This is a genomic window from Streptomyces sp. NPDC020807, assembly GCF_040641575.1.
In the GTDB taxonomy this organism is placed as follows: Bacteria; Actinomycetota; Actinomycetes; order Streptomycetales; family Streptomycetaceae; genus Streptomyces.
The window spans coordinates 1-57,671 of record NZ_JBFADU010000004.1 but is presented as its reverse complement, the minus strand read 5'-3'; the positions used below and the strand labels follow the sequence as shown (position 1 = coordinate 57,671).

48 protein-coding genes (1 of these 48 running past the window's edge) are annotated in these 57,671 nt (G+C 72.1%); 32 read left to right on the top strand and 16 right to left on the bottom strand.

The window, feature by feature from the left end:
- From thiE to AB0G79_RS08085, 3 genes are all read left to right on the top strand, one after another.
- Positions 1–203 carry the 3' portion of a thiamine phosphate synthase gene (gene thiE, locus AB0G79_RS08095; RefSeq protein ID WP_360801998.1) on the top strand. Its footprint begins 451 nt before the window's first position, so 203 of the gene's 654 nt are visible here — the last part of the coding sequence; the start codon falls outside the window, past its left edge; the stop codon is at positions 201–203.
- Positions 204–352: 149 nt separating this feature from the next.
- Entirely contained in the window at positions 353–1,270 is a 918-nt protein-coding gene (gene metF / locus AB0G79_RS08090) for a methylenetetrahydrofolate reductase [NAD(P)H] (protein ID WP_360801995.1), read from the top strand.
- Positions 1,271–1,325: 55 nt separating this feature from the next.
- On the top strand, positions 1,326–2,267 hold the full coding sequence (locus AB0G79_RS08085; protein WP_360801992.1) for a hypothetical protein: 942 nt from the start codon (positions 1,326–1,328) through the stop codon (positions 2,265–2,267).
- Between the two features lie 28 nt (positions 2,268–2,295).
- Here the strand turns inward: AB0G79_RS08085 and AB0G79_RS08080 are convergent, their stop codons facing one another.
- The 5 genes from AB0G79_RS08080 to AB0G79_RS08060 all read right to left on the bottom strand — a co-directional run bounded on the left by AB0G79_RS08080 (position 2,296) and on the right by AB0G79_RS08060 (position 8,257).
- Positions 2,296–3,732 carry an NAD(P)/FAD-dependent oxidoreductase gene (locus AB0G79_RS08080; RefSeq protein WP_360801989.1) on the bottom strand — a complete coding sequence of 479 codons (1,437 nt, stop codon included), beginning with the start codon at positions 3,730–3,732 and terminating at the stop codon, positions 2,296–2,298.
- Positions 3,733–3,765: 33 nt separating this feature from the next.
- Positions 3,766–4,365 (bottom strand): DUF4126 domain-containing protein, encoded by a 600-nt coding sequence (locus tag AB0G79_RS08075; RefSeq protein ID WP_360801986.1) that lies wholly within the window; start codon positions 4,363–4,365, stop codon positions 3,766–3,768.
- A 281-nt stretch (positions 4,366–4,646) separates the two neighbouring features.
- Positions 4,647–5,255 carry a TetR/AcrR family transcriptional regulator gene (locus AB0G79_RS08070; protein WP_360801983.1) on the bottom strand — a complete coding sequence of 203 codons (609 nt, stop codon included), beginning with the start codon at positions 5,253–5,255 and terminating at the stop codon, positions 4,647–4,649.
- Between the two features lie 19 nt (positions 5,256–5,274).
- Positions 5,275–7,377 carry a YhgE/Pip domain-containing protein gene (locus tag AB0G79_RS08065; protein WP_360801981.1) on the bottom strand — a complete coding sequence of 701 codons (2,103 nt, stop codon included), beginning with the start codon at positions 7,375–7,377 and terminating at the stop codon, positions 5,275–5,277.
- Positions 7,349–8,257 carry an ATP-binding cassette domain-containing protein gene (locus AB0G79_RS08060; protein WP_360801978.1) on the bottom strand — a complete coding sequence of 303 codons (909 nt, stop codon included), beginning with the start codon at positions 8,255–8,257 and terminating at the stop codon, positions 7,349–7,351. Before AB0G79_RS08060 ends, AB0G79_RS08065 begins: the two co-directional genes overlap by 29 nt.
- A gap of 167 nt (positions 8,258–8,424) precedes the next feature.
- On the opposite strand from AB0G79_RS08060, the gene AB0G79_RS08055 reads away from it, so the two are divergent.
- From AB0G79_RS08055 to AB0G79_RS08045, 3 genes are all read left to right on the top strand, one after another.
- Complete coding sequence (locus AB0G79_RS08055) at positions 8,425–8,862, top strand: SAV_6107 family HEPN domain-containing protein (protein WP_360801975.1); 438 nt, start codon at positions 8,425–8,427, stop codon at positions 8,860–8,862.
- Positions 8,863–8,929: 67 nt separating this feature from the next.
- Entirely contained in the window at positions 8,930–9,718 is a 789-nt protein-coding gene (locus tag AB0G79_RS08050; protein ID WP_360801972.1) for a methyltransferase, read from the top strand.
- A 250-nt stretch (positions 9,719–9,968) separates the two neighbouring features.
- A complete protein-coding gene (locus tag AB0G79_RS08045; protein WP_360801969.1) occupies positions 9,969–10,373 on the top strand; it encodes a DUF3040 domain-containing protein in 405 nt (134 codons plus the stop codon).
- Between the two features lie 215 nt (positions 10,374–10,588).
- On the opposite strand, the gene AB0G79_RS08040 is transcribed toward AB0G79_RS08045, so the two are convergent.
- The 4 genes from AB0G79_RS08040 to AB0G79_RS08025 form a co-directional block, all read right to left on the bottom strand.
- Positions 10,589–13,006 carry a DUF3488 and transglutaminase-like domain-containing protein gene (locus AB0G79_RS08040; RefSeq protein ID WP_360801966.1) on the bottom strand — a complete coding sequence of 806 codons (2,418 nt, stop codon included), beginning with the start codon at positions 13,004–13,006 and terminating at the stop codon, positions 10,589–10,591.
- On the bottom strand, positions 13,003–14,364 hold the full coding sequence (locus AB0G79_RS08035; protein ID WP_360801963.1) for a DUF58 domain-containing protein: 1,362 nt from the start codon (positions 14,362–14,364) through the stop codon (positions 13,003–13,005). The genes AB0G79_RS08040 and AB0G79_RS08035 overlap by 4 nt, the downstream gene beginning before the upstream one ends.
- The gene (locus tag AB0G79_RS08030; protein WP_360801960.1) at positions 14,364–15,383 is read right to left on the bottom strand and encodes a MoxR family ATPase; all 1,020 of its coding nucleotides are present in this window, start codon (positions 15,381–15,383) and stop codon (positions 14,364–14,366) included. The genes AB0G79_RS08035 and AB0G79_RS08030 overlap by 1 nt, the downstream gene beginning before the upstream one ends.
- 202 nt (positions 15,384–15,585) lie before the next feature.
- Complete coding sequence (locus AB0G79_RS08025; protein WP_360801957.1) at positions 15,586–16,125, bottom strand: carbonic anhydrase; 540 nt, start codon at positions 16,123–16,125, stop codon at positions 15,586–15,588.
- Between the two features lie 351 nt (positions 16,126–16,476).
- Here AB0G79_RS08025 and rsmH point away from each other — a divergent pair, with 351 nt between their 5' ends.
- The 16 genes from rsmH (at position 16,477) to AB0G79_RS07945 (ending at position 34,645) form a co-directional block, all read left to right on the top strand.
- Complete coding sequence (gene rsmH, locus AB0G79_RS08020; protein ID WP_360801954.1) at positions 16,477–17,433, top strand: 16S rRNA (cytosine(1402)-N(4))-methyltransferase RsmH; 957 nt, start codon at positions 16,477–16,479, stop codon at positions 17,431–17,433.
- Between the two features lie 50 nt (positions 17,434–17,483).
- Positions 17,484–18,083, top strand: coding sequence for a hypothetical protein (locus tag AB0G79_RS08015; protein ID WP_360801951.1), 600 nt, complete (start codon positions 17,484–17,486; stop codon positions 18,081–18,083).
- Positions 18,084–18,089: 6 nt separating this feature from the next.
- On the top strand, positions 18,090–20,390 hold the full coding sequence (locus AB0G79_RS08010; RefSeq protein ID WP_360801948.1) for a penicillin-binding transpeptidase domain-containing protein: 2,301 nt from the start codon (positions 18,090–18,092) through the stop codon (positions 20,388–20,390).
- 117 nt (positions 20,391–20,507) lie between these two features.
- A complete protein-coding gene (locus AB0G79_RS08005) occupies positions 20,508–22,130 on the top strand; it encodes a UDP-N-acetylmuramoyl-L-alanyl-D-glutamate--2,6-diaminopimelate ligase (protein WP_360801945.1) in 1,623 nt (540 codons plus the stop codon).
- 4 nt (positions 22,131–22,134) lie between these two features.
- On the top strand, positions 22,135–23,559 hold the full coding sequence (murF, locus tag AB0G79_RS08000; protein WP_360801942.1) for a UDP-N-acetylmuramoyl-tripeptide--D-alanyl-D-alanine ligase: 1,425 nt from the start codon (positions 22,135–22,137) through the stop codon (positions 23,557–23,559).
- A complete protein-coding gene (gene mraY / locus AB0G79_RS07995) occupies positions 23,556–24,626 on the top strand; it encodes a phospho-N-acetylmuramoyl-pentapeptide-transferase (protein WP_360801939.1) in 1,071 nt (356 codons plus the stop codon). Before murF ends, mraY begins: the two co-directional genes overlap by 4 nt.
- Positions 24,608–26,047: a UDP-N-acetylmuramoyl-L-alanine--D-glutamate ligase gene (gene murD, locus AB0G79_RS07990; protein WP_360801936.1), complete on the top strand. Its 1,440-nt coding sequence runs from the start codon at positions 24,608–24,610 to the stop codon at positions 26,045–26,047. Before mraY ends, murD begins: the two co-directional genes overlap by 19 nt.
- A gap of 55 nt (positions 26,048–26,102) precedes the next feature.
- On the top strand, positions 26,103–27,443 hold the full coding sequence (gene ftsW / locus AB0G79_RS07985; protein WP_360801933.1) for a putative lipid II flippase FtsW: 1,341 nt from the start codon (positions 26,103–26,105) through the stop codon (positions 27,441–27,443).
- A 6-nt stretch (positions 27,444–27,449) separates the two neighbouring features.
- Positions 27,450–28,544 carry an undecaprenyldiphospho-muramoylpentapeptide beta-N-acetylglucosaminyltransferase gene (gene murG, locus AB0G79_RS07980; protein ID WP_360801930.1) on the top strand — a complete coding sequence of 365 codons (1,095 nt, stop codon included), beginning with the start codon at positions 27,450–27,452 and terminating at the stop codon, positions 28,542–28,544.
- Between the two features lie 24 nt (positions 28,545–28,568).
- Entirely contained in the window at positions 28,569–29,381 is an 813-nt protein-coding gene (locus AB0G79_RS07975; RefSeq protein WP_360801927.1) for an FtsQ-type POTRA domain-containing protein, read from the top strand.
- Between the two features lie 293 nt (positions 29,382–29,674).
- Positions 29,675–30,889, top strand: a complete 1,215-nt coding sequence (ftsZ, locus tag AB0G79_RS07970; protein ID WP_360801924.1) for a cell division protein FtsZ — start codon at positions 29,675–29,677, stop codon at positions 30,887–30,889.
- Positions 30,886–31,641, top strand: coding sequence for a peptidoglycan editing factor PgeF (pgeF, locus tag AB0G79_RS07965; protein WP_360801921.1), 756 nt, complete (start codon positions 30,886–30,888; stop codon positions 31,639–31,641). The genes ftsZ and pgeF overlap by 4 nt, the downstream gene beginning before the upstream one ends.
- The gene (locus AB0G79_RS07960) at positions 31,638–32,357 is read left to right on the top strand and encodes a YggS family pyridoxal phosphate-dependent enzyme (RefSeq protein ID WP_360801918.1); all 720 of its coding nucleotides are present in this window, start codon (positions 31,638–31,640) and stop codon (positions 32,355–32,357) included. Before pgeF ends, AB0G79_RS07960 begins: the two co-directional genes overlap by 4 nt.
- 139 nt (positions 32,358–32,496) lie before the next feature.
- On the top strand, positions 32,497–33,117 hold the full coding sequence (sepF, locus tag AB0G79_RS07955; RefSeq protein WP_360801915.1) for a cell division protein SepF: 621 nt from the start codon (positions 32,497–32,499) through the stop codon (positions 33,115–33,117).
- A gap of 81 nt (positions 33,118–33,198) precedes the next feature.
- Positions 33,199–33,489 carry a YggT family protein gene (locus AB0G79_RS07950; RefSeq protein WP_360801912.1) on the top strand — a complete coding sequence of 97 codons (291 nt, stop codon included), beginning with the start codon at positions 33,199–33,201 and terminating at the stop codon, positions 33,487–33,489.
- Between the two features lie 61 nt (positions 33,490–33,550).
- Positions 33,551–34,645, top strand: a complete 1,095-nt coding sequence (locus AB0G79_RS07945) for a DivIVA domain-containing protein (RefSeq protein WP_360801909.1) — start codon at positions 33,551–33,553, stop codon at positions 34,643–34,645.
- Between the two features lie 386 nt (positions 34,646–35,031).
- On the opposite strand, the gene ileS is transcribed toward AB0G79_RS07945, so the two are convergent.
- The gene (ileS, locus tag AB0G79_RS07940; RefSeq protein ID WP_360801906.1) at positions 35,032–38,163 is read right to left on the bottom strand and encodes an isoleucine--tRNA ligase; all 3,132 of its coding nucleotides are present in this window, start codon (positions 38,161–38,163) and stop codon (positions 35,032–35,034) included.
- Between the two features lie 567 nt (positions 38,164–38,730).
- On the opposite strand from ileS, the gene AB0G79_RS07935 reads away from it, so the two are divergent.
- The 6 genes from AB0G79_RS07935 (at position 38,731) to AB0G79_RS07910 (ending at position 43,875) form a co-directional block, all read left to right on the top strand.
- Positions 38,731–39,468, top strand: a complete 738-nt coding sequence (locus AB0G79_RS07935; RefSeq protein ID WP_360801903.1) for a TraR/DksA C4-type zinc finger protein — start codon at positions 38,731–38,733, stop codon at positions 39,466–39,468.
- Between the two features lie 67 nt (positions 39,469–39,535).
- Positions 39,536–40,144 (top strand): signal peptidase II, encoded by a 609-nt coding sequence (lspA, locus tag AB0G79_RS07930; protein ID WP_360801900.1) that lies wholly within the window; start codon positions 39,536–39,538, stop codon positions 40,142–40,144.
- A gap of 52 nt (positions 40,145–40,196) precedes the next feature.
- Positions 40,197–41,138, top strand: coding sequence for an RluA family pseudouridine synthase (locus AB0G79_RS07925; protein ID WP_360801897.1), 942 nt, complete (start codon positions 40,197–40,199; stop codon positions 41,136–41,138).
- Positions 41,135–41,605, top strand: coding sequence for a GNAT family N-acetyltransferase (locus AB0G79_RS07920; RefSeq protein WP_360801895.1), 471 nt, complete (start codon positions 41,135–41,137; stop codon positions 41,603–41,605). Before AB0G79_RS07925 ends, AB0G79_RS07920 begins: the two co-directional genes overlap by 4 nt.
- Before the next feature lie 78 nt (positions 41,606–41,683).
- Positions 41,684–43,267, top strand: coding sequence for a Na+/H+ antiporter (locus AB0G79_RS07915; RefSeq protein WP_360801892.1), 1,584 nt, complete (start codon positions 41,684–41,686; stop codon positions 43,265–43,267).
- Positions 43,268–43,305: 38 nt separating this feature from the next.
- Positions 43,306–43,875, top strand: a complete 570-nt coding sequence (locus AB0G79_RS07910; protein WP_360801889.1) for a dienelactone hydrolase family protein — start codon at positions 43,306–43,308, stop codon at positions 43,873–43,875.
- Between the two features lie 98 nt (positions 43,876–43,973).
- Here the strand turns inward: AB0G79_RS07910 and AB0G79_RS07905 are convergent, their stop codons facing one another.
- From AB0G79_RS07905 to AB0G79_RS07885, 5 genes are all read right to left on the bottom strand, one after another.
- A complete protein-coding gene (locus AB0G79_RS07905) occupies positions 43,974–44,942 on the bottom strand; it encodes a zinc metalloprotease (RefSeq protein ID WP_360801886.1) in 969 nt (322 codons plus the stop codon).
- A 346-nt stretch (positions 44,943–45,288) separates the two neighbouring features.
- Complete coding sequence (locus AB0G79_RS07900; RefSeq protein WP_360801883.1) at positions 45,289–46,947, bottom strand: alkaline phosphatase D family protein; 1,659 nt, start codon at positions 46,945–46,947, stop codon at positions 45,289–45,291.
- Positions 46,948–47,082: 135 nt separating this feature from the next.
- Entirely contained in the window at positions 47,083–47,898 is an 816-nt protein-coding gene (locus tag AB0G79_RS07895; protein WP_360801880.1) for a DsbA family protein, read from the bottom strand.
- 52 nt (positions 47,899–47,950) lie between these two features.
- The gene (locus AB0G79_RS07890) at positions 47,951–48,661 is read right to left on the bottom strand and encodes a hypothetical protein (protein WP_360801877.1); all 711 of its coding nucleotides are present in this window, start codon (positions 48,659–48,661) and stop codon (positions 47,951–47,953) included.
- Between the two features lie 65 nt (positions 48,662–48,726).
- A complete protein-coding gene (locus tag AB0G79_RS07885; protein WP_360801874.1) occupies positions 48,727–50,052 on the bottom strand; it encodes a DUF2252 domain-containing protein in 1,326 nt (441 codons plus the stop codon).
- A 167-nt stretch (positions 50,053–50,219) separates the two neighbouring features.
- Between AB0G79_RS07885 and dnaE the strand changes: the two genes are divergently transcribed.
- The gene (gene dnaE / locus AB0G79_RS07880) at positions 50,220–53,759 is read left to right on the top strand and encodes a DNA polymerase III subunit alpha (protein WP_360801871.1); all 3,540 of its coding nucleotides are present in this window, start codon (positions 50,220–50,222) and stop codon (positions 53,757–53,759) included.
- A gap of 118 nt (positions 53,760–53,877) precedes the next feature.
- Here dnaE and AB0G79_RS07875 read toward each other — a convergent pair whose 3' ends face one another.
- Complete coding sequence (locus tag AB0G79_RS07875; protein ID WP_360801868.1) at positions 53,878–54,048, bottom strand: hypothetical protein; 171 nt, start codon at positions 54,046–54,048, stop codon at positions 53,878–53,880.
- 240 nt (positions 54,049–54,288) lie between these two features.
- Here AB0G79_RS07875 and AB0G79_RS07870 point away from each other — a divergent pair, with 240 nt between their 5' ends.
- The 3 genes from AB0G79_RS07870 to AB0G79_RS07860 all read left to right on the top strand — a co-directional run bounded on the left by AB0G79_RS07870 (position 54,289) and on the right by AB0G79_RS07860 (position 57,609).
- On the top strand, positions 54,289–55,707 hold the full coding sequence (locus AB0G79_RS07870; protein ID WP_360801865.1) for an NYN domain-containing protein: 1,419 nt from the start codon (positions 54,289–54,291) through the stop codon (positions 55,705–55,707).
- A gap of 20 nt (positions 55,708–55,727) precedes the next feature.
- On the top strand, positions 55,728–56,699 hold the full coding sequence (locus AB0G79_RS07865) for an ABC transporter ATP-binding protein (RefSeq protein ID WP_360803048.1): 972 nt from the start codon (positions 55,728–55,730) through the stop codon (positions 56,697–56,699).
- A gap of 100 nt (positions 56,700–56,799) precedes the next feature.
- Positions 56,800–57,609, top strand: a complete 810-nt coding sequence (locus AB0G79_RS07860) for an ABC transporter permease (RefSeq protein WP_360803045.1) — start codon at positions 56,800–56,802, stop codon at positions 57,607–57,609.
- Positions 57,610–57,671: the final 62 nt, after the last annotated feature.

Below are 57,671 nucleotides of genomic sequence, written 5' to 3'. Positions count from 1 at the left end.
TCGGCCTCGTGCGGTACGCGGCGGGGCTCGCCCAGGACCGCCCCTGGTTCGCCATCGGCGGCATCGACGAGACCAACCTCGACGAGGTCCTCGACGCGGGCGCCCGCCGGATCGTCGTCGTCCGCGCCATCACCGAGGCCGACGACCCGGCCGCCGCGACGGCCGCCCTCGCGAAGCGCGTACGGGAGCGCGCCGGGGGCTGACCCGCGAGCGGGGAACGACGGGCGTCGGGCGACGGGGACGCGAAGCGCGCGCCACGGGGGCCCGACATCCGGTCGAACAATGTCCGAAAACGTGTCCACGACTCGGACGCGGCCTACGCAGCCCCGCGCCCCCCGTCTAACCTGCCCGTATGGCCCTAGGTACCGCTTCCGTCCGATCCGACCGTGCGCGCACGGTCCGCGACATCCTCGCCGCCGGTGAAACGTCGTACTCCTTCGAGTTCTACGCGCCCCGGACCGAGAAGGGCGAGCAGGTCCTCTGGAACGCCATGCGCCGCGTCGAGGCGGTCGGCCCCAGCTTCGTCTCCGTGACCTACGGTGCCGGCGGCACCACCCGCGGTGGCACGGTCAAGGCGACCCAGAAGATCGCCTCCGACACCACGCTCACCCCCGTCGCCCACCTCACGGCCGTCGACCACTCGATCGCCGAGCTGCGCAACGTCCTCGGCCAGTACGCCGACGCCGGCATCCGCAACATGCTCGCGCTGCGCGGTGACCCGGCCGGCGACCCGCTGGGCGAGTGGGTCGAGCACCCCGAGGGCGTCCGGTACGCCGCCGACCTCGTGCGGCTCATCAAGGAGTCCGGCGACTTCTGCGTCGGCGTCGCCGCCTTCCCCGAGATGCACCCGCGCTCCGCCGACTGGGACACGGACATCCGGCACTTCGTGGACAAGTGCCGCGCCGGTGCCGACTACGCGATCACCCAGATGTTCTTCGATCCGGAGAAGTACCTGCGGCTGCGCGACAGCGTCACCAAGGCCGGCTGCGAGACCCCGATCATCCCCGAGGTCATGCCCGTCGTGAACGTGAAGACCCTCGACCGGCTGCCCCAGCTGAGCAACGCGGCCTTCCCCGCGGATGTGAAAGACCGCATCCTCGCGGTCAAGGACGATCCGGCCGCTGTACGCTCCATCGGTATCGAGTTCGCGACGGAGTTCTGCGCGCGTCTGCTCTCCGAGGGTGTCCCCGGACTGCACTTCATCACGCTGAACAGCTCCACCGCGACGCTCGAGATCTACGAGAATCTCGGACTGCACCAGCAGTCGTGACCGGTCGTACCCGCCCCTGACCCGCGGCGGTGACCGTGGAGAGGGGCGGCGGGGCATGGGGTGGACGGTCCTCTACATCGCGTTCGGCGTGGTCGCGTTGTGGCTGCTGGGAGAGGTGCTCCTCCAGTACAAGGCGCGGCTCCGCTGGCGGCTGCTGGCCTTCACCGGCTTCCTCGGCGTGGTCCTGGGCGTGCTGCTGCCCTCGGTCGCGGTCATCATCGCGGGCGCGGTCGGCTTCGCCGTCGGCCAGACCTACGTGACGCTCTCCTTCCGCCGCGGCTTCTCCACCGGCTGGGCGATCGGCGGGAACCCGGGCGAGAGCCGCCGCCGCAAGGACGCCCCGGCAGAGGCCGGACCGACCCTGGAGGTCACCGGGCTCTCGTACGGCTCGGAGGAGACGCCCGGCGAGACGACGGCGGTCTACGAACCCCAGCCGATGCCCGACGAGACCGGCCAGTACGGGATCTACGACATCGCGCAGAACCAGGGCCAGGGCCAGGGGCAGGACGACCAGGCCCGCGCCCAGGGGCAGGCCCAGTACCAGGACCAGGACCAGGGCCAGTACCAGGGACAGGGCCACCAGTACCAGGAGCAGGCCCAGTACCAGGACCAGAGCCAGTACCAGGGCCAGGGGTACGACACCTACGCGCCCGCGTACGAGCAGCAGGGCCACGAGTACCAGCAGTACGCGTACCAGCCCGAGTTCCAGCAGTCCGACTACCCGCAGGCCGGCTACCAGCAGCCCGACCACCAGCAGGCCGGGTACGCGCAGACCGGGTACGAGCAGCAGCAGTACGCGGCCTACTCCGACCCGTACATCGGCGGCCCGAACACGGACGGCCAGCAGCAGTACGCCGCCCCGTACTACGGCGACACCTACGCGCCCTCGTACACCTACGACACCCCGCCGGGCGGCGTCTGGGTCCCGCAGCAGCGCGACACCGAGCCCGCCCCGCAGCAGCCGCACCCGGACGAGCAGCAGCAGTACCGGTACTGAGAGCACGAGGGCGGCGGGCCCGCGGCCCCTACTGGGAGCCGCGGAAGTCCGTGCCCTCGACGATCAGACCCGCGACCAGCGCGCCCGACATGCCCGCGTGGGCGAGCCCGCCGCCCGGGTGCGACCAGCCGCCCGCGAAGTACAGGCCGGGCAGCGGGGAGACGTTCGCGGCGGGCAGCAGCCGGCCGCCGGCCCCGCCGAGGCCGGGCCCCGGCACCTCGGCGCTCCCCGTGTCGCGCCGTACGTCCTCCGGGGTGCGGACGTGCCGCCACAGGAGCCGGTCCGCGAGCCCGGGAACGGCGAGACCGGCGGCCTCGACCATCCGGTCGGCGAAGGCATCCCAGCCCTCCGCTCCGGAGGATCCGTCGACCGTCGCCGTGACCGTCACCGCCTCGTGCTCCCCGTCGGGCCGCAGCGCCGGGTCGTCCGGCCGGAGGACCGTCACGGTCGGCCGCCCGTCCGCCGCGTGGACGACCGTGCGGTGCGCGGCCGCCGCCTCCCGGGCCCCGCGCAGGGCCAGACAGACCGTCACCCGGCTCGTCCCCGCCTCCTGGTGCGGCGGCCAGTCGTCCTGCCGCTCCCAGCCGACGACCTGGTCGCGGTAGAGCGCGGGGACCGGCGCGCCGGAGACCACGTGGTCCGCCTCGACCGTCTCGCCCCCGGCGAGCACGACGCCGGCCGCCCGGCCGTCCTTCTCCAGGACCTCCTCCACGGGCGCCTCGAAGACGAACTCGACCCGCCGCTTGCGGCACCGCTCGTACACCGCGTCGGCCAGCGCCCGCAGGCCACCGCCCACGTACCAGCTGCCGAAGGTCTGCTCCATGTACGGCAGGACGGCGGCGGCCGCCGGGGCGGTCGCCGGGTCGAAGCCGTAGGACTCCGCGTACGCGTCGAGGAGGGCGGCGAGCCGGGGATCGCGCAGCTCGCGCGCGCCGACCTGGGCGAGCGTCGTCGTCGGGCGGCGCAGCAGACCGGCCTTGAGCGCGGGGTACGGCTCGCGGGCCAGCGGCGCCGGGTCGGCGGGCTGCGGCTCTTCGAGCAGCGGGCGCCGGGTACGGTCCCAGGCCTCGCGGGCCCGGGTCAGGAAGTCGCCCCACCGCTCGCCCGCACCCGCCCCGAGAGCCGCGTCCAGGGCGGCGACCGTGCCGGCCCGGGAGGCGTTCGGCAGGTCGACGCGGGTCCCGTCGGAGAAGACGTGACGGCTCGCCGGATCGACCTGGGTGAGCGTCACGCTCTGCTCCAGGGACTCCTTGCCGGTCTTCACGAACAGGTCGCGGTAGACGGCCGGGAGGTGCAGCAGCCCGGGTCCGGTGTCGAAGGCGAAGCCCTCGCGCTCGTACCGCCCGACGGCGCCGCCGTACGTCGCCGTCCGCTCGTACACCGCCACCCGGTGGCCCGCCACGGCCAGTCGGGCCGCCGCCGCCATGGCGCCGAGTCCCGCGCCGATCACCACAATCCGTGCCATGCGACGACCCTATCCGGGGCCGTCCGGCGGCCGTCACTCCAGGGCGGCCAGGCGCTTCTCCTCCCGGCGCTGGGCTCTGCGGCGCAGGAAGCGCCGGATCCGGCCGGCGAGGAAGACCAGTATGGCCAGGCCGAGGGCGAGCAGGACGGCCGCGATGATCGCCGCGGGCACCGGATGGAAGACCGCGAAGGTGACGATCCCGGCGACGCCGAGGTCCTCGGCCAGGCTGAGCGCCACGTTGCTGAACGGCTCGGGCGAGGTGTTCACCGCCATCCTCGTCCCTGCCTTCACGAAGTGGCTGAGCAGCGCCGTCGAACCGCCCACCGCGCCCGCCGCCAGCTCGGGGATCGAGCCGTTCTGCCCGGCGAGCAGGGCGCCGACCACGGCGCCCGCGATCGGCCGGATCACGGTGTGCACGGAGTCCCAGACGGTGTCGACGTACGGGATCTTGTCCGCCACCGCCTCGCACAGGAAGAGGATGCCCGCGACGACGAGGACGTCCGTGCGCTGCAGGGACTCGGGCACCTCGTCGGTGAGTCCGGTCAGGCCGAAGACGCCGAACAGCAGGACCACCGCGTACGCGTTGATCCCGCTCGCCCAGCCGCTGGTGAACACCAGGGGGAGTACCGACATCCCGAAAGCGTAACCAGTCTGAGTATCCGTACCTAGATGCCGACTGAGTACGCGTACGGATTCGTCCCGGCCCCGTGGAGGGAAGAGTGGAGCCCTCGGAAGGGGCGCGGCTCCGGCACCGCCGGCACGGGGCTGCGGAACGGAGCCGCGCACCTGCCGCCACGGGGGAGAGAAGAAGCCGGTGGGGCGGGCTCGGGGGGATCGAGCCACGCCGCACCGGCTTCGTCGTGCGGTCGGGTGTGCGTTCAGGTGCGCGGTCGGGTGTGCGGTCGGGTGTGCGGTCAGCGGCCGCCGACGCGGCCGTGCAGCAGCCGCGAGAGCGCCGCGTGCACGTCGTCGAGCGAACGGCCGCTCTGGAACGCCTGCCAGTCGAGCGCCGCCACGAGCACCATCCCGACCAGCGCCGCCGCCGTCAGCTGCACGTCGATGTCCTCGCTCAGCTCGCCCTCGGCGACACCGGCCCGCAGGACGCCCTCGACCACCGCGACCGCCTCCTGGCGGACCACCAGGAGGGTCGAGTTCCAAGCCCGGTTGGTGCGCCAGAGCTCGGCCACGTACAGCTGGGTGAAGGCCGGGTAGCGGTCGATGAAGACGAGACCGGCCCGGATCATCGCGTCGATCGCGTCGATCCGGCTGCCGCCCCGCCCGGCGGTCTCCTCGGCCGCCGTGCGGAGCGAGGAGGTGAGCAGGGAGACCCCGTGGCGCAGCAGCTCCTCGAAGAGCTCGGTCTTGCTCTTGAAGTTGTAGTAGACCGTGCCCTTGGCCACCCCCGCCCGCTCGGCGATCTCGTCGACCGTCGTCGCGGAGAAGCCCTGCTCCGCGATGAGGGTGACGGCCGCCTCGTAGAGCTTCGCGCGGGTGGCCTGGCGTCGGGTGCTGCTGCTGTCCATGGGGGTGATTCTCACAGGTTCAGAGCGACAGTTCGGGGTGCAGCCGGTCGAGCGTCCACACCTGCTTCCGGCGGGCGGACAGTGCGGTCAGGGCCAGGGCGCCCAGGGTGAAGGCGGTCAGGACGGCGCAGGCCTGCCAGACGGGTCCGGGGTCCCCGCCCGAGATGAGCCGGCGCAGGGCCTCGACCACGTACGTCATCGGGAGGAAGGGGTGGACGGCGTTGAAGAAGCCCGGGCTGGTCTGGACGGGGTAGGTGCCGCCCGCCGAGGTCAGCTGGACCATGAGGACCGCGAGGACGAGGATCCGGCCGGCCGCGCCGAAGCGGGCGTTGAGCCACTGGATGATCGCCGCGAAGCAGCAGGTGACGAGGGCGAGGAAGCCGACCGTGCCGGCGGCCCTGGCCATCTGGAGGCCCAGGCCCCAGTGCAGGACCGACATGAGCGCGCCGACCTGGAGGACGCCGATCGCCACCACGGGCAGCCAGCCGGCGAGCGCGATCCGCCAGGCGGAACCGCCGGCCGCGAGGGCCCGCCGGTTCATGGGCTGGATGATCATGTACGCGACCATGGCGCCGACCCAGAGGGAGAGCGGGATGAAGTACGGGGCGAAACCGGTGCCGTAGTTCGGGGCCTTGTGCAGCGACTGGGCGGCGAGCTTGACGGGGTCGGCCATGACCTCCGTGCGCAGGTCGCGCTCCTTGTCGTCGTAGTCCGGGATCTGCTTGACGCCGTCGTGCAGGCCCACGGCCAGCTCGCCGGAGCCGTCGGCCAGCTTGAACAGGCCGCCGTCGAGCTCGCCCGCGCCCTTCTTCAGCTTGCCGATGCCCGTGTCCAGGTTCGTGGAGCCGGTCTTGGCGGAGCTGATGCCGGAGTGCAGCTTGTCGGCGCCCTTGGCGACCTTCTGGGCGCCCGCGTTGAGGTCGTTGATCTTCTTGATGGCGCCCTCCACGTCCTCGTCGAGGTGCGGGGCGCGCACGGCCAGCTCGTCGGCCTGCTTCTTCAGCTTGACGAGCTTCGCGTCCAGGGCCTTGAGGTCGCCGGTGTTGTCCTTGGCCAGCGTGTGGACGTCGTCCGCGAGGGTGGCGACGTCGCTCGCGCTCTGCGCGGCCTTCGCGAGCGTGCCGCAGATCCGGACGAGTGGCTCGTCGGTCTTCGCCTCGGGCCTGAGCTCGCACTCCTCGCGGTGGAGCGTCGCCAGCTCCTTGTCGGCCGCGTGGGCTCCCGTACGGACGAGGGGGGCGCGCTCGACGAGGTCGTCGAGGTTGTTGCGGACGGCCACGACGGCGTCCGAGGTGAGCTTGGCGGTGTCGCGGATCGAGGTGCCGTTGTTCGCGAGGTACGGGCGGACCTTGTCGGCCGTCCCGTTGACCTTGTCGGCGAGGGACTGCGTGCCCTGCGCGACCTTGAGCGAACCGGCCTCCAGGTCCTTGGCGCCCTTGTCGAGCTTCTTGAGCCCGGCGGCCAGGTCGCCGCTGCCGGTCTTGGCGTCGGCGAGTCCGTCGGAGAGGCTCTTCGAGCCCTTCTTCGCCTTGTCCACGCCGTTCTTGAGGTCGGTCGCGCCCTTGGCCGCCTTCGCGGTGGCGTCGTGGATGCCGGAGAAGGAGATGAAGATCTTGTCGAGGAAGGTGCGGGAGGACTTGGTGGAGGCGGCGGTGCGCACCTCGGAGAAGACCGTCCGCGAGATCTGGCCGACGATGTAGTTGTTGGCGTCGTTGGTCCGCACCCGCAGCGCGCCGGTCTCCGGGGAGTCGCCCGAGCTGGAGGCGATCCGGGAGCTGAAGTCGGCGGGCATGGTCAGGGACAGGTAGTACGTCCCGTCCTCGACGCCCTTGCGCGCCTCCTCGTCGCTCACCTGGTGCCACGCGAAGGTGTTGCTCTCCAGGAGCCCCTTGGCGATGTCGTCGCCGGCGTTGACGGTCCTGCCGTCGGTGGTGGCGCCCCGGTCCTCGTTGACGAGGGCGACGGGGATCTTGTCGAGGCGGCTGTAAGGGTCCCAGAACGAGTACAGGTAGAGGGCGCCGTAGAGGAGGGGGAGGAGCAGGACGGCGACGAGCGCGGCGCGCGGCAGCTTTCCGCGGCCGAAGCGCTTCAGCTCAAGCGCGGCGAGTTTCGGCGAGCGCATCGGCTGCCCCCTCCTCGGTGTCGGTGTCGGTGTCGGTGTCGGAATGGGGGTGGGTGTCGGCGTCGGGGGCGGCCCCGGTCATCCCGTCGTCCGCCTCGGGCTCGTCGTCCGTCTCGGGCTCGTCGTCCGCGGCGGTCCCGTCCGCGGCGGCGGGTACGCCGTCCAGCTCCTCCTCGTCGACCGTCGTGATGCGCAGGGCGCCCGCGGGTGCCTCGGCGCAGACGGCGAGGACGGTCGTCCCGGCCTCGGCCACCGAGCGCAGCAGCGCCCAGGCCTCGGCCCGGTCGGCGTCCGAGAGCTTCAGGTCCGTGTCGTCGAGGGCGATGAGCCGGGGGCGGCCGATCAGGGCCAGGGCGACGGTGAGCCGCAGGGCTTCGAGCCGCTCCAGGTCGCGTACGGAGGTCCGCTCGCCCTTCGGCAGGGCGTCGAGGTCGAGCCCGGCGGCGGCCACGGCCTCGTCGATGCGGGCCCGGGCCTCGGCGGCGCGCTCGGAGGGGCGGCGCAGCAGCGCCCGTACGGAGCCGTCGAAGCGGCGCTGGAGCATGACCCGCTCGCGCAGGTGCTCGGCGACGGTGAAGGCGGGGTCGAGTTCGCTGACGCCGGGGACCTGGCCGAGCGCGCTGATCCGGCGCGCCGCGGCGAGCTTGCGGGGCAGGGGGACGCCGCCGGTCTCGGCGTGGCCCTCGGTGGCCTTCATCCGGCCGGTGAGGGCGAGCAGCAGGCAGGTGCGGCCGGAGCCGGAGGGGCCCTCGATCGCCACGAGCGTGCCCGGTTCGGCCCGGAAGGAGACCTCCCGGAAGGCCCAGCCGCGCGGTCCCTTCAGGCCGAAGCCCTCCGCGACCACGGCGGCGCCGTGCGGCTCGTCGGGCTGCGCTTCCACGGGCCCACCCCCCACTTCCCCGTTTTTGAACTGACTGGTCAGTTCAAAAGTTACCCGGAGGTAGTGAATCAAGCAAAACCCCAGGTCAGAGCCGATTGTCAGTGGGGCCCGGCACGATAAAGGGCATACGGCCACAGAGCCGTCACACGCAGACAGGAGGCTCCGTCATGGCCGGTCCGTCCGTAGCAGCCCCGCCCGTCCTCGACCTGCTCGACAAGGCCAGGGCGGGGCTCGCCGAGGCCGCTCTGCTCGACCGGCCCCACGAGCGGTACGCCACCGCCCACCTCGCCGCCCTGCGCGCCGCCGCGGCCGTCCTCGCCGCGCGCGCCGTGCCCGACACCGCCCCCCGACACCGGCAGCGGATACGGAGCGCCTGGGAGCTGCTGCCCCGGCTCGCGCCCGAGCTGGCCGAGTGGAGCGCCCTCTTCGCCTCGGGGGCCGCGCGCCGGGCCCGCGCCGAGGCAGGCATCGCGAGCGCGGCGACCCGGCGCGAGGCCGACGACCTGCTCAGGGAGGCGGGGCGCTTCCTCGACCTCGTGGAGGGGCTGCTCGCCGTCCAGCCGCCCCTGCCCCGCCGGCCGACGGGGGGAGAGGCCGGTGGATGATCCGAAACGCGGGCTTGAGGCCATAGGGTGGGGAGCGTTCGTACCCGTCACCGAGGAGTCAACAGCCGTGCCGGACCCTTCCCCCGTCTTCGGTCGAGAGACGTCGTCGCGCCCGTCGCGCGCCTCCCTGCGTACCGCCGTCGTCTGGGACGTCCTCAAGGACGCCCTCGACCGCCGGGTCAAGGCCACCGGGAAAGACGGCCTCGACGTCCTCGACACGGGTGGCGGCTCGGGCAACTTCGCGGTGCCGGTGGCCCGCCTCGGCCACCGGGTCACCGTCGTCGACCCCAGCCCCAACGCGCTCTTCGCGCTGGAGCGCCGCGCCGCCGAGGCCGGTGTCGCCGACCGGGTCACCGGCGTCCAGGGGGACATCAGCGGCCTCTTCGACGTGGTCGCCCGCGAGTCGTACGACTCCGTGCTCTGCCACGGCGTCCTGGAGTACGTCGACGACCCCGCCGAGGGCGTGCGGCACGCGGTGGCGGCGCTCCGTCCCGGCGGCAGCCTGAGCCTGCTCGCCGCCGGACTCGGCGGCGCCGTGCTCGCCCGGGCGCTCGCCGGCCACTTCACCGAGGCCAGGACCGCGCTGACCGACCCGGCCGGCCGCTGGGGCGACGGCGACCCCGTGCCCCGCAGGTTCACCGCCGAGCAGCTCGTCGAGCTCAGCGGGCAGGCCGGCCTCGAGGTGGGCGCCGTGCACGGCGTCCGCGTCTTCGCCGACCTGGTCCCCGGCGTCCTCGTGGACACCGAGCCGGGCGCCGCGGAGGCCCTCATGAAGCTGGAGGCCGCCGCCGCCGAGCTGCCCTCCTTCCACGCCATCGCCACCCAGCTGCACGTACTCGGCGAGAAGCGCGCCTGACGGGCGGCGACACCCGATCGGCGGAGTGCGCCACAGCCCGCCCGATCCGGGGCTTTGCCCCGTATGATCGGGGGACACCATCCGGCATGACGGAGACGGGCCCGGGGAATCAACGCCTCAGGAACCGATCCGCATGGCGGCCCGGATTGGCTTTTCGGCATTGAGGGCGGGTTTCACGGGGGCGATTCCCTGCCTATCCTGAAAGGGCCGCAAACCGGTCGCCCCCGCGACCGACGACTAGGAGGACTCCGTGCCGCTCTCGGAGCACGAGCAGCGAATGCTCGAGCAGATGGAGCGAGCGCTGTACGCCGAAGATCCCAAGTTCGCGACAGCGCTCGAAGGAAGCGGACTGCGCACGTACACCCGTCGCCGGGTGTACCAGGCAGTCGCAGGCTTCCTGGTGGGTATCGCGCTCCTCATGGCCGGAATGGTCGCTCAGCAGATCTGGATCAGCGTGGTGGGGTTCCTCGTCATGCTGGGCTGCGCGGTCCTGGCGGTCACCGGCTGGCGCAAGGCGCCCAAGCCGGGCGAGCAGCAGGCCAGGGGCGGACAGGCCGCAGGCGGCCGACAGTCCCGGCAGCGACGCTCCACCATGAACCGCATCGAAGAGCGGTGGCAGCGCCGCCGCGACGAACAGCAGGGCGGCGGCCACTGACGGGCCGCTGAGCGGCAGCCCCGCACCCCCGCGCAACCGAGCCCCGCAGGGCCCGAGCCTCGGCTCGCCGCCCGGCGGGGCTCCGCCGCGTCCGTAACCGATCACCCGAGCTCCCGGCCGGGGCTCGGGGGATGCCGTGGCCCGGCCCACCACCCCGCACGGTCCGACCTGCCCCCCGGGAGCCACACAGCGGTGGCTCCCGGGGGGGCAGTGCCTCACGGTGCCGAGCGGGGCGTCCGGCGCAGGGCGTTCGGCAGCAGGGTCGTGCGCCGTCGGGACCAGGACGCCGTCGCCGACGCCCACCACGCCGAGGCCGCCCAGCGCAGCCGGACCGCCGAGCGGGGCGCGAGGAGCGCGTGCAGGCGGGCCTTGCGGCCGGCGCTCGCGTGGAAACCGGCCCTGACCCGCTCCGCCTCCGCGGCGAGACCCGCCACCGGCTCGGGCCGGGGCGCGTACAGGACCTGCTCCACCGCACCGGCGACCCGGTGCACCGCCTCGGCCGGTTCACCCCGCAGGTCACCCAGTCGGACCAATCGCTCCGCGATCTTCCTCGGGGTGAGGGAATCGTCCGGCTCGACCCCGTGGTCCCAGGCCGTGTCGGTGATCTCGCGCCAGACCGCGAGGGTCCGCGCCGCCAGCTCCTCCGGGCCGCGACCGGCGCCGGACCCGAGCCGCCGGGCCCGTACCCGCTTGCGCCAGAGCATCGGCAGGAACGGTACGGCGAGCAGCAGGAGCACCCCCGTCGAGATCAGCGCGATCTGGAGGACGTCCGGTCCGCCGCCGTCCGAGAGGTCGCCCGCGAGCGCCTCGTCCGGCCCGCAGTCGCCCATGCGCCGCATCTGCGCCGTGCAGCTCTCCGAGGCCGTCGGGGCGACGGTCGGCCGTGCCGAGGCGCTCTGCTCCGGCCGCGCCGGACCCGTCGCCGTGCCCGTCGGCGTCGTCGCCCGGGTGTACGCCGGGGTCGAGCCCCGCGAGGGCGTCGGCTCGAACCGGGTCCAGCCGGCCCCCTCGAAGTACAGCTCGGGCCAGGCGTGCGCGTCCCGGATGCCCACCGAGACCGAGCCGTCGGTCTGCGTGGTGCCCGGCATGAAGCCGACGGCCACGCGCGCGGGGATGCCGAGCGAACGGGCCATCGCCGCCATCGAGAAGGAGAAGTGGACGCAGAAGCCGCGCTTGTCCTTGAGGAAGCGGGAGATCGCCTGCGCTCCGGTGCCGGATTCGACGTCCACGTCGTACTGGAAGCCGCCCTCCTCGGAGAACCAGTTCTGGAGCTTCACCGCCCGCTCGTAGTCGTTGCCCGCGCCCTTCGTGACCTCCACGGCCGCCGTCCGCACGTCGGCGGGGAGGGCGACGGGGACCTTCGTGTACTCGTGCCGCAGCTTCTCCGGCGCGGGCTGCGCCGCCGCCAGCTGCTCGGCCGTGGGCCGTACGTCCAGGCTCGTGACCTGGTAGCGGGCGCCCCGGGTCGTCTGCTTGTCGTCGCCGACGAGCATCCGGCCGGCCGGCTCGAACCGCCAGTTGCCCGAGACCTCGACCCGGCCCGCCGGGAACGGCATCGGCAGCCACTTCTGCTCGTACGCGTCCGAGGCGACGATGTTGGTGGTCACCTCCGTGATGTCCATCGACTGCGCGAGGCCCTGGGGCCAGGGCAGCTGCGGGGGCACGTCCTCGATCGGGCGGACCGAGGACTTCCACGAGGTGCCGTCGAACTGGTCCAGGGCGACGAGCCGCAGGTAGAGACCGCTGTTGTCCTGGGCGTTGGTCCGGTAGCGCAGGACCTCCCGGTCCTCCTGCTGGCGCAGGTTGTCCTGGAGCGAGACCAGCGGGTTCACGGCCGAGATCGTGCCGCCCCGGCCGTTCCCCGAGCCGCCCTCGCCGTTTCCGCCGCCGAACAGGCCGCCCGAGAACCCGGGCAGCGCGAGCGGCACGACCAGCGCGACGCCCATGGCGACCGCGCCGATCCGGCGGCCCGTACGGACCGGGGCGAAGGCGGAACCGCCGGTCGCCACCGACGAGCCCCGCGGCCCGGAGCGCTGGGCGGCCCCGAAGACCCGCCCCCACTGCGAGAGCCGGTCGCGGCCCTCGGCGAGGAGCAGCAGCAGGTAACCGGTGGCGGCGAGGAGGAACCAGAGCCAGCCCGCGCCGCCCCCGGAGAGCCCCGCGGCCACCGAGTACAGCGCGAGGAGCGGGAGCCCGGCCGGGGCCGCCTTGCGGAAGGTGACCGCCAGGGCGTCCACCAGGAGCCCTATCGCCACCACGCCGGCGACGAGCAGGAGCCGGATGCCCTCGGTGTCCGGCGCGGGGACCGCGTACGTCCCGACGTCCTCGACGCCCGCCCGGAACAGCTCGACGATCCAGGCGAAGGCCGCCGGCCCCGGCACCAGCCAGAGGACCGCCTGCCCGCGGGCGAAGAACAGGGTCAGCGCGAGCACGACCGCGACCAGCTGCGCGAGCAGCGTCAGCGGCCGGGCCAGCGGCACCCGCCGGGTCAGCATGCCCACGGCGCTCACCAGGGCGAGGACGAAGGCCGCCGTGAAGATCCAGGTCGCCGGCTTCACCAGCGGGAGCAGGGCCCCGGCCGCCATCAGGGTGGCGCCCCAGGCGGCGAGGGTCAGCCGCGCGCGGCCGCTCATGACCAACCTCCGTACGTGTCGGCGGCGGACTCCGCGCGGACGCCGGCCGCCTGCTGCCACAGGTCCGCGAGCCGCGCCCCGGCGGGCACGGCGAGCGCCGTCCAGCCGGCCTCGCGCAGCTGCCGTACGCGGTCCTCGACCGCCCCGGAGACCGCGCCGCCCGTCAGCCAGGTGCCCGAGTCCAGGACGAAGGCGACGGCGGCGCCGGTCCGGCCGCGCATCCGGGCCGCGAGCGCGGCCTGTCCCTCGTCGAGGTCGCCGAGGAAGGCCACGAGCAGGCCCTCGTCGCCCCCGCGCAGCACGTCGGAGGCGCGGGAGAGCCCGGCGCCCTCGGAGTGGTCGACGATCGCGAGGGTGTCCATCAGCAGGCCGGCGGTGTCGGCCGAGTCCTGCGTCGAACCGGCGAAGCCGTCGGACCCCTCACCGGGGACCGTGCTGCCGGAGTCGGTGAGCAGCCGGACCGCGTACCCCCGCCCCAGCATGTGCACCAGGGCCGAGGCCGCGCCGGAGACCGCCCACTCGAAGGCGGAGTCGGGGCCGCTGCCCTGGTAGGCGATCCGGCGGGTGTCGAGGAGGACCGTGCAGCGGGCCCGCTGCGGCTGCTCCTCGCGCCGCACCATCAGCTCGCCGTACCGGGCGGTGGACCGCCAGTGCACCCGGCGCAGGTCGTCGCCGTGCCGGTAGGCGCGGGGGATGACGTCGTCGTCGCCGGCCAGCGCCAGGGAGCGCTGGTGCCCCTCGCCGTACCCCGAGGACTCGCCGGTGAGCTTCACCGGGGGCAGCGCCTCGGTCCTCGGCACGACGGTGAGGGTGTCGTACGCGCTGAAGGAGCGGGTCAGCTCGCACAGGCCGAACGGGTCGTTCAGCCGGAGCTGGAGCGGGCCGAGCGGGAACCGTCCGCGCAGGTCGGAGCGGACCCGGTAGGACACCTCGCGCCGGCCGCCCGACTCGACCCGGTCGAGGACGAACCGGGGGCGGGGGCCCAGCATGTACGGCACGTGGTCCTGGAGCATCAGCAGCCCGGTCGGCAGCTTGGAGACGTTCTCCATGCGCAGCTGGACCCGGGCCTCGGAGCCCGCCTCCACCCGCTGCGGGGTGAGCCGGCGGGCGGCCGCGACCCGGTAGCGGGTGCGGTGCAGGACGAGGACGCAGATCAGCGGCAGGGCGGCGAGGAGCAGCCCGACGCGCAGCAGGTCCGCCTGGCCGAGGACGTACGCGCAGACGGCGGCGGCCACCCCGGCGGCGAGGAACGACCGGCCGCGGGTGGTGAGACCGCCGAAGGCGGCCCGCAGACCGCCCCGGTCGTCGTCGCCCCGCCGCCCGTCCGGCACGGAGGCGGCTGCGGAGGCGGCCCCCATCACAGCCGCCGGGCGCCGGGCTGCTGCTGGCCGAGGTGCGGTCCGGCGGGCGGGGCCGCGGCCGGCACCGGGGTGCGCTGGAGGATGTCCTGGACGACCTGCTCGGCCGTGCGCCGGTTCAGCTGGGCCTGCGCCGTCGGCAGCAGCCGGTGGGCGAGGACGGGTGCGGCGAGGGCCTGGAGGTCGTCCGGCAGGACGTAGTCGCGGCCGCTGAGCGCGGCGGAGGCCTTCGCGGCCCGCAGCAGGTGGAGCGTGGCGCGGGGCGAGGCGCCGAGCCGCAGGTCGGTGTGGGTGCGGGTGGCGGCGACGATGTCGACCGCGTACCGGCGCACGGCGTCGGCCACGTGGACCGCCCGCACCGCCTCGATCAGCTTCAGGATGTCGTGGGCGTGCGCGACCGGCTGGAGGTCGTCGAGCGGGGAGACCGAGCCGTGCACGTCGAGCATCCGCAGCTCGGCGTCGGCGCTCGGGTAGCCCATCGAGACCCGCGCCATGAAGCGGTCGCGCTGGGCCTCGGGCAGCGGGTAGGTGCCCTCCATCTCGACCGGGTTCTGCGTGGCGACGACCATGAACGGGCTGGGCAGCTCGTAGGTCTGGCCGTCGACCGTGACCTGCCGCTCCTCCATGGACTCCAGGAGGGCCGACTGGGTCTTCGGCGAGGCGCGGTTGATCTCGTCGCCGATGACGATCTGGGCGAAGATCGCGCCCGGCTTGAACTCGAACTCCCGCTGCTGCTGGTCGAAGATCGACACGCCCGTGACGTCCGACGGCAGCAGGTCGGGAGTGAACTGGATGCGGCGCACCGAGCAGTCGATGGACCGCGCCAGCGTCTTGGCGAGCATGGTCTTGCCCACGCCGGGGACGTCCTCGATGAGGAGGTGCCCCTCGGCGAGCAGAACGGTCAGCGAAAGCCGTACGACCTCGGGCTTCCCCTCGATCACACCCTCCATCGACCTGCGGACACGCTCCGCGGTCGTGGTCAGATCAGCGAGGTTCGCTCGATCGTCATAGGTCGTCACCCGGCCCTCCTCGGCCTTTCCGGAACACCGACACCTGCCCCCGTCCGGACGGACGGGGGGTGTCACCCGAGCATTCTTGATGCCGTGGCCGGGTCGTGTCACTCGCCTGAGGACAAGTGCGAGGGAAATGCCGGGGTTTGAACCGTTACGCCGGGTCGCCCCCGACCGTCACGACGGGTCGCCGTCGGTACTCGCTCCGGACTTACTCCGGGTCGATCTCGCGCAGCAGGCCCGTCGTCACGTCGAAGACGAAGCCCCGGACGTCGTCGGAGTGCAGCAGGAACGGGGAGGTCCGGACCCGCGCCATCGACTGGCGGACGTCCTGGTCGACGTCGCGGAAGGCCTCCACGGCCCAGGTCGGACGCTGGCCGACCTCGTGCTCCAGGTCGTGCCGGAAGTCCTCGGTGAGCGATTCGAGACCGCAGCCGGTGTGGTGGACCAGCATCACGCTGCGCGTGCCGAGGGCACGCTGGCTGATCGTGAGGGAGCGGATCACGTCGTCGGTGACGACGCCGCCCGCGTTGCGGATGGTGTGGCAGTCGCCGAGCTGGAGCCCGAGGGCCGCGTGCAGGTCGAGACGGGCGTCCATGCAGGCGACGACGGCGACGCGGAGCACGGGACGCGCGTCCATGCCCGGGTCGGTGAAGTGCGAGGCGTACTGCTCGTTCGCCGTGACGAGGCGGTCCGTGACCGAACCGGTGGCGGGTATGGCGTCGGCGGTGGGGTGCGCGGAGGTCGACATGGTTTTGACGTTAACGGTCACGCGCCCCCCGAGCCTGCTGTGAGAGGGGACAAAGAACCGCGATTGACCTTGTTGTGAGGTAACCCACAGCCCCCGGCCGTCGGCCTCCGAACGGGTGAGCCGTCCGGAATGTCCCGCCGGTACGCCGGGTCCGCGCGACGCGCCAGCCGGTTGATTGACCGGCGCGCCCCGTGGACTAAAGTGACGCGAAGTTCACGGAGACATTGAGGATATCGAGCGATTTCCGCGGTTTCTCCCCCGTGTGTGCGGTGGCATTTACGGCTCGGCCTTCTCCCGCTCGCCGGTCGGACCCGGCGGTACGTGCCTCCGCGCCGGATCTGAGAGGGCGCATTGAGCAACGACCGCCACGTCCCGGTGATGCTCCAGCGGTGCCTGGACATGCTGGCCCCCGCACTGGAGCGGCCCGGCGCGGTCGTCGTCGACTGCACCCTGGGCCTCGGAGGCCACAGCGAGGCCCTGCTCACGAGGTTCCCCGAGGCGCGGCTCGTCGCCCTCGACCGGGACAAGGAGGCGCTGCGCCTCTCCGGCGAGCGCCTCGCCCCCTACGGGGAGCGCGCCACCCTCGTCCACGCCGTGTACGACGAGCTGCCCGAGGTCCTCGACCGGCTCGGCATCCCGAAGGTGGACGGCGTCCTCTTCGACCTCGGCGTCTCCTCCATGCAGCTGGACGAGGCCGACCGCGGCTTCGCCTACGCCCAGGACGCCCCGCTCGACATGCGCATGGACCAGTCGACCGGCATCAGCGCGGCCGAGGTCCTCAACACCTACCCGGCCGGCGAACTCGTCCGCATCCTGCGCGCGTACGGCGAGGAGAAGCAGGCCAAGCGGATCGTCTCCGCCATCGTGCGCGAGCGCGAGAAGGAGCCCTTCACCAACAGCGCCCGGCTCGTCGAACTCATCCGGGACTCCCTGCCCCAGGCGGCCAAGCGCGTCGGCGGCAACCCGGCCAAGCGGACCTTCCAGGCCCTGCGCATCGAGGTCAACCGCGAGCTCGAAGCCGTCGAGAACGCGATCCCGGCGGCCGTGAAGGCCCTCGCCGTCGGCGGCCGGATCGCCGTCCTCTCGTACCAGTCCCTCGAGGACCGCATCGTCAAGCAGGTCTTCGCGGCCGGCGCCGCCACCACCGCCCCGCCCGGCCTCCCGGTCGTCCCCGAGAAGTACCAGCCCCGCCTGAAGCTGCTCACGCGCGGCGCCGAGCTCCCGACGGAGGAGGAGGTCGCCGAGAACCGGCGCGCCGCCCCCGCGCGTCTCAGAGGCGTCGAGCGCATCCGGGAGGACGTGCTGTGAGTACGGCGAAGGGGCCCCTCAAAGGGAGGGCGGCGCGGCTCGGACGGCTCATGCCTTCGGGGCCGAGCACGGCCGCCCGTACCCCCTTCGTCCTGCTCGTCTTCGTCCTGCTCGGCGGCGGGCTCATCACCCTCCTCCTGCTGAACTCGGCCCTCAACCAGGGCTCGTTCAAGCTGCGCGAGCTCAAGGACAGGACCACCGAGCTCACCGACGAGGAGCAGGCGCTCCAGCGCGACGTCGACGTCTACGTCGCCCCCGACGCCCTGGAACGCCGGGCCCGCGAGCTCGGCATGGTCCCCGGCGGCAGCCCCGCGTTCCTCGGGCCCGACGGCAAGGTGCTCGGCGAGCCCTCGGTCGCGCGGTCCCCGAAGCCGACCCCGACCCCGACCCCGAAGCCCACGGCGATCGGTGCGCCCGGCGCGAGCGCCACGCCGTCCGCGCCGGGCGGCGCCGACGGGCCGTCGGCCACTCGGCCCGGCCCCGGGCGGACACCGGCCACGACGGCCGGCACGCTCCCCACCACCGGAGGGACCACGAAGCCGGGCCCCACCGGCACCGGCCGCCCACCGACGACGCCGGTACGGGAACCACGGGAAACCGCGCCGGCACGGCAGACCGACGAAACCGCTCCGACGACCTCCGGTAGGTGACCCGCAGTGCCCTCAGAGGAGCCCCCGCGCCGCCGCGTCCCCGGACCGGCCCGTCCCTCGCGCCCACGCCCCGCCTCCGGCGACCGCGCGTCCCGCGACCGCGCACCGGGATCGGGTGCCGACCGCACCCCCCGCGACCGCACCCCCCGCGACCGCACGTCCGGCGACCGCGCCCCCCGCGACCGTACGGCGGGAGACCGCACCCCCCGCGACCGTAGGGCGGGAGACCGCCCCTCCCGGGACCGTACGACCGGCGAACGCGCCGGCGCGGACCGTGCCGCGCGTGACCGCGCGTCCGGGGACGGCGCCGCCCGTCCGCGTACCCCGGGCGCCCGCGGCTCCGGGGCCCGCGGCTCCGCGGCCCGTACCCCCGGAGCCCGCACGGCCGGCGCCCGCACCCCCGGCGCGCGCGGTTCACGGCCCGCGGCCCGGCCCGCCGCCAAGCGGCCCGCGCCGCGCCCGGCGCGCAAGCCGCGCACCATCCGGCTCGGCAGCCCCCGGCCCCGGCTGCGGCTGATCTCCTTCGGGCTCACGCTCGTCATGCTGGCCTTCGTCGTCCGGCTGCTCCAGGTGCAGGCCGTCGACGCCAGCGCGTACGCGGCCAAGGCCGACCGGTACCGCTTCCAGGAGTACACGCTCTCCGCCGACCGCGGCGAGATCACCGACCGCAACGGCATCGCGCTCGCCGCCAGCGTCGACGCGTACGACATCACCGCCGACCCCAAGCTGTTCACGCCCGAGGAGTCCAAGCTCCCCGACGCCCCCGAGCAGGCCGCCGCCCTCCTCGCCCCCATCCTGGGCAAGGAGCCCGCGGAGCTCGCCAAGAAGCTCCGCACCCCCAAGTCCCGCTACACGCTGCTCGCCCGCAAGCAGACCCCGCAGGTCTGGAACCAGATCAAGGACCTCAGGAAGGTCTACGGGCAGAAGGCCCAGGCCAAGGGCGGCACCGGCGTCAACCTGCTCGGCGGCATCCTCAGCGAGCCCAGCAGCAAGCGCGTGTACCCCAACAACGAACTCGCCGCCGGGATACTGGGATACGTCAACGCCGAGGGCCGCGGCGCCGGCGGCATCGAGTCCCAGCTCGACCCGCAGCTCGCCGGCAAGGACGGCAAGGTCCGCTTCACCGAGTCCAACGGCCGCCAGGTGCCCACCGCGGGCTCCCAGGGAACCCCCGCCGTCCCCGGCTCCGACATCGAGCTGACCATCGACCGGGACATCCAGTGGGCCGCCCAGAAGGCCATCACCGAACAGGTGCGGAAGTCCAAGGCCGACCGCGGCTACGTCGTCGTGCAGAACACGCGGACCGGCGAGGTCCTGGCCATGGCCAACGCCCCCGGCTTCGACCCCAACGACCTCTCCGCCGCCAACTCCGCCGCCATGGGCAACGCCGCCCTCCAGGACGCCTACGAGCCCGGCTCCACCGCCAAGGTGATCTCCATGGCCGCCGTCCTCGAGGAGAACAAGGCCGACCCCGGCACCCACGTCACCGTGCCCAACCGGCTCCACCGCGGCGACCGGCTCTTCAAGGACGACATCGACCACCCGACCTGGTACCTGACGCTCAACGGCGTCCTCGCCAAGTCCAGCAACATCGGCACCATCCTGGCCACCGGCCGGCTCGGCGAGACCCAGGCCGAGTCCAACAAGGTCCTCCACTCCTACCTGCGCAAGTTCGGCCTCGGCAGCCCCACGGGACTGGACTTCCCGGGCGAGACCCCCGGCATCCTCGCCGAGCCCGGGGACTGGTCGACCTCCCAGCAGTACACGATCCCCTTCGGCCAGGGGCTCTCCGTCAGCGCCATGCAGGCCGCCTCCGTCTACTCGACCGTCGCCAACGGAGGCGTACGGGTCGAGCCGACCCTCGTCCGCGGCACCAAGGGCGCCGACGGCCGCTTCACGCCCGCCCCGGCCCCCGAGGAGAGCCGCGTCGTCAGCGAGAAGACCGCCGACACCCTCGCCAAGATGCTGGAGTCCGTCGTCGAGGACGAGGAGGGCACCGGCAACAAGGCCGCCATCCCCGGCTACCGCGTCGCCGGCAAGACCGGTACCGCCAACCGCGTCGACCCCGAACTCGGCCGGTACAAGGGCTACACCGCCTCGTTCGCCGGCTTCGCGCCCGCCGACGACCCGCAGGTCACCGTCTACTGCGCCATCCAGAACCCCACGAAGGGCAGCTACTTCGGCGGCCAGATCTGCGGACCCATCTACAAGAAGGTCATGGAGTTCGCCCTCAAGACCCTCCACGTCGCCCCCACGGGCAACGAACCGGCCCGACTGCCGGTCACCTTCGAACCCCCCACCCCGTGACACTCCGGAGTACCAGTGACAACGATCACCCCCCATTCCGGGAACCGGAAATCGAACTCCGGCGACGCCCCGGGCTCTTTTGGCCCCGCACAGGGTGCGCCCGGTACGCTCACCGCCGTGCCACACGCTGATCAGTCCCGAACCACCCCGCCCCGGCCGGAGCAGGAGCGCCCCACACCCCTGGGCGACCTGGCCGCACAGCTGGGCGTCGACACCCTCGACGCCGGCCCCGCCGGATCCGACGCGGCGTCCGTCGCCGTCACCGGCATCACGCACGACTCCCGGGCGGTACGCCCCGGGGACGTGTACGCGGCCCTGCCCGGCGCCCGCCTCCACGGCGCCGACTTCGTCGCGCAGGCCGCCGGACTCGGCGCCGCCGCCGTCCTCACCGACCCGACCGGCGCCGAGCGCGCCGCCGCGACCGGCCTGCCGGTCCTGGTCGTCGAGGACCCGCGCGGCCGGATGGGCGAGCTCGCCGCCGCGATCTACGGGCGGCCCGGCGACGACCTCCTCCAGATCGGCATCACCGGCACCTCCGGCAAGACCACCACGGCCTACCTGGTCGAGGGCGGACTGCGCGGCGCCGGACACCGCACCGGGCTCGTCGGCACCGTCGAGATGCGCATCGGCGACGAGCGCATCAAGTCCGAGCGCACCACCCCCGAGGCCACCGACCTCCAGGCCCTCTTCGCCGTCATGCGCGAGCGGGGCGTCGAGGCCGTCGCCATGGAGGTCTCCAGCCACGCCCTCGTGCTCGGCCGGGTCGACGGCTGCGTCTTCGACGTCGCCGTCTTCAACAACCTCAGCCCGGAGCACATGGAGTTCCACTCCGACATGGAGGACTACTTCCGGGCCAAGGCCATGCTCTTCACCCCCGAGCGCAGCAAGCTCGGCATCGTGAACGCCGACGACGCGTACGGCCGCCGGCTCGCCGAGGAGGCGACCGTCCCGGTCGTCACCTTCTCCGCCGAGGGCCGCGAGGACGCCGACTGGCGCGCCGAGGACCTCGTCCTCGGCTCCCACGACTCGACGTTCACCGCCGTCGGCCCGCGCGGCGAGCGGATCTCCGCCACCGCCCCGCTGCCCGGCCCGTTCAACGTCGCCAACACCCTCGCCGCCATCGCGACCCTCGCCGCCGCCGGCCTCGAACCGAAGGCCGCCGCCGACGGCGTCGCCGCCGTCCCCGGCGTCCCCGGCCGCCTGGAGCGGGTCGACGCCGGACAGCCGTACCTCGCCGTCGTCGACTACGCCCACAAGACGGACGCCGTCGAATCGGTCCTGCGCTCCCTGCGCGAGGTCACCGAGGGCCGCCTCCACGTGGTCATCGGCTGCGGCGGGGACCGCGACACCACCAAACGCGGCCCGATGGGCGCCGCGGCGGCCCGGCTCGCCGACACCGCCGTCCTGACCTCCGACAACCCCCGCTCCGAGGACCCGCTCGCGATCCTCACCGCGATGCTCGCGGGCGCCGCCGAGGTCCCGGCCGGGGAGCGCGGAGACGTCCTGGTCGAACCCGACCGGGCCGCCGCCGTCGCCGCCGCCGTGCACCGCGCCAGGCCGGGGGACACCGTCCTGGTCGCCGGCAAGGGCCACGAGCAGGGCCAGGAGATCGCCGGGGCCGTACGCCCCTTCGACGACCGCGAGGTGCTGCGCGCGGCCATCCTCGAACAGGCGGGCCTCGACCACCAGCAGAAGGCCCGGGACATCCGGGAAGACAGCCCCCAGAACAGTCAGGGATGAAGCAGTGATCGCCCTCTCCCTCGCCGAGATCGCCGAAATCGTCGGCGGGCAGACGCACGACATACCGGATCCGGCCGCCCGGGTCACCGGGCCCGTCGTCATCGACTCCCGCGAGGTGCGGACCGGCGGCCTCTTCGTCGCCTTCGCCGGTGAGCACGTCGACGGCCACGACTACGCGGAGCGCGCCGTCACGGCGGGCGCGGCGGCCGTCCTGGCCGCCCGGCCCGTCGGCGTACCCGCGATCGTCGTGGACGACGTGCAGACGGCGCTCGGGGCCCTCTCCCGCGCGGTCGTCGAGCGGCTCGGCACCGATGTCGTCGCCCTCACCGGCTCCGCCGGCAAGACGTCCACGAAGGACCTGATCGCCCAGGTCCTCGACAAGCACGCCCCCACCGTGTGGACGCCGGGCTCCCTGAACAACGAGATCGGCCTGCCGCTCACCGCGCTCCGCGCGAGCGAGGAGACCCGGCACCTGGTCCTGGAGATGGGCGCCCGCGGCATCGGCCACATCCGCTACCTCACCGGCCTGACCCCGCCCCGCATCGGCCTCGTCCTCAACGTGGGCACCGCCCACATCGGAGAGTTCGGCGGCCGGGAGCAGATCGCCCAGGCGAAGGGCGAACTCGTCGAGAGCCTGCCGTCCGCCGAGGACGGCGGCATCGCGGTCCTCAACGCCGACGACCCGCTCGTCCGCGCGATGGCGAGCCGCACGAAGGCCCGCGTGACCCTCTTCGGCGAAGCGGACGAAGCGGCCGTACGGGCCGAGAACGTCCGCCTCACAGAAACGGGACAGCCTTCTTTCAGGCTTCACACACCCACCGGGTGCAGCGACGTGACCTTGCGCCTGTACGGTGAGCACCACGTGTCGAACGCGCTCGCCGCGGCCGCCGTCGCGCACGAGCTGGGCATGCCAGTCGAGGAGATCGCCACCGCGCTCTCCGAGGCGGGCACCCTGTCGCGCTGGCGCATGGAGGTCACCGAGCGTCCGGACGGCGTGACGATCGTCAACGACGCCTACAACGCCAACCCCGAGTCCATGCGGGCCGCCCTGCGCGCGCTCGCGGCCATGGGCAGGGCCGCTCAGGCCCGAGGGGCGCGCACGTGGGCGGTGCTCGGCAAGATGGCCGAGCTCGGTGACGCATCGCTCGTCGAGCACGACGCGGTCGGACGGCTTGCCGTCCGGCTCAACGTCAGCAAGCTCGTCGCGGTCGGGGACAGGGAAGCGTCCTGGCTGCAACTGGGCGCATATAACGAGGGTTCGTGGGGTGAGGAGTCGGTGCACGTGTCCGACGCGCAGGCGGCTGTCGACCTGTTGCGCAGGGAACTGCGTCCGGGGGACGTCGTCCTTGTGAAGGCTTCCAGGTCGGTCGGTCTCGAAGGGGTCGCGCAGGCACTCCTCGACACCGAGGGTGAGGTCGCCGGACGATGAGGCAGATCCTCTTCGCTGGGGCCATCGGCCTCTTCCTCACCCTGATCGGTACGCCGCTGCTGATCAAGCTCCTGGCCCGCAAGGGGTACGGGCAGTTCATCCGCGACGACGGCCCCCGCGGCCACGCCGGGAAGAAGGGCACGCCCACCATGGGCGGCATCTCCTTCATCCTGGCGACGCTCATCGCGTACGCCCTGGCCAAGGTCATCACCGGCGAGGACCCGACGTACTCGGGCGTCCTGGTGCTGTTCCTCATGGCCGGCATGGGCCTGGTCGGCTTCCTCGACGACTACATCAAGATCGTCAAGCAGCGTTCGCTGGGCCTGCGGGCCAAGGCGAAGATGGCCGGCCAGCTGATCGTCGGCATCGCCTTCGCCGTGCTCTCGCTCCAGTTCGCGGACGCCCGGGGGAACACCCCGGCCTCCGAGAAGCTCTCCTTCATCACGGACTTCGGCTGGTCCATCGGCCCGGTGCTCTTCGTGGTCTGGGCGCTCTTCATGATCCTGGCCATGTCCAACGGCGTGAACCTGACGGACGGCCTGGACGGTCTGGCCACCGGTGCCTCGGTGATGGTCTTCGGCGCGTACACCTTCATCGGGCTCTGGCAGTTCCAGGAGTCCTGCGCCAACGCGGTGACGCTGACCAACCCCAACGCGTGCTTCGAGGTGCGCGACCCGCTGGACCTCGCGGTCGTCGCCTCCGCCCTCATGGGCGCCTGCTTCGGCTTCCTGTGGTGGAACACCTCGCCCGCCAAGATCTTCATGGGTGACACCGGCTCGCTGGCCCTCGGCGGCGCGCTCGCCGGTCTCGCCATCTGCTCCCGCACGGAGCTTCTCCTCGCGCTGCTCGGCGGCCTGTTCGTGCTGATCACGATGTCCGTGGTCATCCAGGTCGGCTCGTTCAAGATGACCGGCAAGCGCGTCTTCCGGATGGCCCCCCTCCAGCACCACTTCGAACTCAAGGGGTGGTCCGAGGTCCTGGTCGTCGTCCGGTTCTGGATCATCCAGGGCATGTGCGTGATCGTGGGCCTGGGTCTCTTCTACGCGGGATGGGCAGCCGAAAAGTGACGGAACAGCTCGACTGGAACGGCAAGAAGGTCACCGTCGCGGGGCTCGGGATCTCCGGCATCCCGGCCGCGCGGGTGCTGCACGGCCTGGGCGCCGTCGTGACCGTCGTCAACGACGGCGACGACGAGCGCTCCCGGGCCCAGGCGGCCGACCTGGAGGCGGAGGGAATCACCGTCCGCCTCGGCGACGGGGCCACCCTGCCGACCGGTACCGAGCTGATCGTCACCACCCCCGGCTGGCAGCCCGACAAGCCGCTCTTCACGGCCGCCGCCGAGGCGGGCGTGGAGGTCTGGGGCGACGTCGAGCTGGCCTGGCGCCTCCGGGGCCCCGACGCGGCCCCGTGGCTCGCGGTCACCGGCACCAACGGCAAGACCACGACCGTCCGGATGCTCGCCTCGATCCTGGAGGCGGCGGGCCTGAGGACGGCCGCCGTCGGCAACATCGGGGTCTCGCTCCTCGACGCGGTCCTCGGCGAGGAGCCGTACGACGTCCTCGCCGTCGAGCTCTCCAGCTACCAGCTCCACTGGTCGCCCTCGCTCCGCGTCCACTCGGCCGCCGTCCTCAACCTGGCGCCCGACCACCTCGACTGGCACGGCTCCATGGAGGCGTACGCCGCCGACAAGGGCCGGATCTACGAGGGCAACACGATCGCCTGCGTCTACAACGTCGCCGACCGGGTCACCGAGGACCTCGTCCGCGAGGCCGACGTCGAGGAGGGCTGCCGCGCCATCGGCTTCACCCTCGGCACCCCCGGCCCCTCCCAGCTCGGCGTCGTCGAGGGCATCCTCGTCGACCGCGCCTTCGTCGAGAACCGGCAGAAGAACGCCCAGGAGCTCGCCGAGGTCGCCGACGTCCAGCCGCCGGCCCCGCACAACATCGCCAACGCGCTCGCCGCCGCCGCCCTCGCCCGCGCCTTCGGCGTCGACGCGAAGGCCGTACGGGACGGACTGCGGGCCTTCCGGTCCGACCCGCACCGCATCGAGCTGGTCGAGGAGGTCGAGGGGGTCACGTACGTCGACGACTCCAAGGCCACCAACACCCACGCGGCCGAGGCCTCCCTCGCGGCCTACGAGTCGATCGTCTGGATCGCCGGCGGCCTCGCCAAGGGCGCCGCGTTCGACGAGCTCGTCGCCGCCTCGGCGAAGCGCCTGCGCGGCGCCGTCCTGATCGGCGCCGACCGCGCGCTGATCCGCGAAGCCCTGGCGCGACACGCCCCGGAGGTCCCGGTGGTGGACCTCGACCGGACCGACACTGGGGCGATGTCCGAGGCGGTCCGTGAAGCGGCGGGGATGGCCCGTCCGGGGGACACGGTGCTCCTGGCCCCGGCCTGCGCGTCGATGGACATGTTCACCAACTACAACAAGCGGGGCGAGGCCTTCGCGGACGCCGTCCGCGCGCTCGCCACCACCGGGGACGCCTGACCTGACCAGCGGGAGGGTCCGGCCGGACCGGGCACGACTGGAGGGGGCAGCGACCATGCCGAGCAAGATCGCCGGGACACGCCGGCCCTCCGCCGTACGCGGCGGAGGGCGTGAGCCGGCGACCCCGCGGCCGGCGCGCGGCGGGGGCGCCCGGCGCCTCTACGAGCAGGCCGTACGGGCCTGGGACCGGCCCCTCACCGCGTACTACGTGATCATCGGGGCCGCCCTGCTCATCACCGCGCTCGGCCTGGTGATGGTCTACTCCGCCTCGATGATCACGGCGCTCCGCTACGACCTCGTGCCGTCCTACTTCTTCCGGAAGCAGTTCTTCGCCGCGCTCCTCGGCACCGGGCTGCTCCTCGCCGCCTCGCGGATGCCGGTGAAGCTGCACCGGGCGCTCGCCTACCCGATCCTCGTCGGCGCCGTCTTCCTCATGGTGCTCGTCCAGGTGCCCGGCATAGGGCACGCGGTCAACGGCAACCAGAACTGGATCTCCCTCGGCGGCCCCTTCCAGCTCCAGCCCAGCGAGTTCGGCAAACTGGCCCTGATCCTCTGGGGTGCCGACCTCCTCGCCCGCAAGCAGGACATGGGCCTGCTCACCCAGTGGAAGCACATCCTCGTGCCGCTGGTCCCGGGCACCTTCATGCTGCTCGGGCTGATCATGCTCGGCGGCGACATGGGCACCTCGATCATCCTCGCGACGATCCTCTTCGGCCTCCTGTGGACGGCCGGCGCGCCCACCAGGCTCTTCGTCGGCGTGCTCTCCGTGGCCGGGGCGATCGGCTTCCTGCTGATCAAGACCAGCGACAACCGGATGAAGCGCTTCCAGTGCGTCCTCGCGACCGATCCCGGCGGAGAGGGAGCCCCCTGCCTCCAGGCGGCGCACGGCATCTATGCTCTGGCCTCGGGTGGATGGTTCGGTTCCGGACTCGGCGCGAGCGTCGAGAAGTGGGGCCAACTCCCCGAAGCCCACACCGACTTCATCTTCGCGGTCACCGGTGAGGAACTGGGCCTCGCGGGGACGCTGTCGGTACTCGCCCTGTTCGCGGCTCTAGGCTATGCGGGTATCCGCGTGGCCGGACGCACGGAGGACCCCTTCGTGAGGTACGCCGCGGGAGGCGTGACCACCTGGATCACGGCCCAGGCCGTGATCAACATCGGTGCGGTGCTCGGCTTGCTGCCGATCGCCGGTGTCCCGCTCCCGCTGTTCTCGTACGGGGGGTCGGCCCTGCTGCCGACCATGTTCGCCGTCGGGCTCCTCATCGCCTTCGCGCGACAGGAACCCGCCGCGAAAGCGGCCCTGGCCATGCGTCGCCCCGGCTGGGGCAGGCGGACCGGGGTGAGATGGAAGTCGATGCGACGGCGCGTCAAGAAGCGCCCGTCCGGAGAGCGGTGAATTTCGGTGCATGTCGTACTCGCCGGTGGGGGGACCGCCGGCCATATCGAGCCCGCGCTGGCCCTCGCTGACGCCCTGCGCAGGCAGGACCCCAGCGTGGGGATCACGGCCCTCGGCACGGAGAAGGGTCTGGAGACGCGGCTCGTGCCCCAGCGGGGCTACGAGCTGGCGCTCATCCCCGCCGTACCGCTGCCGCGCAAGCCCACCCCCGAGCTGATGACCGTCCCCGGGCGGCTGCGCAACACCATCAAGGCGGCCGAGCAGATCCTCGAACGCACCAAGGCGGACTGCGTCGTCGGCTTCGGCGGCTACGTGGCCCTGCCCGGCTACCTCGCCGCCAAGCGGCTCGGCGTGCCGATCGTGGTCCACGAGGCCAACGCCCGGCCCGGCCTGGCCAACAAGATCGGCTCGCGGTACGCGGCCGGGGTCGGCGTCGCCACCCCCGACAGCAAGCTCCGCAACGCCCGGTACATCGGCATCCCGCTGCGGCACACCATCTCGACCCTCGACCGGGCGCGGGTGCGTCCCGAGGCCCGCGCCGCCTTCGGGCTCGACCCGAACCTGCCGACGCTGCTCGTCTCGGGCGGCTCGCAGGGCGCCCGGCGGCTCAACGAGGTCGTCCAGCAGGTCGCGCCGGTGCTCCAGCGCTCCGGCATCCAGATCCTGCACGCGGTCGGCCCGAAGAACGAGATGCCGCGCGTCGACAACATGCCCGGGATGCCGCCCTATGTGCCGGTACCGTACGTGGACCGGATGGATCTCGCGTACGCCGCCGCCGACATGATGCTCTGCCGCGCGGGCGCGATGACCGTCGCCGAGCTCTCCGCCGTCGGGCTGCCCGCCGCGTACGTCCCGCTGCCCATCGGCAACGGCGAACAGCGGCTCAACGCCCAGCCGGTGGTCAAGGCGGGCGGTGGACTCCTCGTCGACGACGCGGAGCTGACGCCGCAGTGGGTGCAGGGCAACGTCCTGCCCGTTCTGGCCGATCCGCACCGGTTGTACGAGATGTCCCGCGCCGCCGCCGAGTTCGGTCGCCGGGACGCCGACGACCTGCTCGTCGGGATGGTGTACGAGGCGATCGCCGCCCGCCGACAGGCGTAGCGCGGCGGCGAAAGGCGGGGAAGCGTGGCAGCCGGACCGACGACCGCTTCGAAGGGCGGCGAGAGAAATCCGCACGGGTCGTCGGAGCGGCCGCCCGACCCGGACGCCCGGAACGGAAAGTTCCGGGCGTTCCGGGGGCTTCCCGTCCGGGTGTTGCTGATCGCCGTCGGCGTCCTCGTACTCGTGGCCGGCGGGATCTGGGCGCTGTACGGATCGACCTGGTTCCGGGTGGAACGGGTGAAGACCTCCGGCCTCGACGTCCTGACGACCGGACAGGTCGAATCGGCAGCCGCCGTCCCGGCCGGGGCCCCGCTCGTCTCCGTCGACACCGACGCCATCGCGGACCGCATCCGGAAGGAGCTTCCGCGCGTCGAGTCGGTCGAGGTCGTGCGGTCCTGGCCGCACGCAATCGGTCTGAAAGTGACGGAACGGAAGCCCGTTCTCCTCCTGGAAAAGGGCGGAAAGTTCGTCGAAGTGGACGGTTCCGGCACGCGGTTCGCCACCGTCGACACCGCCCCCCGGAATGTCCCGAGGCTCCGCCTCGACTCCGCCGGATCACCCAGCCTGCGCCGCTTCGACGAGGACCGGCTCCTCGACGAGGCGGTCCGCGTCCGGAGTGAACTCCCGGAGCAAATCGCCGCGAACACTCGTGTCGTCCGCGTCGGCTCGTACGACTCCGTCACCCTGGAACTGACCAAGGGGCGCACGGTCTTCTGGGGGAGCGGCGAGCACGGGCCGGTCAAGGCCCGGGTCCTGACAGCCCTCATGAAGGCCTCGCCCAAAGCGGGGCACTTCGATGTAAGTGCCCCCACGGCGCCCGCCTCGTCCGGGAGTTGACGGCGAGTTCGCGGGCATATGCGCAGGTCGGAACCCTGGTTGGCCAGCGCTACGGGTGATCACATAGGGTGAAAAGAAAAACGGGAGGTTCGGCGTGTTCGTTGAACGGGCGCCACTTGTCGACTTAGTGTCCTGTTCGGAAGAGTCCAGCGAACAGAGACACTGGTAACCCTAAACTTCAGCGTTAGGGTTTGGGTCGGCACTACGGACCGTCCCAATCGGCATCCGTCGTCGCAGCGCGCACCAACCACCGCGTCGCGGCGACACGTAACTCGAGGCGAGAGGCCTTCGACGTGGCAGCACCGCAGAACTACCTCGCAGTCATCAAGGTCATCGGTGTCGGCGGCGGTGGTGTCAATGCCATCAACCGAATGATCGAGGTGGGCCTCAAGGGCGTCGAGTTCATCGCGATCAACACCGACGCGCAAGCGCTGTTGATGAGCGACGCCGACGTCAAGCTCGACGTCGGCCGCGAACTCACCCGCGGCCTGGGCGCCGGGGCCAACCCGGCCGTCGGTCGCAAGGCGGCAGAGGACCACCGTGAGGAGATCGAGGAGGTCCTCAAGGGGGCCGACATGGTCTTCGTCACCGCCGGCGAAGGCGGCGGCACCGGCACCGGCGGCGCCCCCGTCGTGGCCAACATCGCGCGCTCGCTCGGCGCCCTCACGATCGGCGTGGTCACCCGCCCGTTCACCTTCGAGGGCCGTCGGCGCGCGAACCAGGCGGAGGACGGCATCGCCGAGCTCCGCGAAGAGGTCGACACCCTCATCGTCATCCCCAACGACCGACTGCTCTCGATCTCGGACCGCCAGGTCTCCGTGCTCGACGCGTTCAAGTCGGCCGACCAGGTCCTCCTGAGCGGCGTGCAGGGCATCACCGACCTCATCACCACCCCGGGCCTGATCAACCTCGACTTCGCCGACGTCAAGTCGGTCATGTCCGAGGCGGGCTCCGCCCTCATGGGCATCGGCTCGGCCCGCGGCGACGACCGCGCGGTGGCCGCCGCGGAGATGGCGATCTCCTCGCCGCTCCTGGAGGCCTCCATCGACGGCGCCCGCGGCGTGCTGCTCTCCATCTCCGGCGGCAGCGACCTCGGTCTCTTCGAGATCAACGAGGCCGCGCAGCTGGTCAGCGAGGCGGCGCACCCCGAGGCCAACATCATCTTCGGCGCCGTCATCGACGACGCCCTCGGCGACGAGGTCCGGGTCACGGTCATCGCGGCCGGCTTCGACGGCGGCCAGCCGCCGGCCCGCCGGGACAACATCATCGGCTCGGTCGCGGCCAAGCGCGAGGAGCCGGCCCCGGCTCCCCGCGTCGCCGAGCCGGCCCGCCCTCTCGGCGGCCTCGGCACGGTGACCCCCCGCGAGGAGCCGGTCTCCGCCCCGGTCGAGCCGGCCCCGGTCGTCAACGAGGTCCCGCTGCCGCCGGCCCCGCCGGTCGTCCCGCCGGCCCGTCCCTACGCGGACTCCCAGGCCGAGGAGCTGGACGTGCCGGACTTCCTGAAGTGATAGGGCAGTCCTTCGACGCGAACGGCGCGCACTTCGCCTTCACCGACAGGTGGGGCGGGGTGAGCGCCGTTCCGTACGTGGAGCTCAACCTCGGCGGTGCGGTCGGCGACGACCCCGAGGCCGTGCGGACCAACCGGGCGCTCGCCGCCGGGGCCCTCGGGCTCGACCCGGCGCGGGTGGTCTGGATGAACCAGGTGCACGGCGCGGACGTCGCCGAGGTCGACGGCCCGTGGAAGGACGGGCCCGTCCCGGCGGTCGACGGCCTGGTGACCGCCACCCGCGGGCTCGCCCTCGCCGTCCTCACCGCGGACTGCGTCCCGGTCCTGCTCGCCGACCCCGTCGCCGGGGTCGTCTCCGCCGCCCACGCCGGGCGGCCCGGGATGACCGCCGGTGTCGTCCCCGCCGCGGTCGAGGCGATGGTCCGCCTCGGCGCGGACCCCGCCCGGATCGTCGCCCGCACCGGCCCCGCCGTCTGCGGGCGCTGCTACGAGGTGCCGGAGGCGATGCGCGCCGAGGTCGCGGAGACCGAACCCGCCGCCTGGGCCGAGACGAGCTGGGGCACCCCCGCCGTCGACGTCGTCGCCGGGGTGCACGCCCAGCTCGAACGGCTCGGCGTGACGGACCGGCAGGCCAGCGCGGTCTGCACCCGGGAATCCGGTGACCACTACTCGTACCGCCGCGACCGCACCACCGGGCGACTCGCGGGATATGTCTGGTTGACCCCGGAAGAGACGACTCAGGAAGAGGCATGACGGACCGCAAGGCAGAACTCGCCGAGAACCTGGAGCGGGTGGAGGCGCGGATCGCCGCCGCCTGCGCCGCCGCCGGACGCCCCCGCGAGGAGGTGACCCTCATCGTGGTCACCAAGACCTACCCCGCGAGCGACGTGCGGCTGCTTCACGGACTCGGCGTGCGGCACGTCGCCGAGAACCGGGACCAGGACGCCGCCCCCAAGGCCGCCGCGTGCGCGGACCTCGACCTGAGCTGGCACTTCGTGGGCCAGTTGCAGACCAACAAGGTCCGTTCCGTGGTGGGTTATGCCGATGTGGTGCAGTCCGTCGACCGCTTGAAGCTCGTTTCCTCGCTCTCCGCCGCGGCGGAGAAGGAGGGGCGCGAGCTCGGCTGCCTCCTGCAGGTCGCCCTCGACGCCGAGGTCGGCGAGCGGGGCGCCCGCGGCGGCGTCTCCCCGGAGGGGGTCGAGGAGTTGGCGGCCGCCGTGGACGCCGCCGCCGGGCTCCGGCTCGACGGCCTCATGACCGTGGCGCCGCTCTCCGGTCCGTACGCCGGCCGGCAACGCGCCGCCTTCGACCGGTTGATGGATTTGTCGACTGTCCTGCGCGCGACCCGTCCGGCTGCGAACATGGTGTCAGCGGGCATGAGCGCCGACCTCGAAGAGGCCGTCGCCGCCGGGGCGACACACGTACGCGTCGGTACGGCGGTACTCGGCGTCCGCCCCAAGCTCGGGTAACGTCGCGAAGCAAGTCGGACCACAGCAGAAAATATGGTCATTCCGCGAGAAGGTGGGATGACCCGTGGATCGCGGGCGCTTGGTGACGCTGCGACATCGGCCGGAAGGGCGATCCACCACAGAGCGGAGGACTCAGAGAATGGCCGGCGCGATGCGCAAGATGGCGGTCTACCTCGGCCTCGTGGAGGACGATGGGTACGACGGCCGGGGCTTCGACCCCGACGACGACTTCGAACCCGAGCTGGAGCCGGAGCCCGAGCGCGAGCGGCGGCACACCCCTCCGCGGCAGGTCGAGCGGGAGGAACCGGTGCGCGCGGTGCAGCCTCCGGCACCCCGGGAACCGGTCGCTCATTCTGTCCCGGTACTCGCCGAAAGCGGACGTCCGGCCCGAATTGCCCCCGTGGCATCCATCACACCCGAACGCCCGAGCCTGGAGAAGAACGCACCGGTGATCATGCCCAAGGTCGTGTCCGAGCGGGAGCCCTACCGCATCACCACGTTGCACCCCCGGACCTACAACGAGGCCCGTACCATCGGGGAACACTTCCGTGAGGGCACCCCGGTGATCATGAACCTCACGGAGATGGACGACACGGACGCGAAGCGACTTGTCGACTTTGCCGCCGGACTCGTCTTCGGGCTCCATGGCAGCATTGAGCGCGTGACGCAGAAGGTGTTCCTGTTGTCGCCTGCTAACGTCGATGTCACGGCGGAGGACAAGGCCCGGATCGCAGAGGGCGGATTCTTCAACCAGAGCTGAGAACTACAGAACCGGACGGACCGGCCGCGACGCGGCCGGAACAAGTGAGAGCACGTAAGCCAGGGGAGAGGGAAACGCGGGATGGGCGTCGCACTACAGGTGGTCTACATCGTGCTGATGTGCTTCCTCGTCCTCCTGATCGTCCGGCTGGTCATGGACTACGTCTTCCAGTTCGCCCGTTCATGGCAACCCGGTAAGGCGATGGTGGTCGTTCTGGAGGCCACCTACACTGTCACCGATCCACCGCTCAAGCTTCTGCGGCGACTCATCCCGCCGCTGCGTCTCGGGGGCGTGGCACTCGACCTGTCCTTCTTCGTTCTGATGATCATCGTCTACATCCTGATCTCCCTCGTGAGCAGTTTCGCGAGGTGAGAGTGGACGACGACGATACGGTCTTGCCGACTGCCGACGACTACGTAGAGGTGAAGAAGAGATGCCGTTGACCCCCGAGGACGTGCGGAACAAGCAGTTCACGACCGTCCGCCTTCGAGAAGGCTATGACGAGGACGAGGTCGATGCCTTCCTCGACGAGGTCGAGGCCGAGCTGACCCGCCTGCTCCGCGAGAACGAGGACCTGCGCGCCAAGCTGGCCGCCGCGACGCGCGCCGCCGCGCAGAACCAGCAGCAGGGCATGCGCAAGCCCCCGGAGCCGCAGGATCGTCCCGTCGGTCCCGGCGCGCCCGTGCCCGCCGCCATATCCGGACCGCCGGTCCAGCAGCAGCAGCCGCAGATGGGCCCGCCGCAGCTTCCGTCCGGTGCTCCCGCGCTGCCCGCCGGTCCGATGCAGGGCGGCCCCATGCAGGGCGGCCCCATGGGCCCCGGCCCGATGCAGGGCGGCCCCATGCAGGGCGGTCCGATGGGCCCCGGCCCGATGCAGGGCGGCCCCATGGGTCACCCGCAGCAGCAGATGCAGCCCCAGATGCAGCAGCAGCCGCCGCAGGCGCCGGGTGGCGACAGCGCGGCGCGTGTCCTCTCGCTCGCCCAGCAGACCGCCGACCAGGCGATCGCCGAGGCGCGCTCCGAGGCCAACAAGATCGTCGGCGAGGCGCGCTCGCGCGCCGAGGGCCTGGAGCGGGACGCCCGCGCCAAGGCGGACGCTCTTGAGCGGGACGCGCAGGAGAAGCACCGCGTCGCGATGGGCTCCCTCGAGTCCGCTCGCGCGACGCTGGAGCGCAAGGTCGAGGACCTGCGCGGCTTCGAGCGCGAGTACCGTACGCGCCTGAAGTCGTACCTGGAGTCCCAGCTGCGTCAGCTGGAGACCCAGGCGGACGACTCGCTGGCTCCGCCGCGGACCCCCGCGACGGCGTCCCTGCCGCCGGCCCCCTCCATGGCCTCGGCGGGCGCGAGCGCCCCGTCCTACGGCGGCGGCGCGCCGTCCATGGGCGGTGCCCCGTCCTACGGCGGTCAGCAGCAGATGTCCCCGGCGATGACCCAGCCCATGGCTCCGGTCCGGCCGCAGGCTCCGCAGCCGATGCAGCAGGCGCCGGCGCCGATGCGTGGGTTCCTGATCGACGAGGACGACAACTGACGCGGCGGCACACGTGCTGAGCACGTAGCCGTCGGCAGGCTACGAAGGGCCGGGCGCCCTGGGGTTTCCCCAGGCCCCGGCCCTTCGCCGTACCCGTACCCGGGCGGGGACGGGGACGCGGGCGGGGTGGGGTGGCCGCTGCGCGGGGCCCTTCCCCCACCCCGCCCCTTCCCGAAACCGGGGCTCCGCCCCGGCCCCCGCGCCTCAAACGCCGGCGGGGCTGGATTTCCGCCCGCAGGGCGGGAAATCAGCCCGCCCGGCGCTTGAGGGCACGGCCGCAGGCCGTACGGGGTCCGGGGGCTCGCCCCTCCGGTTTCGGGAAGGGGCGGGGTGGGGGAAAGCGAAAGGCCCGGCCCCCTGTGAGGGGCCGGGCCTTTCCGCCTGGGCTACGCCTTGCGGAGGCGGAAGGTGAGGGCGAGGCCCTCGTCCTCGAAGGGGGCGCCGTACGTGGCGTCCGCCTCGCCCTCCGCGTGGTCCGTCGCCAGGACCTCGTCGGCGATGAGGGCGGCGTGGGCCGCCAGCGCCTCCGTCGTCTCCGGGGACGTGGAGGTCCAGCGCAGCGCGATCCGGTCCGCCACGTCCAGGCCGCTGTTCTTGCGGGCCTCCTGGATGAGGCGGATCGCGTCACGGGCCAGGCCCGCCTTGCGGAGCTCCGGGGTGATCTCCAGATCCAGGGCGACCGTCGCGCCGGAGTCGGAGGCCACCGACCAGCCCTCGCGCGGGGTCTCCGTGATGATGACCTCCTCCGGGGTGACGGTGATCTCCTCGCCGTTCACCGTGAGGGTCGCGGAGCCCGAGCGGAGGGCGAGGGAGAGGGCCGCCGCGTCCGCCGCCGCCACCGCCTTCGCCACGTCCTGCACGCCCTTGCCGAAGCGCTTGCCCAGGGCGCGGAAGTTCGCCTTCGCCGTCGTGTCGACGAGCGAGCCGCCGACCTCCGAGAGGGAGGCCAGGGAGGAGACGTTCAGCTCCTCCGTGATCTGGGCCTGGAGGGCGGGGGAGAGGGCCGAGAAGCCGGTGGCCGCCACCAGGGCGCGGGACAGCGGCTGGCGGGTCTTCACGCCGGACTCGGCGCGCGTGGCCCGGCCCAGTTCCACCAGGCGGCGGACCAGGATCATCTGCTCGGAGAGGGTCTTGTCGATCGCGGAGGTGTCCGCCTCCGGCCAGGTGGCCAGGTGGACCGACTCGGGCGCGTCCGGCGTCACCGGGACGACCAGGTCCTGCCAGACCCGCTCCGTGATGAAGGGGGTCAGCGGGGCCATCAGGCGGGTGACCGTCTCGACGACGTCGTGGAGCGTGCGGAGCGCGGCCTTGTCGCCCTGCCAGAAGCGGCGGCGGGAGCGGCGCACGTACCAGTTGGAGAGGTCGTCGACGAAGGACGAGATCAGCTTGCCGGTGCGCTGGGTGTCGTACGCCTCCATCGCCTCGGTGACCTCGGCGACGAGGGTGTTCAGCTCGGAGAGCAGCCACTTGTCGAGGACGGTGCGGTCGGCCGGGGCCGGGTCCGCGGCCGACGGGGACCAGTCGGACGTGCGGGCGTACAGGGCCTGGAAGGCGACCGTGTTCCAGTAGGTGAGGAGCGTCTTGCGGACGACCTCCTGGATCGTGCCGTGGCCGACGCGGCGGGCCGCCCACGGCGAGCCGCCGGCGGCCATGAACCAGCGGACGGCGTCCGCGCCGTGCTGGTCCATCAGCGGGATGGGCTGGAGGATGTTGCCCAGGTGCTTGGACATCTTCCGGCCGTCCTCGGCGAGGATGTGGCCGAGGCAGACCACGTTCTCGTAGGACGACTTGTCGAAGACGAGGGTGCCGACGGCCATCAGCGTGTAGAACCAGCCACGGGTCTGGTCGATGGCCTCGGAGATGAACTGCGCCGGGTAGCGGGACTCGAACAGTTCCTTGTTCCGGTACGGGTAGCCGTACTGCGCGAACGGCATCGAGCCCGAGTCGTACCAGGCGTCGATGACCTCGGGGACGCGCGTCGCGGTCTTCGAGCAGCTCGGGCAGGGGAACGTCACCGCGTCGATGAACGGGCGGTGCGGGTCGAGCTCCGACTGGTCGGTGCCGGTGAGCTCGCCGAGCTCCGCGCGCGAGCCGACGCAGGTCAGGTGGTCGTCCTCGCAGCGCCAGATCGGCAGCGGGGTGCCCCAGTAGCGGTTGCGGGAGAGCGCCCAGTCGACGTTGTTCGTCAGCCAGTCGCCGAAGCGGCCGTGCTTGACGGAGTCCGGGAACCAGTTGGTCTTCTCGTTCTCCGCGAGCATGCGGTCCTTGACCGCGGTCGTGCGGATGTACCAGGACGGCTGCGCGTAGTAGAGCAGCGCCGTGTGGCAGCGCCAGCAGTGCGGGTAGCTGTGCTCGTACGCGATGTGGCGGAAGAGGAGGCCGCGCGCGTCCAGGTCGGCGGTGAGCGCCTCGTCCGCCTTCTTGAAGAAGACGCCGCCGACCAGCGGCACGTCCTCCTCGAAGGTGCCGTCGGGGCGGACCGGGTTCACGACCGGCAGGCCGTACGCCTTGCAGACCTTGAGGTCGTCCTCACCGAAGGCGGGGGACTGGTGGACCAGACCCGTGCCGTCCTCGGTCGTCACGTACTCGGCGTTGACGACGTAGTGCGCCTCGGCCGGGAACTCGATCAGCTCGAAGGGGCGCTGGTAGGTCCAGCGCTCCATCTCGGCGCCGGTGAAGGACTCGCCGGTGGTCACCCAGCCCTCGCCGAGCGCCTTCTCCAGGAGCGGCTCGGCCACGACCACGCGCTCGTCGCCGTCGGTCGCGACCACGTAGGTGACCTCGGGGTGGGCGGCGACGGCCGTGTTGGACACGAGGGTCCACGGGGTCGTCGTCCAGACGAGGAGCGCCGCCTTGCCCGCGAGCGGACCGGAGGTCAGCGGGAAGCGGACGTAGACGGAGGGGTCGACGACCGTCTCGTAGCCCTGCGCCAGCTCGTGGTCCGAGAGGCCGGTGCCGCAGCGGGGGCACCAGGGGGCGACGCGGTGGTCCTGGACGAGCAGGTCCTTGTCGAAGATCTGCTTGAGGGACCACCAGACGGACTCGATGTACGCGGGGTCCATCGTGCGGTACGCGTCGTCCAGGTCGACCCAGTAGCCCATGCGGGTCGTCAGCTCGGCGAACGCGTCGGTGTGGCGGGTCACGGACTCGCGGCACTTCGCGTTGAACTCCGCGATGCCGTACGCCTCGATGTCCTTCTTGCCGGAGAAGCCGAGCTCCTTCTCGACGGCGAGCTCGACCGGGAGGCCGTGGCAGTCCCAGCCGGCCTTGCGGGCGACGTGGTAGCCGCGCATGGTCCGGAAGCGGGGGAAGACGTCCTTGAAGACGCGGGCCTCGATGTGGTGGGCGCCGGGCATGCCGTTGGCGGTCGGCGGGCCCTCGTAGAACACCCATTCGGGGCGTCCCTCGGACTGCTCAAGGGTCTTCGCGAAGACCTTGTTGTCCTGCCAGAAGTCGAGCACCGCGTGCTCAAGGGCGGGCAGGTCTACCTGGGCGGGTACCGGGCGGTACTGCGACATCGAATCTTCCTCCGGCGGACTGATCCTCGTTCCGTCCGGAGGGACGAGAGCTCTGCTCCCGCGGTACCACCCTCCTTGACCCGGGACGTGATCGTCCCGAGCCCCCTCATTGGGGCGCGACGCCGGGTCTAGTCACCGCGCTCTCGCACGGCTTTCTTCCGACGGCTCCGGGGTGATGCTTCACATCGGGCTCGCCCCCGGGCTCTCACCGTCCCCGGGTCGCTCATGGCTGCTTGCGACGCTACTCGTCCCCATCCAAGCCTTTCGCTCCGCCCAGTGTACGGGGCCCGGGGCGGCGGGGCCGACCCGGTTTTCCGCGTCCTCTCGCGTGCCCCGGGGGCCACCCGAATGGCGAGACGGGGCGCGACGGAGTCGCCGTACGACCATGTGGGGGACGGACGGGGCGGATTACCCGGTGGGGAGACGGGAACAACGGATGCGGGCCCGTCCCGCGGGGAGCGGGGGGCGGGCGGGGCGGCGGCGTGCCCCGTTGCCGCGGGCCCTGGGCCGATTTATCGTCCCAGCACGATGCGCGAGCAAGATCACAAAATGTGAAGGGGCCGCGACATGGTGGCGAAGAAGACCGCCGCGAGCGCGAAGAAGACCGTCGAGTCGGCCGACTCCGCCGATCCCGCGGCCGCCGAGAAGCCGGCCGCGGGGAAGGCGACGGCGAAGAAGGCGACGGCGAGGAAGGCGACGGCCGTGAAGTCGGCCGCAGCCACGGAGGCCCCGGCCGAGAAGACGGCCGCCAGGAAGACGGCCGCCAGGAAGACGGCCGCAAAGAAGACGTCCGCCGGGAAGACGGCCGTCGCGAAGAAGCAGACAGGAGCCAGGACGGTGGCAGCGAAGAAGACCGCGGGCGGCGTGACGACGGCGGAGGACGAGGCCGCGGTGCCCCCGGCCCGCACCGGCGAGCTCGCGGTCCGGCCCGGCGAGGACCCCTGGACTCCGGAGGAGGTCGAGGAGGCCCGCACCGAGCTCCAGACGGAGGTCCTGCGGCTGCGCAGCGAGCTCGCCCACTCGCAGGAGGAGCTCACGGGCCTCATGCGGGACTCCGGTGACGGCGCCGGCGACGACCAGGCCGACACCGGGACCAAGAACATCACCCGCGAGCACGAGCTCGCCCTCGCCGCCAACGCCCGCGAGATGCTGGAGCAGACCGAGCACGCCCTGGAACGCCTCGACGCGGGCACCTACGGCCTCTGCGAGGTCTGCGGCAAGCCCATCGGCAAGGCCCGCATGCAGGCCTTCCCCCGGGCCACCCTGTGCGTCGAGGACAAGCAGCGCCAGGAGCGACGCGGCTGACGCCGGTCCATGCCCGTGTCGTACCCTCGGGGCACGGTCAGGCATCGAGGTCGAGGGACTCACTCACGTGGCAGAGGCGGAGCGCATCATCGGTACGCCGGAATCAGCAGGGGCCGGGGACTCGGCCGCCTCCGAGGACGACACGGCCGCTCCCGGGGAGCGGCCCGAGGGTGCGCCCGAGCGGCCCCGCGGCAAGCGCAGGGTGCTCGCGCTGGTCGTCGTGGCCGTGGTCGCCTACCTGCTCGACCTCGGCAGCAAGATGCTCGTCGTCGCCAAGCTGGAGGGCCGCGAGTCCATCCCGATCCTCGGCGACCTGCTGCGGCTCGACGCGATCCGCAACCCCGGCGCCGCCTTCGGCATGGGTGAGGCCTTCACGATCGTCTTCACCTGCATCGCCGCCGCGGTGATCATCGTCATCTTCCGGCTCGCCCGGAAGCTCTACAGCCTGCCCTGGGCCATCGCCCTCGGCCTGCTGCTCGGCGGCGCGCTCGGCAACCTCACCGACCGCATCTTCCGCTCGCCCGGTGTCTTCGAGGGCGCGGTCGTCGACTTCATCGCCCCCGCGCACTTCGCCGTCTTCAACCTCGCCGACTCGGCGATCGTCTGCGGCGGCATCCTGATCGTCATCCTGTCGTTCCGGGGCGTGGACCCGGACGGAACCGTCCACAAGGACTGAGCGGACCCTGCCGCGAGGACCGAGTGTCCGCGCGGCAAGGCATACTCGACGGGTGAGCACGAGTCCCGAGATCCGCACCCTGCCCGTTCCCGATGGCCTGGAGGGCGAGCGCGTCGACGCCGCCATCGCCCGTATGTTCGGGTTCTCCCGTACGAAGGCGGCCGAGCTGGCCGCCGCCGGGAAGGTCCAGGTCGACGGCGCCGTCGTCGGCAAGTCCGAGCGGGTCAGCGGTGGCGCGTGGCTCGAGGTCGAGCTGCCGGGCGCGGCCGCGCCGGTGCAGATCGTCGCCGAGCCCGTCGAGGGCATGGAGATCGTCCACGACGACGACGACATCGTCGTGATCATGAAGCCGGTCGGCGTCGCCGCCCACCCCAGCCCCGGCTGGACCGGCACCACCGTCATCGGCGGCCTCGCCGCCGCCGGGTACCGCATCTCCACCTCCGGCGCCGCCGAGCGCCAGGGCATCGTGCACCGCCTCGACGTCGGCACCTCCGGCCTCATGGTCGTCGCCAAGTCCGAGTACGCGTACACCTCGCTCAAGCGCCAGTTCAAGGAGCGCACGGTCGACAAGCGCTACAACGCGCTGGTCCAGGGCCACCCTGACCCGATGAGCGGCACCATCGACGCGCCGATCGGCCGGCACCCGAACCACGACTACAAGTGGGCCGTCACCGCCGAGGGCAAGCCCTCCGTGACGCACTACGACCTCATCGAGGCGTACCGTTCCGCCTCGCTGCTCGACATCAAGCTGGAGACGGGCCGCACCCACCAGATCCGGGTGCACATGTCCGCCCACCGCCACCCCTGCGTCGGCGACCTCACCTACGGCGCCGACCCCACGCTCGCCAAGCGCCTCGGCCTGACCCGGCAGTGGCTGCACGCCGTCCGGCTCGGCTTCGAGCACCCGGGCGACGGCTCGTGGGTCGAGTTCTCCAGCACGTACCCCGCCGACCTCCAGACCGCCCTGGACCGGATCGCCTCGGAGAGCCGGTGACCACCGCCGCGTACACCGTCCGCCAGGCCGTCGGCGAGGACGACCGCGAGGCGTGCTTCGCGGTCCGCCGTGAGGTGTTCGTGGTGGAGCAGGGCGTTCCGCAGGAGCTGGAGTACGACACGTACGACGCCACCGCGGTCCACGTCCTCGCCCGCCGCGAGGACGGGCTGCCGCTCGGCACCGGACGCCTGCTGCACGGGGCCGACGCGCTCGGCAAGACCGGCGGCGACGCCTCGGTCGGGTCGCTCGGCCGGCTCGCGGTCACCGAGGCGGCCCGCGGGCTCGGCGTCGGCGCGGCGCTCGTGAGGGCCGTCGAGGACGCGGCGCGCGAGCGCGGTCTCGCCGCCGTCGACCTGCACGCGCAGACGCACGCGCTCGGGTTCTACGAGCGGCTCGGGTACGTGGCGTACGGCCCCGAGTTCCCGGACGCGGGCATTCCGCACCGGGCCATGCGCAAGTCCCTGTAGGAGCCCTGCCGGAGGGACGCACCCGACGCGATCGGGGGCAATAGTCATCAAAACGGGCGTACGTGGCAGGGTAGGGCCGTGGATCAATTGGCCCTGCTCTTCCTGCTGCTCCTCGGCGCCGTGCTCACCGTCCCCCTCGGGGACCGGCTCGGACTGCCCGCGCCCGTCCTGATGACCCTCGTCGGGATGGTCCTCGCCGTCCTCCCGTTCGTGCCGAACGTCGAGATCCCGCCGGAACTGATCCTTCCGCTGGTCCTCCCGCCGCTGCTGTACGCCTCCGTGCAGCGGACCTCCTGGCGGCAGTTCGCCGCCAACAAGCGGCCGATCTTCCTGCTCGCGGTCGCCCTCGTCTTCGTCACCACGGCCGCCGTCGGCGCCGTCGCGAACGCGCTCGTCCCCGGCCTTCCGCTCGCCGCGGCCCTCGCGCTCGGCGCACTCGTCGCCCCGCCCGACCCGGTCGCGGCCACCGCCGTCGCCGGACAGCTCGGCCTGCCGCGCCGCATGGTCTCGATCCTGGAGGGCGAGGGGCTCTTCAACGACGTCACCGCGATCGTGCTCTACCACGTGGCCATCGCCGCCGTCGTCAGCGGCACCTTCTCCTGGCCCGCGGCGATCGGCGAGTTCGTGCTCTCCGCCGTCGTCGCCGTCGTCGTCGGCACGGGGCTCGGCTGGCTCGCCAACAAGCTCATCGCCGTCCTCGGCGACGTCACCCTCCAGACCGGCCTCACCCTCCTCGTCCCCTTCGTCAGCTACGTCCTCGCCGAGGAGCTGTACGGCTCCGGCGTCCTCGCCGTCCTGGTCACCGCGCTCTTCCTCGCGGAGCACGCGTCCGACGCCGACGACGTCATGGGCCGGCTCGCCGGCCAGACCTTCTGGCAGATCGTCGACACCCTCGTCACCGGCATCGCCTTCGGCCTCATCGGCCTGGAGGTCATCCACGTCTTCGGCGTCGCCGAGGGCCGCGGCTGGGAGATGGTCGGCTGGGGCGCGGCCGTCGTCGCGGTGGTCGTCGGCGTACGGCTGCTGTGGCTGCTGCCCGCCACCTGGATCGCCAAGCGGCTGCACCCCAAGCACACCGAGGAGGACATCCCGATGAGCTGGCGGGAGACGGTGATCATGTGGTGGGCCGGGATGCGCGGCGTCGCCTCCGTCGCCCTGGCCCTCGCCGTCCCGCTCGAGACCGACGACGGTTCGCCCTTCCCCGGCCGCGACGAGATCGTCTTCATCGCCTTCTGCGTGATCATCGCCACCCTCGTCTTCCAGGGCCTCACCCTGCCCTGGCTGGTCAGGCGGCTCGGCGTACAGGCCGACAGCGAGGCCGAGCGGACCCTCGAACGCGAGCTCGCGATCCGGGCGGCCAAGGCCGCCAAGCGCAGGCTCAAGGAGATCCAGGAGGTCGAGGAGCTCCCCGAGGAGGTCCAGGAGCGGCTGATGCGCGGCGCGTACGACATCGGGGCCCGGATCAGCACCGACATGGTCGACGAGGAGCGGAAGGCCGCCTTCGCCGAACGGGCCGAACGGCTCAAGGCCGTCCACCGGATCCAGCGCGAGCTGATGTCGGCCGCCCGGCACGAGATCCTCGCCGCGCGCAGCGAGCCGGGCGCCGACCCGGAGGTCGTGGACCGGGTGCTGCGCCAGCTGGACGTGCGCAGCATGCGCTGAGCGCGGCCCGGGACCGGCCGGATGGGAGGATGGACGGCATGGACATCATGCTCTTCCACTCGGCCTACGGGCTGACCCCTTCCGTCGAGGCCGCCGCCGAGCGGCTCCGTGCCGCCGGCCACCAGGTCTGGACGCCGGACCTCTACGGCGGGAAGACGGTCGGCACCGTCGAGGAGGGCGTGGCGCTCCGGGACGAGATCGGCAAGGACGAGCTGCTGAAGCGGGCGGTCCTGGCCGCCGCCCCCTACTCCGAGCGCGGTCTGGTCTACATGGGCCTCTCGCTCGGCGCCTCGATCGCGCAGACCCTGGCGCTCGGCGACGAGAAGGCGCGCGGGCTGCTGCTCTTCCACGGCACCTCGGACCTGGCCGAGTCGGCCTCGGTCGACGAGCTCCCCGTACAGCTGCACGTGGCCGAGCCCGACCCGTTCGAGACGGACGACTGGCTGTCGTCCTGGTACCTCCAGATGCGGAAGGCCGGGGCGGACGTGGAGATCCACCGCTACCGGGGCGCGGGGCACGTCTACACGGACGCGGAGCTGCCGGACTACGACGCGGAGGCGGCCGAGCGGACCTGGTCGGTGGCGCTGGCCTTCCTGGACGAGCTGTAGGCGGACGCGGACGCGGACGCGGATGCGACGCGGACGGGGCGCGGCCCCCGGGGAATCGGTGGATTCCCCGGGGGCCGCGCCCGTGTCCGGACGGTGCGTCAGGCGCGGTACGCGGTCCAGTACTCGTTCATGCGGGCCACCTGGCCGGCGGTGAACTGGTACATGCACGCGTCGTACGTGTAGTCCATGAAGTTGTGGATCGGGTCGACGCCCGGCTTCGAGGCGCAGGAGTCACGGCCGGTCGGGCACTCGTAGGCCGGGCTCTTCTCGGCCGGGGTGTCGGAGACGTAGTCGCCGTTTCCGTTGCAGCCGCCCTGGAAGGTGTGGTAAAGGCCCATCCAGTGGCCGACCTCGTGGGTCGCGGTGTCGCCCTCGTCGTAGTTGGTCGCCGAGCCGCCCGGGAGGGAGGAGTCGAGGACGACGACGCCGTCCATGGACGGGTTGGACTGGTACGAGGACGGGAAGGTCGCCCAGCCGAGCAGGCCGCCGCCGAGCTTGGCGGTGTAGAAGTTCAGCGCGCCGGCGCCGCCCTTGCGGAGGGTCTGCTTCATCTGCTTCTCGGCGGTGGAGCCGGAGGTCAGGTTGTACCAGGTGGCGTTGTCCGTGTAGTCCGTCCCGGCCAGCGTGAACTGGAAGTTGGAGTTCACGTTGCCCGTCCCCTGGCCGGCGTAGGCCGCGTTGAGGACGTTCATCTGGTTGGTGATCTGGGTGGCGGAGAGCTTGCCCGTCGTGCCCGAGTGGATGACGTGGAAGTAGACGGGGATGCTCACCACGGCGGCGGCGTCGGCGGCGCCGGTGAGGCGCTGCTCGGCGCGGGCGGCGGCGATCTTCTTCTTGAAGTCGTCGTCCATGGCCTTGGCCTGATCGGCCGTGACCTCGTTGGGCTCGTGCTTGTGGGCGTCCGCACCGCGCGCCTTGCGGGCACCGGAGAGGGCGGTGGTGCCGTCCGCGCACTCCTCGGCCGAGGCGCCGGCGAGGGTGACCGCGCCGGTGGCGACGGGGGCGGACAGGGGGGCCAGGGCCAGGGTTCCGGCCATGACGGCGGTGCCGATCATACGACGTGACATGCGGGGGGATATACGGACAAGAGCACGCATGGTGACTCCTCGCGGGGGGTGTCGGGGAGGAACTTCCTCGCCACGGCGGGGAGATTACGCGTCCATGTCAGACAGTGTTGAGGAGTGATCAAGCCCAATCATTCATGGGGCAATTCGGTCTATCGGGAAGAAATTCTTGCGTGGATTCCGGAGTTTGAGACCCGGACGTAACGAATGAGGCGTCTGGGGCGGGTGGTGTGTCCGAGTTTGTTCCTCGGACCCACCACCAGCCGTAGTGACGACATCTCCCGGTAACGTGATCGATCATGGCCGAAAATCGACGCTGAGGAGTCGTCAAGGAGTCGTCACGGGAACATCAGCGCACCGGCTGGTACACCCGCTCGACACGCTGCGTTCCGTTCAGGGTCCGGTAGGAGCGCGCCCAGGCCGTGCTCGCGGCCGGGTCCGTCCTGTCGGAGACCGTGTAGTAGTCCATCTGCGAACGCTCGGCGGTCACGTCGAGGACCCCGTACCCGTGGTGGTCCATGTCCACCCACTTCACGTGCCGGTTGGCGGTCTTGACGGCCCCCGCGGCCACCAAGGACACCGTGCCCGGGGCCACGTGCAACATGTCGTCGAGGTTGTCCGAGGTCACCGAGGTGACCACGAACTCGGTCGCCGCGGAGGCCGACAGCGGGTACGTCGCCGCCTTCACCGGTACGTCGTTGGCCCAGGCCATGTGGATGTCACCGGTCAGGAAGACGGTGTTCCTGATGCCCCGCGAGGTCAGGTGCGCCAGCAGCTCCTTCCGGTCGTCGGTGTACCCGTCCCACTGGTCCACGTTGACCGCGAGGCCCTCCTTGGGCAGGCCCATGAGCTCGGCGAGCGGCTCCAGGAGGTGGGCGGGGAGGGAGCCGAAGGCGACCGGAGAGATCATCACCGAGGTGCCGACGAGCTGCCAGGCCGCGTCCGAGCCCGCGAGTCCGGCCTTGAGCCAGTCCAGCTGGGCGCGGCCGGTGATCGAGCGCTCCGGGTCGTCGACCGTGCCGCTGCCCGTCTTCGCGGGGGCGGACCGGAAGGAGCGCAGGTCGAGCAGGTGGAGATCGGCCAGCCGGCCGAAGCGCAGCCGGCGGAAGACCGTGCCCTCGGTGGAGGCGCGGACCGGCATCCACTCGAAGTACGCCTGCTTGGCGGCGGCGACCCGGGCCGCCCAGTCGCCCTCGGTGCCGGGGGTGTGGTTCTCGGCCCCGCCGGTCCAGGCGTCGTTGGCGAACTCGTGGTCGTCCCAGATCGCGACGACCGGGTGGGCCGCGTGCAGCGCCTGGAGGTCGGGGTCCGTCTTGTACGTGGCGTGCCGGAGGCGGTAGTCGGCGAGCGAGACGATCTCGTGCGCGGGCAGGTGCTGCCGGACGCCGTACTTCGCCTCGGGGTAGACCCCGGAGCCGTACTCGTACACGTAGTCGCCGAGGTGGAGGATCGCGTCCAGGTCGGCGCGGGCGGCGAGGTGGCGGTAGGCGGAGAAGTGGCCGGCCTCCCAGTTGGCGCAGGAGACCACGCCGAAGCGGATGTTGGCGGCGGTGGCGTCGGCGGCCGGGGCGGTGCGGGTGCGGGCGGCCGGGGAGACGGCGCCGTCGGCGGTGAAGCGGAACCAGTAGGAGGTGCCGGGGCGCAGACCCCGGACGTCCGCCTTCACGGTGTGGTCGGACGCGGCGCTCGCGAGGGTCGCGCCGGCGGCGACGACCCGGGTGAAGGAGCGGTCCTCGGCCAGCTCCCAGTCGACCCGGACGTCCGGGCCGATCCCGGAGCCGGGCACGGCCTCGGGGGTGGGGGTGACGCGCGTCCAGAGGAGGACGCCGTCGGGCAGCGGGTCGCCGGAGGCGACACCGTGGAGGAAGGCGGGTGCCGCGGGGACCGTGGAGTCCGCGAGTGCGGGGGAGGCGGCGCCGAGCAGGGTGGGCGCGGCGACGGCGCTGACGGCGGCGGCCTTGACGACCGTGCGGCGCGTGGGGGCGGTGGTGAGGGACTGTTGTGTCACGGACAGTCAGATTACTGACGGGTAGTGCCCTGGGGCAGACGAAAACCGGAAGTTCTTCGACTTGTCAGATAAACGTCGCCGGCCCCGGACCTGGCGGGTCCGGGGCCGGGGATGCGGCGGTGAGGGGTGCGGGCGTCAGGCCTTCAGCGCCTTGTCGATCGCCGTCGTGAACTGCGCGGCCGTCATCGGGATGCCGTCGCCGCCCTCGGCCGTGACCTTCTCGCCGTCCATCTTCAGCGTCGGCGTGCCGGTCACCCCGCTCGCGTCGAAGACCTTCGACATCTTCATCGCCCAGGCGTCGAACGTGCCGTTCTCGACGTTCTTCCTGAACTCCGCGTTGTTCTTGAGCGCCGGGACCGTCTCCGCCGCGTCGAGCAGGTAGGAGTCCTTGGCGAACTCGTCCTTGGTCTCCTCCGGGTGGATGTCCGTGGAGTAGAGCGCCGCCTTGTACTGGAGGAAGGCCTCGGGGCTCACGTTCAGGGCCGCGCCGAGCGCCGAGAGCGCGTTCTTCGAGCCCTCGCCCGTGAGGTTGTCGTCGAGGAAGGTGGCCCCGACGTACTTCAGCTTGTACTTGCCGGCCTCGACGTCCTTCTCGATCGTCGAGCCCACGCCCTGCTCGAAGGTCGCGCAGACCGGGCAGCGCGCGTCCTCGTAGATCTCCAGGGTCTTCTTCGCGGACGGCTTGCCGATGACGACCGTGGTGCCGTCGGTGCCCGTGGTGTTCTTCGGGGCGGTCACGTTCTTCGCGTCGGCCGCCGTCTCCCACTGGGTGGGCTTGTTCGACTGGACGACCGCGTAGCCGATGCCGCCGGCGGCGGCCAGGACGGCCACGGCCGAGACGCCGACGACGAGCCGGCGGCGGGCGCGCTCCTTCTTCGCCTGGCGCTCGCGCTCCTCGCGCAGTCGCTCGCGGGCGGCGGCCTTGTTGGACTTGCTGTTGCGTGCACTCATGATCGGGGACTCCGTGAGAAGGGGAAGGCTGGGGGACTGCCCGAGCCGGGGCTCAGGCCGCGAGGGCGTAGCCCGGCGCGGGCGGTCCCCGCCGCCCCACGGAGTGCACGAGAAGGCGCGTGCGGGAGGGGCGGGGCCGGACCACGGCCCGGCCGGTGCCACCGGGCGCCGTCCCGGCGCCCCGGAAGAAGGCCGCCACGAGCAGCAGCGGCCGGAACGCGAAGGCCTCCACCGCGCCGAGCAGCCGGGCGAGCGCCCGCTCCCCGCCGCGCAGCCAGCACGCCGCCCCGAAGCCGACGCCGACGTGCGCAAGGAGCAGCAGCCACGGAACCGACGGATCGGGGGAGTCGAGCAGCGCCGCCGCCCCCGCGCTCCCCGGTTCGGCCACCCCCGGCAGGGGCGTACCGACCGCGCCGCCGCACAGGACGTCGACGCCCACCGCGCGCAGCGACCCGGCGACCGGGCCGCCGGCCGCTCCGTAACAGACCGCCTGACCGCTGGTGAAGAGCGTGTCGGCGGCCAGCTCCAGCGGGACGAGGAGCCCGGCGATCGGACCGAGGCCCCGCTCGCGGCCGGCGAGCAGGTAGGCGACGGCGAAGACGGCCGCGGCCACCGGGACGACCGTCCCGACCGGCAGCGGCGCGCCGGACAGCAGGACGTGGGACGCGACGGACAGCGTCACGACCAGGGCCGTGAAGAACGCCGCCCGCAGCACCCTCAGCTGCGTCCCCGCCATCTCTTCCATCGTCGTGGAGTGTGCCATGAACGGGGGTAAGCGGTCCTTAAAGGGAACCTGTGGACAAAACCGCAGGAGGTGTTCCGGAGCGCCTACAGCCCCGGGATCCGGCCGTTGCGGAAGAGGTCCACGAAGATCTGGTGGTCGGCCCGCGCCCGGTGCCCGTACGCGTGGGCGAAGTCCACCAGGAGGTCGGCGAAGCCCTCCTCGTCGGCCGCGATCGCCGCGTCGATGGCCCGCTCGGTGGAGAACTCCACCAGCGACTGCCCGCTCGACTCGTCCGCCGCCGCGTGCATCGTCGCCGTCGCCCGGCCCAGGTCCGCCACGGTCGCCGCGATCTCGTCGAGGTCGTCGATGTCCGACCAGTCCAGGTCCACCGCGTACGGCGAGACCTCGGCCACCAGCTGCCCGGAGCCGTCGAGCTCCGTCCAGCCGAGCCACGGGTCCGCGTGCGCCTGGAGCGCCCGCTGGGAGATCACGGTGCGGTGGCCCTCGTGGTGGAAGTACTCCCGTACCGCCGGGTCCGTGACGTGCCGGGAGACCGCCGGGGTCTGCGCCTGCTTCAGGTAGATCACGACGTCGTTCTCCAGCGCGTCGCTGTGGCCTTCGAGCAGGATGTTGTACGAGGGGAGGCCCGCCGAGCCGATGCCGATCCCGCGCCTTCCGACGACGTCCTTGACCCGGTACGAGTCGGGGCGGACGAGGCTGGACTCCGGAAGGGTCTCCAGGTAGCCGTCGAAGGCGGCGAGGACCTTGTAGCGGGTGGCCGCGTCCAGCTCGATCGTGCCGCGGCCGGCCGTGAAGCGGCGCTCGTGGTCGCGGATCTCCGTCATCGAGTCGAGCAGCCCGAAGCGGGTCTGCGCGCGGGCGGCGCGCAGCGCGCCGAGGAGCGGGCCCTCGGTGGTCTCCAGGGTGAAGGCGGGCACCTCGTCCCCCTTGGCGCCGGTCGCGAGGGCGTGGATCCGCTCGCGGTAGGCGCCGGCGTAGATCCGGACGAGCGAGGTGATCTGCTCGTCGGAGAGCGCCTTCCCGTAGCCGATCAGGGCGAGGGAGGCGGCGAAGCGCTTCAGGTCCCAGGTGAAGGGGCCGACGTACGCCTCGTCGAAGTCGTTCACGTTGAAGATCAGGCGCCCGTTGGCCGCCATGTACGTGCCGAAGTTCTCGGCGTGGAGGTCGCCGTGGATCCAGACCCGGCCGGTCCGCTCGTCCAGGTACGGCCCGCCGCGCACCTCGCGCTCCAGGTCCGCGTAGAAGAGGCAGGCCGTGCCCCGGTAGAAGGCGAAGGCCGAGCCCGCCATCTTGCGGAACTTCACGCGGAAGGCCGCGGGGTCGGCGGCGAGGAGCTCGCCGAAGGCCGTGTCGAAGACGGCGAGGACGTGCTCACCGCGCTCCGCGACGGTGGGCGTGGGGACCGACATCGAGGTGCCTCCTGGTGCAAGACTGCTCATGACAAATGGGACAGGCGTTCCCAGCCGTCCAACGCTCGACGGTACCGGCGCGTGCCCGCGACCGTCGGCCGTCCTGTCGGTCGGCCGACGTAGACTTCCACGCTGTCCCCTCGGAAAATCAGTCGGAGGCCTCCCCCGTGACCAAGCCGCCCTTCACGCACCTCCACGTCCACACCCAGTACTCGCTGCTGGACGGTGCCGCGCGGCTCAAGGACATGTTCAACGCGTGCAACGAGATGGGCATGACCCATATCGCCATGTCCGACCACGGCAACCTCCACGGGGCCTATGACTTCTTCCACACCGCGAAGAAGGCCGGTGTGACGCCGATCATCGGCATCGAGGCGTACGTCGCCCCCGAGTCCCGGCGGAACAAGCGGAAGATCCAGTGGGGCCAGCCGCACCAGAAGCGGGACGACGTCTCCGGCTCCGGTGGCTACACCCACAAGACGATCTGGGCGGCGAACAACACCGGACTCCACAACCTCTTCAAGCTCTCCTCCGACGCCTACGCCGAGGGCTGGCTGCAGAAGTGGCCCCGGATGGACAAGGAGACGATCTCGAAGTGGTCGGAGGGGCTCATCGCCTCCACCGGCTGCCCCTCCGGCGAGCTCCAGACCCGGCTGCGCCTCGGCCAGTTCGACGAGGCCCTCAAGGCCGCCTCCGAGTACCAGGACATCTTCGGCAAGGACCGCTACTTCCTGGAGCTGATGGACCACGGCATCGAGATCGAGCGCCGGGTCCGCGACGGGCTCCTGGAGATCGGCAAGAAGCTCGGCATCCCGCCGCTGGTGACCAACGACTCGCACTACACGTACGCGCACGAGGCCGGCGCCCACGACGCCCTGCTCTGCATCCAGACCGGCAAGAACCTCTCCGATCCGGACCGCTTCCGCTTCGACGGCACCGGCTACTACCTCAAGTCCACGGACGAGATGTACGCGGTGGACTCCTCGGACGCCTGGCAGGAGGGCTGCCGCAACACGCTGCTCGTCGCCGAGCAGATCGACACCACCGGCATGTTCGAGCCGCGCGACCTCATGCCGAAGTTCGACATCCCCGAGGGCTACACCGACACGACCTGGTTCCGCGAGGAGACCATGCGGGGCATGCACCGCCGGTTCCCGAACGGCATCCCCGAGGACCGCCTCAAGCAGGTCGAGTACGAGATGGACACCATCATCTCGATGGGCTTCCCCGGCTACTTCCTCGTCGTCGCCGACTTCATCATGTGGGCGAAGAAGCAGGGCATCGCCGTGGGCCCCGGCCGAGGCTCCGCGGCCGGCTCGATCGTCGCGTACGCCATGGGCATCACCGACCTCGACCCCATCCCGCACGGCCTGATCTTCGAGCGCTTCCTCAACCCCGAGCGCATCTCCATGCCCGACGTCGACATCGACTTCGACGAGCGCCGGCGCGTCGAGGTCATCCGGTACGTCACGGAGAAGTACGGCTCCGACAAGGTCGCCATGATCGGCACCTACGGCAAGATCAAGGCGAAGAACGCCATCAAGGACTCCGCGCGCGTCCTCGGCTACCCCTACGCGATGGGCGACCGGCTCACCAAGGCCATGCCCGCCGACGTCCTCGGCAAGGGCATCGACCTCAACGGCATCACCGACCCCTCCCACCCCCGCTACGGCGAGGCGGGCGAGATCCGGGCGATGTACGAGAACGAGCCGGACGTGAAGAAGGTCATCGACACCGCCCGCGGCGTCGAGGGCCTGGTCCGCCAGATGGGCGTGCACGCGGCCGGCGTGATCATGTCCAGCGAGCCGATCGTCGAGCACGCCCCCATCTGGGTGCGGCACACCGACGGCGTGACCATCACGCAGTGGGACTACCCCCAGTGCGAGTCGCTCGGCCTGATCAAGATGGACTTCCTGGGCCTCAGGAACCTGACGATCATGGACGACGCCGTCAAGATGGTGAAGGCCAACAAGGGCCTCGACCTCGACCTCCTCGCCCTCCCGCTGGACGACCCGAAGACCTTCGAACTGCTCCAGCGCGGTGACACCCTCGGCGTCTTCCAGTTCGACGGCGGCCCCATGCGCTCGCTGCTCCGGCTGATGAAGCCCGACAACTTCGAAGACATCTCCGCCGTGTCCGCGCTCTACCGCCCGGGCCCGATGGGCATGAACTCGCACACGAACTACGCCCTGCGCAAGAACAAGCAGCAGGAGATCACCCCGATCCACCCCGAGCTGGAGAAGCCGCTCGAAGAGGTGCTCGCGGTCACCTACGGCCTGATCGTGTACCAGGAGCAGGTGCAGAAGGCCGCCCAGATCATCGCCGGATACTCGCTCGGCGAGGCCGACATCCTCCGCCGCGTCATGGGCAAGAAGAAGCCCGACGAGCTGGCGAAGAACTTCACGATCTTCCAGGCCGGTGCCCGCAAGAACGGCTACAGCGACGAGGCCATCCAGGCCCTCTGGGACGTCCTGGTCCCCTTCGCCGGCTACGCCTTCAACAAGGCGCACTCCGCCGCGTACGGCCTGGTCTCCTACTGGACCGCCTACCTCAAGGCCAACTACCCGGCCGAGTACATGGCCGGTCTGCTGACCTCGGTCAAGGACGACAAGGACAAGTCCGCGGTCTACCTGAACGAGTGCCGCCGCATGGGCATCAAGGTCCTCCCGCCGAACGTGAACGAGTCGGAGTCGAACTTCGCCGCCCAGGGCGACGACGTGATCCTCTTCGGCCTCTCCGCCGTCCGCAACGTCGGCACCAACGTCGTCGAGTCGATCATCAAGTCGCGCAAGGCGAAGGGGAAGTACTCCTCCTTCCCCGACTTCCTCGACAAGGTCGAGGCCGTCGTCTGCAACAAGCGGACCATCGAGTCGCTGATCAAGGCCGGCGCCTTCGACACCATGGGCCACACCCGCAAGGGCCTGGTCGCCCACCACGAACCCATGATCGACAACGTGGTGGCGGTCAAGCGCAAGGAGGCCGAGGGACAGTTCGACCTCTTCGGCGGCATGGGTGACGAGTCGAGCGACGAGCCGGGCTTCGGCCTCGACGTCGAGTTCTCCGACGTCGAGTGGGAGAAGTCCTACCTGCTCGCCCAGGAGCGCGAGATGCTCGGCCTCTACGTCTCCGACCACCCGCTCTTCGGCATCGAGCACGTCCTGTCCGACAAGACGGACGCGGCGATCTCCCAGCTCACCGGCGGCGAGCACGGCGACGGCGCCGTCGTCACCATCGGCGGCATCATCTCGGGCCTCCAGCGCAAGATGACCAAGCAGGGCAACGCCTGGGCCATCGCCACCGTCGAGGACCTCGCCGGCTCCATCGAGTGCATGTTCTTCCCGGCCACCTACCAGCTGGTCTCCACCCAGCTGGTCGAGGACACGGTCGTCTTCGTGAAGGGCCGCCTCGACAAGCGCGAGGACGTGCCCCGGCTCGTCGCCATGGAGCTGATGGTCCCGGACCTGTCGAACGCGGGGACGAACGCGCCGGTGGTCCTCACCATCCCGACGGTGAAGGTGACCCCGCCGATGGTCAGCAGGCTCGGCGAGATCCTCAAGCACCACAAGGGCAACACCGAGGTGCGGATCAAGCTCCAGGGCCCCCGGACCACGACCGTCCTCCGGCTCGACCGGCACCGGGTCACCGCCGACCCGGCGCTCTTCGGCGACCTGAAGGTGCTGCTCGGCCCGTCCTGCCTGGCCGGCTGACATCTTCCCTTCCGTTCTCTTCCCTTCCGTTCCTTTCCCTTCTTTTCCCGCACGCGCTAGGGGCGCGCCCGTCGTCACGGGCGCGCCCCTTTGCCGTGCTCAGGCGTCGGAGTGGGCGTCAGTTGTGGCCGAAGCGCTTCTGACGGCCCTTCCGCGCCATGTCACCCGGAGTGACCTGGGTGGCGCGCTGCTCTGCCTGCGACTCGAACGCGGACTGCTGGGCCTGCTGGGCGCCGCGCTCGGCCGGGGACTGCTTCTGACTGCGGTTCTGGTTGCGGTTCTTGGCCATGGGGATGCCTCCTCGGAGGGACCTAGGGGTCAGGGCCGCTGTCAGACTCACATACCGGATGAAGCGTCGCATTTTGGATCATTACGGAACGTACGCATCGGGTGGGCGTGATACTCGCCACGCCGATGATCCAGTTCCGGACGTCAAGCACCTGACTCTCGGGCAGACTCGAAGGAAACCCGAAGCACCGAAGCACCGAAGCGCCCTTTCGAACCCGAGGCCCGAAAGAGGGTGGAACACGTGGACCGCTGCGTCGTCCTGGTGGACGCCGGCTACCTGCTGGGCGCCGCCGCCAGTCTCCTCGCCGGGGAACCGGCCCGCTCCCGGATCGCCGTCGACCATGCCGCGCTCATCCAGCAGCTGCGCGAGCGGGCCGAGGCCGAGACCGGGCTGCCGCTGCTGCGGATCTACTGGTTCGACGGAGCGCCCGACCGGGTGCCCCAGCCCGAGCACCGCCGACTGCGCGTGATGCCCCGGGTCACCGTCCGGCTCGGCGCCCTGACCAGGAGCGACGGACGCTGGGCGCAGAAGGGCGTCGACGCGGCCATGCACACCGAGCTGACCGAGCTCGCCCGGAACCGGGCCTGTTCCGACATCGTGCTCGTCACCGGCGACGGCGACCTCCTGCCCGGCCTCATGTCCGCCAAGGAACACGGCGTCGCCGTCCACCTGTGGGCCGTCCAGGCCGCCGACGGCGACTACAACCAGTCCGAGGACCTCGTGGCCGAGGCCGACGAACGGCGCGTCCTCGACCGGGCCTGGATCACCCGGGCCGTCCGCGCCCGCGACCTCACCGGCCTCTGCGCGCCCCCGCCCGCCCCGCGCCCCGAGATCGCCGCCATCCTCTCCGCGCCGCTGCCCGAGGCCGCCCTCGCCGCCTCCGCCGAACGGGCCGCCGAAGCCGCCGCCGCGGCCGCCGCCGTACGGAACGGGGGAGCGGCCCCCGCGGAGGCGCCGGCCCTCGGCGTACTCCCCGGCGCCCTCGTCAACGGCCAGGTGAACGGCCGCCCGGACGGCCGGCTGAACGGCCACGCGAACGGCGTCGGCCCGCACGCCGGCGACCGCGCCGACGGTCGCGCCGACGGCCACCCGGACCGCGGTGCCCACGAGGAGCCCACCCCCGCCGCCAAGGGCGTCCCCACCCCCAAGGACCTCGCCGCCGGACTCCGCGGCCCGGCCGCGCCCGCCGCACCCCTCGCCCCCGTCCCCCAGGGCGCGAGCGCGCTCCGCTGGTCCTCCGACCGGGGCTGGGTCGACCGCCCCACCGCGGCCCTCGGCGAACCGGCCGAGACCGCCTCGCTGCCCACCCTCGCCCTGCTCACCTCCGCCGAGCAGCGCTGGGCGGACCGCGAGGAGGACATCACCACCGTCGGCGGCGACCCCTTCGAGGTCGGCCAGGTCTTCGCCCGCCGCTGGATGGAGCGCCTTCCCGAGCAGAGCCACGTCCAGAAGCTCTCCACCCTCTACCCGCGCATCCCGCACCGCATCGACGGGGAACTCCTCCGGTACGCGGCGCGGTTCGGCCTCCTCGCCCACAAGGACGACCAGATCGACGAGCACGACCGGTACGCGATCCGGGCCGGTTTCTGGCGCGAGATCGACGTCCGCGCCGCCGCCGAACACGCCCCCGCGCCCGGGCCGGGACCGGCGACCCCGTAGGCTCTTCCCCCGTGAGTACGGTGTGCGCGGTGCGGGACCTGGTCAAGACGTACCCCGCCACGCGGGGCAGGCGCGGCGCGCCCGCGACGCCCGAGGTGCGCGCCACCGACGGGATCAGCCTCGACGTGCGCGGCGGCGAGATCTTCGGGCTGCTCGGCCCCAACGGGGCCGGCAAGTCCACGCTCGTGCGCCAGCTCACCGGCCTCATGCGCCCCGACTCCGGCACCGTCGAGCTCCTCGGCCACGACCTCGTGCGCCACCCCGAGCGTGCGTCCCGTCTCCTCGCCTACCTCGGCCAGGAGTCCACCGCCCTCGACGAGCTCACCGTCTCCCTTGCCGCCGAGACCACCGGCCGGCTGCGCGGCCTCGGTGCCCGGGAGGCACGCGACGCGCGCGACGCCGTCCTGGCCGAGCTCGGCCTCACCCCGATCGCCGACCGGCCCCTCAAGAAGCTCTCCGGCGGACAGCGCAGGCTCGCCTGCCTCGCCGCCGCGCTCGTCGGCGAGCGGCCCTTCCTCGTCCTCGACGAGCCCACCACCGGCATGGACCCCGTCGCCCGCCGGGCCGTCTGGGCCGCCGTCGACCGGCGGCGCGCCGAGCACGGCACCACCGTCCTCCTCGTCACCCACAACGTCATCGAGGCCGAGACCGTCCTCGACCGCGTCGCCGTCCTCGACCGCGGCCGGGTCATCGCCTGCGACACCCCCGCCGGGCTCAAGGAACGCGTCGCCGGAGAGGTCCGCGTCGAGCTCGTCTGGCGCGACGCGGCCCCCGTCCACCTGCCCGAGGTCGCCGCTCTGCGCGGACGGGCCCAGGAGACCGGACGGCGCTGGACGCTCCGGCTCGCCCCCGACGAGGCGCGGGCCGCCGTCGCCGCCGTCACCGGCGGAGCCGCCCTCGACGCCCTCGACGACTTCACCCTCGCCACGCCCAGCCTGGAGGACGTCTACCTCGCCCTCGGCGGGGCGACCGAGGGACTGGTGAAGGCGTGACCCCGCCGCGCCCGCGCGGCACACCGCTTTCCGTACGCGTACCCCACGTGGCCCCCCACCTGCCGCACGTGACCGTCAGGAGCTGTCCGCAGTGAGCACCCTGCCCGCCGAGGTCCTGCCGACCGGCGCGCTCCCCGCCGCCTCCCCGGCCGGGGCCGCACCCCTCGCCCCCCGGGCGCGGCTGCTGCCCGCCCTCGGCGCCGTCTACCGCGCACAGCTCTCGCGCGCCCGCGTCGCCCGCATCCCGCTGCTCTTCGTCGCCACCTTCCAGTCCGTCGGGATCATGGTGTTGATGCGCGGGGTCGTCGACGGGGGCTCCGAGGCGCGGGCCGTCGTCGCCGGGTCGACCGTCCTCGTCGTCGCCTTCGTCGCGCTCAACCTGCTCGCCCAGTACTTCGGACAGCTGCGGGCCAGCGGCGGCCTCGACCACTACGCCACCCTGCCCGTGCCGCCCGCCGCCGTCGTGCTCGGCGCCGCCGGCGCGTACGCCTCCTTCACCGTCCCCGGGACGGTCGTCACCGCGGTCTTCGGCTCCGTCCTCTTCGGCCTCCCGCTCGGCCAGCTCTGGATCCTCGGCGCGGTCGTCCCGCTCGCCGGGGCGGCGCTCGCCGGACTCGGCGCCGCCCTCGGCCTCCTCGCGCCCCGCCAGGAACTGGCCACCCTCCTCGGCCAGCTCGGCATGTCGGCCGCCCTGCTCCTCGGCGTCCTCCCCGCCGAGCGGCTCCCGGCGCCCATCGACTGGGCCCGGGACCTGCTGCCGTCGACGTACGGCGTGGAGGCCCTGGCCCGTACCTTCGAGCCCCGCCCCGACTGGGCGGCCGTCGGCCTCGACCTCGCCGTCTGCGCGGCGGTCGGAGTGGTCTCCCTGGCCCTCGCCACCTGGGCCTACCGCCGGGCCGCCGTCCGCTGAGGCGGGTTTGGGGGTGTCTTGTGGGGGGGGGGGGGGCCCGGCGGGGCCGGCCTTGAGGTGGC

Bases quoted from the DNA above. Each gene is read 5' to 3' on its own strand.
- AB0G79_RS08055 (WP_360801975.1), top strand. From the start codon at position 8,425: ATGGCCGGTCCGTCCGTAGCAGCCCCGCCCGTCCTCGACCTGCTCGAC.
- AB0G79_RS08015 (WP_360801951.1), top strand. From the start codon at position 17,484: ATGCCTTCGGGGCCGAGCACGGCCGCCCGTACCCCCTTCGTCCTGCTC.
- AB0G79_RS07875 (WP_360801868.1), bottom strand. From the start codon at position 54,048: ATGGCCAAGAACCGCAACCAGAACCGCAGTCAGAAGCAGTCCCCGGCC.
- AB0G79_RS07910 (WP_360801889.1), top strand. From the start codon at position 43,306: ATGGACATCATGCTCTTCCACTCGGCCTACGGGCTGACCCCTTCCGTC.
- ileS (WP_360801906.1), bottom strand. From the start codon at position 38,163: ATGTCGCAGTACCGCCCGGTACCCGCCCAGGTAGACCTGCCCGCCCTT.
- metF (WP_360801995.1), top strand. From the start codon at position 353: ATGGCCCTAGGTACCGCTTCCGTCCGATCCGACCGTGCGCGCACGGTC.
- ftsW (WP_360801933.1), top strand. From the start codon at position 26,103: ATGCCGAGCAAGATCGCCGGGACACGCCGGCCCTCCGCCGTACGCGGC.
- sepF (WP_360801915.1), top strand. From the start codon at position 32,497: ATGGCCGGCGCGATGCGCAAGATGGCGGTCTACCTCGGCCTCGTGGAG.
- AB0G79_RS08065 (WP_360801981.1), bottom strand. From the start codon at position 7,377: ATGCGCTCGCCGAAACTCGCCGCGCTTGAGCTGAAGCGCTTCGGCCGC.
- AB0G79_RS08035 (WP_360801963.1), bottom strand. From the start codon at position 14,364: ATGGGGGCCGCCTCCGCAGCCGCCTCCGTGCCGGACGGGCGGCGGGGC.
- AB0G79_RS08070 (WP_360801983.1), bottom strand. From the start codon at position 5,255: ATGGACAGCAGCAGCACCCGACGCCAGGCCACCCGCGCGAAGCTCTAC.
- mraY (WP_360801939.1), top strand. From the start codon at position 23,556: ATGAGGCAGATCCTCTTCGCTGGGGCCATCGGCCTCTTCCTCACCCTG.
- AB0G79_RS08025 (WP_360801957.1), bottom strand. From the start codon at position 16,125: ATGTCGACCTCCGCGCACCCCACCGCCGACGCCATACCCGCCACCGGT.
- AB0G79_RS07885 (WP_360801874.1), bottom strand. From the start codon at position 50,052: ATGTCGGTCCCCACGCCCACCGTCGCGGAGCGCGGTGAGCACGTCCTC.
- AB0G79_RS07935 (WP_360801903.1), top strand. From the start codon at position 38,731: ATGGTGGCGAAGAAGACCGCCGCGAGCGCGAAGAAGACCGTCGAGTCG.
- AB0G79_RS07950 (WP_360801912.1), top strand. From the start codon at position 33,199: ATGGGCGTCGCACTACAGGTGGTCTACATCGTGCTGATGTGCTTCCTC.
- AB0G79_RS07905 (WP_360801886.1), bottom strand. From the start codon at position 44,942: ATGTCACGTCGTATGATCGGCACCGCCGTCATGGCCGGAACCCTGGCC.
- AB0G79_RS07895 (WP_360801880.1), bottom strand. From the start codon at position 47,898: ATGAGTGCACGCAACAGCAAGTCCAACAAGGCCGCCGCCCGCGAGCGA.
- AB0G79_RS07945 (WP_360801909.1), top strand. From the start codon at position 33,551: ATGCCGTTGACCCCCGAGGACGTGCGGAACAAGCAGTTCACGACCGTC.
- AB0G79_RS08085 (WP_360801992.1), top strand. From the start codon at position 1,326: ATGGGGTGGACGGTCCTCTACATCGCGTTCGGCGTGGTCGCGTTGTGG.
- AB0G79_RS07960 (WP_360801918.1), top strand. From the start codon at position 31,638: ATGACGGACCGCAAGGCAGAACTCGCCGAGAACCTGGAGCGGGTGGAG.
- AB0G79_RS08080 (WP_360801989.1), bottom strand. From the start codon at position 3,732: ATGGCACGGATTGTGGTGATCGGCGCGGGACTCGGCGCCATGGCGGCG.
- AB0G79_RS08075 (WP_360801986.1), bottom strand. From the start codon at position 4,365: ATGTCGGTACTCCCCCTGGTGTTCACCAGCGGCTGGGCGAGCGGGATC.
- AB0G79_RS08040 (WP_360801966.1), bottom strand. From the start codon at position 13,006: ATGAGCGGCCGCGCGCGGCTGACCCTCGCCGCCTGGGGCGCCACCCTG.
- AB0G79_RS07890 (WP_360801877.1), bottom strand. From the start codon at position 48,661: ATGGCACACTCCACGACGATGGAAGAGATGGCGGGGACGCAGCTGAGG.
- murD (WP_360801936.1), top strand. From the start codon at position 24,608: ATGGGCAGCCGAAAAGTGACGGAACAGCTCGACTGGAACGGCAAGAAG.